This window comes from Dryocola clanedunensis, from assembly GCF_038405435.1.
Taxonomy (GTDB): Bacteria; Pseudomonadota; Gammaproteobacteria; order Enterobacterales; family Enterobacteriaceae; genus Dryocola; species Dryocola clanedunensis_A.
In genome coordinates, this window is sequence record NZ_JBBYHZ010000001.1 from 271,936 (window position 1) to 327,832 (window position 55,897).

General features: G+C 53.7%; 58 protein-coding genes (2 of these 58 running past the window's edge). 29 read left to right on the top strand and 29 right to left on the bottom strand.

Features of this window, described 5'->3' with window-relative positions:
* The 11 genes from argO to cmtB form a co-directional block, all read right to left on the bottom strand.
* Positions 1-77 carry the 5' portion of an arginine exporter ArgO gene (gene argO / locus AAE045_RS01265; RefSeq protein ID WP_455546136.1) on the bottom strand. The gene continues 559 nt to the left of window position 1, outside the view, so 77 of the gene's 636 nt are visible here — the first part of the coding sequence; its start codon is at positions 75-77; the stop codon falls past the left edge of the window.
* Positions 78-211: 134 nt separating this feature from the next.
* Positions 212-1,072 (bottom strand): small-conductance mechanosensitive channel MscS, encoded by an 861-nt coding sequence (mscS, locus tag AAE045_RS01270; protein ID WP_455546137.1) that lies wholly within the window; start codon positions 1,070-1,072, stop codon positions 212-214.
* Between the two features lie 176 nt (positions 1,073-1,248).
* Positions 1,249-2,328 (bottom strand): class II fructose-bisphosphate aldolase, encoded by a 1,080-nt coding sequence (gene fbaA, locus AAE045_RS01275; RefSeq protein ID WP_455546138.1) that lies wholly within the window; start codon positions 2,326-2,328, stop codon positions 1,249-1,251.
* Between the two features lie 95 nt (positions 2,329-2,423).
* Positions 2,424-3,587 carry a phosphoglycerate kinase gene (gene pgk / locus AAE045_RS01280; RefSeq protein ID WP_455425670.1) on the bottom strand — a complete coding sequence of 388 codons (1,164 nt, stop codon included), beginning with the start codon at positions 3,585-3,587 and terminating at the stop codon, positions 2,424-2,426.
* Between the two features lie 49 nt (positions 3,588-3,636).
* On the bottom strand, positions 3,637-4,656 hold the full coding sequence (gene epd / locus AAE045_RS01285; RefSeq protein WP_455546139.1) for an erythrose-4-phosphate dehydrogenase: 1,020 nt from the start codon (positions 4,654-4,656) through the stop codon (positions 3,637-3,639).
* A gap of 295 nt (positions 4,657-4,951) precedes the next feature.
* Positions 4,952-5,659 (bottom strand): nucleoside/nucleotide kinase family protein, encoded by a 708-nt coding sequence (locus AAE045_RS01290; RefSeq protein WP_455546140.1) that lies wholly within the window; start codon positions 5,657-5,659, stop codon positions 4,952-4,954.
* Positions 5,656-6,165, bottom strand: coding sequence for an MltR family transcriptional regulator (locus AAE045_RS01295; RefSeq protein WP_455546141.1), 510 nt, complete (start codon positions 6,163-6,165; stop codon positions 5,656-5,658). The genes AAE045_RS01290 and AAE045_RS01295 overlap by 4 nt, the downstream gene beginning before the upstream one ends.
* A gap of 15 nt (positions 6,166-6,180) precedes the next feature.
* Positions 6,181-7,152 (bottom strand): class II fructose-bisphosphatase, encoded by a 972-nt coding sequence (glpX, locus tag AAE045_RS01300; RefSeq protein WP_455546142.1) that lies wholly within the window; start codon positions 7,150-7,152, stop codon positions 6,181-6,183.
* Positions 7,153-7,154: 2 nt separating this feature from the next.
* The gene (locus tag AAE045_RS01305; RefSeq protein WP_455546143.1) at positions 7,155-8,429 is read right to left on the bottom strand and encodes a zinc-binding dehydrogenase; all 1,275 of its coding nucleotides are present in this window, start codon (positions 8,427-8,429) and stop codon (positions 7,155-7,157) included.
* A gap of 11 nt (positions 8,430-8,440) precedes the next feature.
* Positions 8,441-9,826: a PTS mannitol transporter subunit IICB gene (locus tag AAE045_RS01310; RefSeq protein WP_455546144.1), complete on the bottom strand. Its 1,386-nt coding sequence runs from the start codon at positions 9,824-9,826 to the stop codon at positions 8,441-8,443.
* A 20-nt stretch (positions 9,827-9,846) separates the two neighbouring features.
* The gene (cmtB, locus tag AAE045_RS01315; RefSeq protein ID WP_455546145.1) at positions 9,847-10,290 is read right to left on the bottom strand and encodes a PTS mannitol transporter subunit IIA; all 444 of its coding nucleotides are present in this window, start codon (positions 10,288-10,290) and stop codon (positions 9,847-9,849) included.
* A 475-nt stretch (positions 10,291-10,765) separates the two neighbouring features.
* Between cmtB and AAE045_RS01320 the strand changes: the two genes are divergently transcribed.
* From AAE045_RS01320 to AAE045_RS01330, 3 genes are read left to right on the top strand one after another with little or no spacing between them, the layout of a single operon-like run.
* Complete coding sequence (locus tag AAE045_RS01320) at positions 10,766-11,203, top strand: MarR family winged helix-turn-helix transcriptional regulator (protein ID WP_455546146.1); 438 nt, start codon at positions 10,766-10,768, stop codon at positions 11,201-11,203.
* Between the two features lie 47 nt (positions 11,204-11,250).
* Positions 11,251-12,267: an HlyD family secretion protein gene (locus AAE045_RS01325; RefSeq protein WP_455546147.1), complete on the top strand. Its 1,017-nt coding sequence runs from the start codon at positions 11,251-11,253 to the stop codon at positions 12,265-12,267.
* Between the two features lie 12 nt (positions 12,268-12,279).
* Positions 12,280-13,806: a DHA2 family efflux MFS transporter permease subunit gene (locus tag AAE045_RS01330; protein WP_455546148.1), complete on the top strand. Its 1,527-nt coding sequence runs from the start codon at positions 12,280-12,282 to the stop codon at positions 13,804-13,806.
* Between the two features lie 46 nt (positions 13,807-13,852).
* Here AAE045_RS01330 and tkt read toward each other — a convergent pair whose 3' ends face one another.
* Entirely contained in the window at positions 13,853-15,844 is a 1,992-nt protein-coding gene (gene tkt / locus AAE045_RS01335; RefSeq protein ID WP_455546149.1) for a transketolase, read from the bottom strand.
* 279 nt (positions 15,845-16,123) lie between these two features.
* Here tkt and loiP point away from each other — a divergent pair, with 279 nt between their 5' ends.
* The 8 genes from loiP to AAE045_RS01375 all read left to right on the top strand — a co-directional run bounded on the left by loiP (position 16,124) and on the right by AAE045_RS01375 (position 25,463).
* A complete protein-coding gene (gene loiP, locus AAE045_RS01340) occupies positions 16,124-16,882 on the top strand; it encodes a metalloprotease LoiP (protein ID WP_455546150.1) in 759 nt (252 codons plus the stop codon).
* Between the two features lie 263 nt (positions 16,883-17,145).
* Complete coding sequence (locus tag AAE045_RS01345) at positions 17,146-17,601, top strand: toxin-activating lysine-acyltransferase (protein ID WP_455546151.1); 456 nt, start codon at positions 17,146-17,148, stop codon at positions 17,599-17,601.
* Between the two features lie 17 nt (positions 17,602-17,618).
* A complete protein-coding gene (locus AAE045_RS01350) occupies positions 17,619-18,959 on the top strand; it encodes a protein adenylyltransferase SelO family protein (protein WP_455546152.1) in 1,341 nt (446 codons plus the stop codon).
* Entirely contained in the window at positions 18,952-20,127 is a 1,176-nt protein-coding gene (locus tag AAE045_RS01355; RefSeq protein ID WP_455546153.1) for a glycosyltransferase family 2 protein, read from the top strand. The genes AAE045_RS01350 and AAE045_RS01355 overlap by 8 nt, the downstream gene beginning before the upstream one ends.
* Positions 20,128-20,653: 526 nt before the next feature.
* Positions 20,654-21,094: a hypothetical protein gene (locus AAE045_RS01360; RefSeq protein ID WP_455546154.1), complete on the top strand. Its 441-nt coding sequence runs from the start codon at positions 20,654-20,656 to the stop codon at positions 21,092-21,094.
* On the top strand, positions 21,087-22,067 hold the full coding sequence (locus AAE045_RS01365; protein ID WP_455546155.1) for a hypothetical protein: 981 nt from the start codon (positions 21,087-21,089) through the stop codon (positions 22,065-22,067). Before AAE045_RS01360 ends, AAE045_RS01365 begins: the two co-directional genes overlap by 8 nt.
* On the top strand, positions 22,060-23,325 hold the full coding sequence (locus tag AAE045_RS01370) for an HlyD family secretion protein (protein ID WP_455546156.1): 1,266 nt from the start codon (positions 22,060-22,062) through the stop codon (positions 23,323-23,325). The genes AAE045_RS01365 and AAE045_RS01370 overlap by 8 nt, the downstream gene beginning before the upstream one ends.
* A gap of 2 nt (positions 23,326-23,327) precedes the next feature.
* Positions 23,328-25,463, top strand: coding sequence for a peptidase domain-containing ABC transporter (locus tag AAE045_RS01375; protein ID WP_455546157.1), 2,136 nt, complete (start codon positions 23,328-23,330; stop codon positions 25,461-25,463).
* Between the two features lie 31 nt (positions 25,464-25,494).
* On the opposite strand, the gene speB is transcribed toward AAE045_RS01375, so the two are convergent.
* The 4 genes from speB to AAE045_RS01395 form a co-directional block, all read right to left on the bottom strand.
* A complete protein-coding gene (speB, locus tag AAE045_RS01380) occupies positions 25,495-26,415 on the bottom strand; it encodes an agmatinase (protein WP_455546158.1) in 921 nt (306 codons plus the stop codon).
* Positions 26,416-26,669: 254 nt separating this feature from the next.
* On the bottom strand, positions 26,670-28,646 hold the full coding sequence (gene speA, locus AAE045_RS01385; RefSeq protein ID WP_455546159.1) for a biosynthetic arginine decarboxylase: 1,977 nt from the start codon (positions 28,644-28,646) through the stop codon (positions 26,670-26,672).
* Complete coding sequence (gene yqgB, locus AAE045_RS01390) at positions 28,639-28,785, bottom strand: acid stress response protein YqgB (protein WP_455546570.1); 147 nt, start codon at positions 28,783-28,785, stop codon at positions 28,639-28,641. The genes speA and yqgB overlap by 8 nt, the downstream gene beginning before the upstream one ends.
* Before the next feature lie 105 nt (positions 28,786-28,890).
* The gene (locus AAE045_RS01395; RefSeq protein WP_455546160.1) at positions 28,891-29,043 is read right to left on the bottom strand and encodes a hypothetical protein; all 153 of its coding nucleotides are present in this window, start codon (positions 29,041-29,043) and stop codon (positions 28,891-28,893) included.
* A gap of 404 nt (positions 29,044-29,447) precedes the next feature.
* Between AAE045_RS01395 and metK the strand changes: the two genes are divergently transcribed.
* The 8 genes from metK (at position 29,448) to ruvX (ending at position 36,725) form a co-directional block, all read left to right on the top strand.
* A complete protein-coding gene (gene metK, locus AAE045_RS01400; RefSeq protein ID WP_455546161.1) occupies positions 29,448-30,602 on the top strand; it encodes a methionine adenosyltransferase in 1,155 nt (384 codons plus the stop codon).
* A gap of 404 nt (positions 30,603-31,006) precedes the next feature.
* Entirely contained in the window at positions 31,007-32,404 is a 1,398-nt protein-coding gene (locus AAE045_RS01405; RefSeq protein WP_455546162.1) for a sugar porter family MFS transporter, read from the top strand.
* A 71-nt stretch (positions 32,405-32,475) separates the two neighbouring features.
* Positions 32,476-32,991, top strand: coding sequence for a SprT family zinc-dependent metalloprotease (locus AAE045_RS01410; RefSeq protein WP_455546163.1), 516 nt, complete (start codon positions 32,476-32,478; stop codon positions 32,989-32,991).
* 92 nt (positions 32,992-33,083) lie between these two features.
* Positions 33,084-33,791: a deoxyribonuclease I gene (gene endA, locus AAE045_RS01415; protein ID WP_455546164.1), complete on the top strand. Its 708-nt coding sequence runs from the start codon at positions 33,084-33,086 to the stop codon at positions 33,789-33,791.
* Between the two features lie 165 nt (positions 33,792-33,956).
* Complete coding sequence (gene rsmE / locus AAE045_RS01420; RefSeq protein WP_455546165.1) at positions 33,957-34,688, top strand: 16S rRNA (uracil(1498)-N(3))-methyltransferase; 732 nt, start codon at positions 33,957-33,959, stop codon at positions 34,686-34,688.
* Positions 34,689-34,700: 12 nt separating this feature from the next.
* Complete coding sequence (gshB, locus tag AAE045_RS01425; RefSeq protein WP_271131991.1) at positions 34,701-35,648, top strand: glutathione synthase; 948 nt, start codon at positions 34,701-34,703, stop codon at positions 35,646-35,648.
* A 94-nt stretch (positions 35,649-35,742) separates the two neighbouring features.
* On the top strand, positions 35,743-36,306 hold the full coding sequence (locus tag AAE045_RS01430) for a YqgE/AlgH family protein (RefSeq protein WP_202303270.1): 564 nt from the start codon (positions 35,743-35,745) through the stop codon (positions 36,304-36,306).
* Positions 36,306-36,725 carry a Holliday junction resolvase RuvX gene (gene ruvX, locus AAE045_RS01435; protein ID WP_455546166.1) on the top strand — a complete coding sequence of 140 codons (420 nt, stop codon included), beginning with the start codon at positions 36,306-36,308 and terminating at the stop codon, positions 36,723-36,725. Before AAE045_RS01430 ends, ruvX begins: the two co-directional genes overlap by 1 nt.
* 24 nt (positions 36,726-36,749) lie before the next feature.
* Here ruvX and AAE045_RS01440 read toward each other — a convergent pair whose 3' ends face one another.
* The 3 genes from AAE045_RS01440 to AAE045_RS01450 are packed head-to-tail and all read right to left on the bottom strand — an operon-like array spanning position 36,750 to position 38,439.
* Entirely contained in the window at positions 36,750-37,187 is a 438-nt protein-coding gene (locus AAE045_RS01440) for a type II toxin-antitoxin system HicB family antitoxin (protein ID WP_455546167.1), read from the bottom strand.
* Between the two features lie 23 nt (positions 37,188-37,210).
* Positions 37,211-37,393 carry a type II toxin-antitoxin system HicA family toxin gene (locus AAE045_RS01445; RefSeq protein WP_455546168.1) on the bottom strand — a complete coding sequence of 61 codons (183 nt, stop codon included), beginning with the start codon at positions 37,391-37,393 and terminating at the stop codon, positions 37,211-37,213.
* A 56-nt stretch (positions 37,394-37,449) separates the two neighbouring features.
* Positions 37,450-38,439, bottom strand: coding sequence for a type IV pilus twitching motility protein PilT (locus AAE045_RS01450; protein ID WP_455546169.1), 990 nt, complete (start codon positions 38,437-38,439; stop codon positions 37,450-37,452).
* 14 nt (positions 38,440-38,453) lie between these two features.
* Here AAE045_RS01450 and AAE045_RS01455 point away from each other — a divergent pair, with 14 nt between their 5' ends.
* From AAE045_RS01455 to hemW, 5 genes are read left to right on the top strand one after another with little or no spacing between them, the layout of a single operon-like run.
* A complete protein-coding gene (locus AAE045_RS01455; RefSeq protein ID WP_455546170.1) occupies positions 38,454-39,158 on the top strand; it encodes a YggS family pyridoxal phosphate-dependent enzyme in 705 nt (234 codons plus the stop codon).
* Positions 39,159-39,182: 24 nt separating this feature from the next.
* On the top strand, positions 39,183-39,737 hold the full coding sequence (locus tag AAE045_RS01460; protein ID WP_202303264.1) for a YggT family protein: 555 nt from the start codon (positions 39,183-39,185) through the stop codon (positions 39,735-39,737).
* On the top strand, positions 39,734-40,024 hold the full coding sequence (gene yggU, locus AAE045_RS01465; RefSeq protein WP_202303263.1) for a DUF167 family protein YggU: 291 nt from the start codon (positions 39,734-39,736) through the stop codon (positions 40,022-40,024). Before AAE045_RS01460 ends, yggU begins: the two co-directional genes overlap by 4 nt.
* A gap of 12 nt (positions 40,025-40,036) precedes the next feature.
* Positions 40,037-40,630 (top strand): XTP/dITP diphosphatase, encoded by a 594-nt coding sequence (locus AAE045_RS01470; protein WP_455546171.1) that lies wholly within the window; start codon positions 40,037-40,039, stop codon positions 40,628-40,630.
* Positions 40,623-41,759, top strand: coding sequence for a radical SAM family heme chaperone HemW (gene hemW / locus AAE045_RS01475; RefSeq protein ID WP_455546172.1), 1,137 nt, complete (start codon positions 40,623-40,625; stop codon positions 41,757-41,759). The genes AAE045_RS01470 and hemW overlap by 8 nt, the downstream gene beginning before the upstream one ends.
* Before the next feature lie 80 nt (positions 41,760-41,839).
* On the opposite strand, the gene AAE045_RS01480 is transcribed toward hemW, so the two are convergent.
* The 6 genes from AAE045_RS01480 to AAE045_RS01505 form a co-directional block, all read right to left on the bottom strand.
* Entirely contained in the window at positions 41,840-43,210 is a 1,371-nt protein-coding gene (locus AAE045_RS01480) for a sugar porter family MFS transporter (RefSeq protein ID WP_455546173.1), read from the bottom strand.
* Positions 43,211-43,277: 67 nt separating this feature from the next.
* Positions 43,278-43,772 (bottom strand): RbsD/FucU domain-containing protein, encoded by a 495-nt coding sequence (locus AAE045_RS01485; protein ID WP_455546174.1) that lies wholly within the window; start codon positions 43,770-43,772, stop codon positions 43,278-43,280.
* Between the two features lie 28 nt (positions 43,773-43,800).
* Positions 43,801-45,180, bottom strand: coding sequence for a sugar porter family MFS transporter (locus AAE045_RS01490; protein WP_455546175.1), 1,380 nt, complete (start codon positions 45,178-45,180; stop codon positions 43,801-43,803).
* A gap of 20 nt (positions 45,181-45,200) precedes the next feature.
* Positions 45,201-46,160, bottom strand: coding sequence for a 1-phosphofructokinase family hexose kinase (locus AAE045_RS01495; RefSeq protein ID WP_455546176.1), 960 nt, complete (start codon positions 46,158-46,160; stop codon positions 45,201-45,203).
* Positions 46,157-47,494 carry an FGGY-family carbohydrate kinase gene (locus AAE045_RS01500; protein WP_455546177.1) on the bottom strand — a complete coding sequence of 446 codons (1,338 nt, stop codon included), beginning with the start codon at positions 47,492-47,494 and terminating at the stop codon, positions 46,157-46,159. Before AAE045_RS01500 ends, AAE045_RS01495 begins: the two co-directional genes overlap by 4 nt.
* A 35-nt stretch (positions 47,495-47,529) precedes the next feature.
* The gene (locus AAE045_RS01505; protein ID WP_455546178.1) at positions 47,530-48,927 is read right to left on the bottom strand and encodes an FAD-binding oxidoreductase; all 1,398 of its coding nucleotides are present in this window, start codon (positions 48,925-48,927) and stop codon (positions 47,530-47,532) included.
* A gap of 170 nt (positions 48,928-49,097) precedes the next feature.
* Here AAE045_RS01505 and AAE045_RS01510 point away from each other — a divergent pair, with 170 nt between their 5' ends.
* Together AAE045_RS01510 and AAE045_RS01515 are read left to right on the top strand one after the other, a co-directional pair.
* A complete protein-coding gene (locus AAE045_RS01510; protein WP_455546179.1) occupies positions 49,098-49,946 on the top strand; it encodes a class I fructose-bisphosphate aldolase in 849 nt (282 codons plus the stop codon).
* A 15-nt stretch (positions 49,947-49,961) separates the two neighbouring features.
* Positions 49,962-50,918, top strand: coding sequence for a YhfZ family protein (locus AAE045_RS01515; protein WP_455546180.1), 957 nt, complete (start codon positions 49,962-49,964; stop codon positions 50,916-50,918).
* 73 nt (positions 50,919-50,991) lie between these two features.
* Here the strand turns inward: AAE045_RS01515 and AAE045_RS01520 are convergent, their stop codons facing one another.
* The 3 genes from AAE045_RS01520 to trmB are packed head-to-tail and all read right to left on the bottom strand — an operon-like array spanning position 50,992 to position 52,804.
* Entirely contained in the window at positions 50,992-51,708 is a 717-nt protein-coding gene (locus AAE045_RS01520; protein ID WP_455546181.1) for a DUF2884 domain-containing protein, read from the bottom strand.
* A 50-nt stretch (positions 51,709-51,758) separates the two neighbouring features.
* Positions 51,759-52,085, bottom strand: coding sequence for a YggL family protein (locus tag AAE045_RS01525; protein ID WP_202303251.1), 327 nt, complete (start codon positions 52,083-52,085; stop codon positions 51,759-51,761).
* Complete coding sequence (gene trmB / locus AAE045_RS01530) at positions 52,085-52,804, bottom strand: tRNA (guanine(46)-N(7))-methyltransferase TrmB (protein WP_455425691.1); 720 nt, start codon at positions 52,802-52,804, stop codon at positions 52,085-52,087. Before trmB ends, AAE045_RS01525 begins: the two co-directional genes overlap by 1 nt.
* 160 nt (positions 52,805-52,964) lie before the next feature.
* Between trmB and mutY the strand changes: the two genes are divergently transcribed.
* The 3 genes from mutY (at position 52,965) to mltC (ending at position 55,461) form a co-directional block, all read left to right on the top strand.
* Positions 52,965-54,050, top strand: coding sequence for an A/G-specific adenine glycosylase (mutY, locus tag AAE045_RS01535; protein ID WP_455546571.1), 1,086 nt, complete (start codon positions 52,965-52,967; stop codon positions 54,048-54,050).
* Positions 54,050-54,322 (top strand): oxidative damage protection protein, encoded by a 273-nt coding sequence (locus tag AAE045_RS01540; protein ID WP_121263791.1) that lies wholly within the window; start codon positions 54,050-54,052, stop codon positions 54,320-54,322. Before mutY ends, AAE045_RS01540 begins: the two co-directional genes overlap by 1 nt.
* 62 nt (positions 54,323-54,384) lie before the next feature.
* Positions 54,385-55,461 (top strand): membrane-bound lytic murein transglycosylase MltC, encoded by a 1,077-nt coding sequence (gene mltC, locus AAE045_RS01545; RefSeq protein ID WP_455546182.1) that lies wholly within the window; start codon positions 54,385-54,387, stop codon positions 55,459-55,461.
* Positions 55,462-55,541: 80 nt separating this feature from the next.
* On the opposite strand, the gene AAE045_RS01550 is transcribed toward mltC, so the two are convergent.
* Positions 55,542-55,897: the final stretch of an ornithine decarboxylase gene (locus tag AAE045_RS01550; RefSeq protein ID WP_455546183.1), read on the bottom strand. 1,780 nt of this gene lie beyond the right edge of the window; the window shows 356 of its 2,136 coding nt (coding positions 1,781-2,136); its start codon lies beyond the right edge, outside the window — the gene reads right to left on this strand; the stop codon is at positions 55,542-55,544.

Sequence of the window (55,897 nt, forward strand, 5' to 3'; positions counted from 1 at the left end):
ACAAAGGCATTCTGGGGCCCAAGAGGGAGGATCATGGCCGCACCTAAGGCAAGCCCTTGAAAGTAGTAAGATATCACGAGGAGTTTCTCTTCAGTATTTGGCAATTGATGAAGAGTTTAAGGCGGAAGAATTATTAGAGGAAATGGATAATATTAATGGCTTATCAGAATTTCTAATGATAAACGGGCCAGCCGAAGCTGACCCGCCTGGCTTACTGCTGCGCGGGTTCTTTCACGCGTTTGAAGTTGACGTCCATCTGCGGATAAGGAATGCCGATACCGTTGGCATCCAGCGCTTTCTTAATGCGCTCCAGCACGTCCCAGTAGACGTTTTGCAGATCGCCACTGTTGCTCCAGCAGCGTACAACAAAGTTCACCGAGGATGGCCCCAGTTCGTTAAGGCGCACGGTCTGCTCGCGGTCCTTCAGGATGCGGTCATCGCTGCTGATGATATCGGTCAGGATCTGCTTCACCTGGTCGATGTCCGCGTCATAGGCCACGCCGATGATAAATTCATTGCGGCGCACCGGCTCACGGGAGAAGTTAATGATGTTGCCGGCGATGATTTTACCGTTTGGCACCACGACGATTTTGCCGTCTACGGTGCGCAGGGTAGTTGAGAAAATTTGCACATTAAGCACGGTACCCGCGATACCGCCAAGGTCAACGTACTCACCCGCCCGGAAAGGACGGAAGGTCACCAGCAGCACGCCCGCCGCGAGGTTTGAAAGCGACCCCTGGAGGGCTAAACCGATAGCCAGACCGGCAGCACCCAGTACGGCAATCACCGAGGCCGTCTGCACCCCCACTCGTCCAAGGGCGGCAATCAGCGTGAAGGCAATAATTCCGTAGCGGACCAGGGCGGAGAGAAAATCCGCTACCGTGGCATCGATGTGCCTTGCGCGCATCACCCGGTTAATCGCGCCTGATACCATGCGGGCGATAATCATCCCGACGATGATAATGGCAATGGCCGCCACGATGTTGACCGCATAGCTCAGCAGCAATGCCTGGTTGCGCACCAGCCAGCCTCCGGCATTATTGATACTGTTTACTACGTTAAGATCTTCCATTCCCGGTTCCTTGTTTTGTAGCGAAATGGTTACCTGAACCACAAGTTAGACTCTAAAGGGTAAACAAAAACAAGCGAATGTGCCAAGTCGCTCACAAATTAGGACTACCGATCGCGAATAAATGAACAAAAAAAAGCCCGCACGAGGCGGGCTTGTCGAACTAATTGCGCTTTAACTTACAGAACGTCTTTCGCGTTCAGTTCGTTGAAAGCCTGCTCCAGACGGGTGATCATAGAGGTCTGTGCAGCACGCAGCCATACGCGTGGATCGTAGTATTTCTTGTTCGGCTGGTCTTCGCCTTTCGGGTTGCCCAGCTGACCCTGCAGGTAAGCTTCGTTTTCTTTGTAGTAGTTCAGGATACCTTCCCATGTTGCCCACTGGGTGTCGGTATCGATGTTCATTTTGATTACGCCGTAGCTTACGGAGTCTTTGATTTCCTGTGCAGACGAACCGGAACCGCCGTGGAAGACGAAGTTCAGGGAGTTGTGCGGCAGGTTGTGTTTCTTAGAAACATAATCCTGGGAATCACGCAGGATAGTTGGGGTCAGAACCACGTTGCCTGGCTTGTACACACCGTGCACGTTACCGAAGGAAGCAGCGATGGTGAAACGTGGGCTGATCGCGTTCAGTTTGGTGTACGCGTAGTCAACGTCTTCTGGCTGAGTGTACAGTGCAGATGCGTCCATATGGCTGTTATCTACGCCATCTTCTTCACCGCCGGTGCAGCCCAGTTCGATTTCCAGAGTCATGTCCATTTTGGCCATACGGGCCAGGTATTTGGAGCAGATCTCGATGTTTTCTTCCAGAGACTCTTCGGACAGGTCAATCATGTGGGAAGAGAACAGTGGTTTACCGGTAGCAGCGAAGTGTTTCTCACCCGCGTCCAGCAGGCCGTCGATCCACGGCAGCAGTTTCTTAGCGCAGTGGTCGGTGTGCAGAATAACCGGCACGCCGTAATGTTCTGCCATCTGGTGAACGTGGTGTGCGCCAGAGATAGCACCCAGGATTGCAGCACCCTGAGGAACGTCGGTTTTCACGCCTTTACCGGCGATGAAAGCGGCACCGCCGTTAGAGAACTGAACGATAACTGGAGCTTTAACTTTTGCAGCAGTTTCCAGAACGGCGTTGATGGAGTCGGTGCCCACGCAGTTAACGGCTGGCAGAGCGAAGTTATTCTCTTTCGCTACCTGGAAAACTTTCTGTACGTCATCACCAGTGATTACGCCTGGTTTTACGAAATCAAAAATCTTAGACATGGTTGTTTGTCCTGTATCGTCGTATCGTTTGTGCCGCCTAAGGTCGTCTACGGGCGGCAAGAAATCAACGGGCAGGATAATCCTGCCCGTAATTATTACTTCTTAGCGCGCTCTTCGAGCATCGCTACTGCTGGCAGTACTTTGCCTTCCACGAACTCGAGGAATGCGCCGCCGCCGGTAGAGATGTAGGAGATCTTGTCGGAGATACCGAACAGGTCGATAGCCGCCAGGGTGTCACCGCCGCCTGCGATAGAGAACGCTTCGCTGTCTGCGATGGCGTTAGCAACGATTTCGGTCCCTTTACGGAAGTTAGGGAACTCGAATACGCCAACCGGGCCGTTCCACAGAATGGTTTTCGCGTTTTTCAGGATATCGGCCAGCTTCTGGGCAGAGACGTCGCCCAGGTCCAGAATCTGCTCTTCATCTTTGATGTCGTTTACAGATTTCAGGGTAGCGGTAGCGGTTTCAGAGAACTCGGTCGCAACGCGAACGTCAGTTGGTACCGGAATGTCGCAGGTAGTCAGCAGGCGCTTAGCTTCGTCAACCAGGTCTGCTTCATACAGGGATTTACCTACGTTGTGGCCCTGAGCGGCAACGAAGGTGTTCGCGATACCGCCACCAACAATCAGCTGGTCAGCGATTTTGGACAGGGAGTCCAGCACGGTCAGTTTGGTAGATACTTTAGAACCGCCAACGATAGCAACCATTGGACGAGCTGGTTCTTTCAGTGCTTTACCCAGCGCGCTCAGCTCTTCAGCCAGCAGCGGGCCTGCACAAGCGATATCAGCAAATTTGCCTACGCCGTGAGTAGAAGCCTGCGCGCGGTGCGCGGTGCCGAAAGCATCCATAACGAATACGTCACACAGGGCAGCGTATTTCTTAGACAGGGTTTCGTCGTCTTTCTTTTCGCCTTTGTTGAAGCGAACGTTTTCCAGAACGACCAGCTCACCGGCGGCAACTTCAACGCCGTCAAGGTAATCTTTCGCCAGGCGAACCGGGGAAGACAGTTTGTCTTTCAGGTAGTTAACAACCGGCAGCAGAGAGAATTCTTCGTTGTACTCGCCTTCGGTCGGACGACCCAGGTGAGAGGTAACCATCACTTTCGCGCCCTGCTTCAGAGCCAGTTCGATGGTTGGCAGAGATGCACGGATACGTGCGTCAGATGTCACTTTCCCTTCTTTAACTGGTACGTTCAAATCTGCACGGATCAGAACGCGCTTACCAGCCAGATCCAGATCGGTCATCTTAATTACAGACATGGTGAATCCTCTCGTTGATTCTTAAAGTTTTGCGGGCGCATTCCACGCCCTACCTGAAACCACTTGCAGCCATGACTAACGTCGTGTCGAGCATTCGGTTAGCAAAGCCCCATTCGTTATCGCACCAGACCAGAGTTTTAATCAGGTGCTGCCCACTGACCCGGGTTTGCGTGCCGTCAACAATGGCACTGTGCGGGTCATGGTTAAAATCAGTCGAGACCAACGGTAATTCCGTATAGTCAACTATACCATGAAATGAATCCTGTGCCGCTTTTTGCAGTAACTGGTTGATTTCATTTGCATTCACTGCATCCCTTACCGTCACGCTTAAATCGATGGCGGTGACGTTAATTGTCGGGACGCGAACCGCAATCGCCTCAAAACGATCGTTAAATTTCGGGAAGATACGGGCGATGCCGGCGGCAAGGCGTGTATCTACCGGAATGATCGATTGGCTGGCAGCGCGGGTACGCCGCAGATCCGGATGGTATGCATCTATTACCTGCTGATCGTGCATCGCGGAGTGGATGGTGGTGACCGTCCCCCACTCAATGCCAAAGGCATCATCAAGTAATTTGATAATCGGGATTATACAATTCGTGGTACAGGAGGCATTTGAGACGATTCGGTGGCTGCCCTGCACCTCGTGGTGGTTAACGCCGTACACCACGGTTGCATCGAGATCGTTGCCGCCTGGATGGGAGAAGAGAACTTTTTTGGCCCCGGCTTCAAGATGGGCTACGCCATCGGCGCGGGAACCAAAGACGCCGGTACAGTCCAGCACGACGTCAACGCCCAGTTCACGCCACGGCAGCGCCGCAATAGTCGGCTCATGCAGCAACCGGATGGCATCGTCGCCGACCCACAGCTGGTCACGCTCCTGGCGCACGTCCCAGGCAAAGCGCCCATGGCTGGTGTCATATTTCAACAGATGCGCCATACCCGCAGCGTCAGCCAGCTCATTGATTGCTACCACGGTGATTTCCGCACGGCGACCGGATTCGTACAAAGCACGTACCACGTTGCGCCCAATGCGACCGAAGCCATTAATTGCGATGCGTACGGTCATATCTCTCCTGCCAGAATCCCTGAATCGAAGTGGCTGACAGAGTAATCCAGCCGCCCTTCCAGGGGAATCCTCGCACTCACGAAACTGCAATTGACTGCTTATTTGTCGAACATTTATTCGACTGAAACGCTTCAGCTATGGTAAGCGAAACGTGGAATAAAAGGAACGTTGCCCCCCGGCATCCAACCAATCTTCTGACGCAGGTCACATTTTTGATGGAATAACTGCAATACCAGAGGGCTGCCGGGTGAATAACGACCGCATCATTCAGCTATTCCAGCGCGAAAATTGAGGGTCAGACGCGACTGTAGCGCCCTGCTTCATCCATGTGTAGCAGAAGGTCGGCTGGCTGGCTGTTATTCAGCACGTGCAGGACGTTCGGGCCATCCGTCGTGTCATAGAATTTATGCGCCTGTTCGGGGGTTAACCCGCCTCGTATTTTTCTGTCGATAAGCCTTGCGGAAAGCGAGTCTGGTGCGGCTGAGATAAAGATCGAGAAGTCGCACAGGTCCCGTAGCACCTGCCATTCAGGACGATCGAGCAGCAGCCAGTTGCCCTCAACGATAACAATCGGCGCCGTGACAGAAATGGCGTTTTCAACAGGATCGTGCAGGTTCCGATCGTACTGCGGCCAGCGGCACGCAGTCTGCTGCAGGTCATTCAGTGCCTGGCGCAGCTTAGGCACATTAAAGGTTTGCGGAGCACCTTTACATTGCCTGAGATTGTTCGCCAGCAGATAGCTGTTGTAATGATGAAAACCATCCATTGGTAAGGCCTGAAGCGCGGGTAATTCTTTGTTCTGCAAGGCCAGATATTCCCAGAATGCCACCAGGGTAGATTTCCCGGTGCCGGGAGGCGCCGCGAGGAAAACCACCATGCGGCGCTGGAGCAAACTTTGTTGTTTCGCCAGCTGCCTGAGCAAGGGTTTATGAAGCGCTTCGACTTCAGCCTCGTCAAAGCTGGCCTCGCTAATCAAACCATTAATATTGAGAGTGACATTCACGGTACGAGCTCCTTCAATAATGAAGTCACCGCCAGAGTCAGGGCTGTTTTCACCATGCTGCCATAACGCACTTCGGAATAGATGTTGAAGTCCGAAAACTTCATCTTTTTTATCGCATCAAAGAGCGTTGTGTTGCGGGTAATGGCATTGAGACTGGCGATAAAATCGTAGGTTATATCGTCATGAAAATGGACCGTCTCTTTGCTTGCAAAAACGAATTCGCGGAACTGGGAAAAACAGTCAAGATCGGCATAAACCCACTTGTCCATTTTCCCCAGCGCGTAAATCAAACGTAACGCGACGTCGATATCGTCCAGCGGCCCGCTTCTGGCCAGCAGAGGTTTAACAGCGTACTCGAGGATCTCTTCATCATTATTAACGAATAACGAAGGCAGAAACTGCCTGATGCCGGAGAGTAAAATATCGTGCGCAACCGTCATAAACGAGGCCAGGTCATTTTGCGCTTCCAGCTTTTCAAGCACATCATCTTCGTTCAAAGTGGTCATCAATAGCCCAGTACATTAATGGTGATGCAGAGAGTCTATAATATTACAGGTACGCTCAATACCATTTATCAGGAGCGTTTGCGTTCGCACAACCGTCCCTTCCTCGCGTACGCCTTGTAATATATCCCCTCCGGTTACGCCGGTCGCAGAGAATAAAACTGCATCACTTTTGACTACTTCGTCCAGGCTATATATCCGGTTGATCTCAACGCCCATCTCTTTACAGCGCCGCCGCTCGGAGTCTGCTATTTGCCGGTTCGCAGGCGTCTCACCCTTCGCCTGACAAAAGTCCATTAGCTCAACCTGCATTTCTCCACCAAGGGCTTTCACCGCGCAGGCAGAAATGACTCCTTCCGGCGCGCCGCCGATGCTGTACATCACGTCATACTGGTTTTCCAGCAGGCAGGTCATGACGCTCGCAGCGACATCGCCATCCGGCAGGGCGAAAACCTTCACGCCAAGACGGGTAGCCTGAGCAATCGCGTCCTGGTGACGCGGCTTGTCCAGCGTAACCATGCGAAGCCGATCCAGGGGCTTATCCAGCGCACCGGCGACGGCACGGAGGTTATCAGCAAGGGAAAGCGCAAGGTTAATCACCCCTTTGGCTTTTTTGCCAACCACGATCTTCTTCATATACATATCTGGCGCGTGCAGTAGCGTGCCGCCCGGCGCACACGCCATCACCGCCAGGGCATTGTTTTGCCCCATCGCCACCATGCGCGTCCCTTCGATAGGGTCAACGGCAATATCTATCTGCGGGCCGCTGCCTTTGCCAACAGGCTCACCGATATACAGCATGGGTGCACAATCGATTTCCCCCTCGCCTATCACAACCCGACCCCGCATCTCTATCTGATTGAGCGCATCACGCATCGCACGGACGGCAAGATCGTCGATATTATTTTTATCGCCGCACCCTATCTGCGGCCAGGCAGCAAGAGCAGCCATTTCCGTGGTGCGAAATAGTGGGTATGCCAGCGTGTTCATCTTTAAGCCTCTTCACCGGTATCAACGTTAAAATGGGCTAACAGATGCTTCTCCGCGGCCTCATTCCACACGCCGTGCGTTTCAGCAACCAGCTCTGCAAGACGGCGGAATAAAGGATCGGTTTCTCCCAGGCGGGCAAAGTCCGCGATTGCGGTAAGCGGCATGGTAACGCCGTTATAGATAAGCTTCTTGCCGCCCGGAATATCCGGCAGGTTCAGTACCGTGTCAGGGACGGCATCCAGGCCGCCAACGTGCGTGACCATAAAGGAGGGCTGTAATCTGCCGCTGGCCGCCAGTTCAATCGCCTCTTTCATATCGTCCGTTGATCCGCCCGACGTGCCGACGATATGCGTGCTGCCGTAATGCACGTTGTAAAAATTGAACGGCACTTTGAAGTTTTTATCCGTAGGCCCGGCGAAAAAGTTCAGACAGCCGTCATCTGCCAGAAGGTCGTCACCCAGCTCAATCACGGAAGGGACTGCGGCATAGACGAAAACATCATCAAACCCAGCTCCCCCGCTTAATTCCCGCAGAAATGCCGCCGGGTCGGCCAGCCCCTTGCTGTTCACATAGATAAGTTCGATGCCATTGCGGGCGGCGTGCTCTACCGGCAGCAGTTTTTGCGCCTGCGCCAGACGAGCATCGTCAATATCCACCACCACAACCTTAGCGGGTTTAATATTGCCGTTAATCGCATAATCAATTGCTCCGATCCCCATCGGCCCGGCACAGGCTAACAGCGCCAGGTTGCCGCCGGGTTTAATGCCCATACGGTGCTCGTAGACATATTGGGTCGTATGGTAATTGGCTTTATAAGCGCCAATAATGCAGCACATGGGTTCAGCAAGCGAAGCCGCCGCAAAATAAGAGCCGTGATAGGGTAAAACACAGCCCAGGTCGATGGCCTGGCGGGGGATAATCATATAGGTGGCATTACCACCGAAATATTCGTAGCTATAGCCGGCAGAGTAGCCACTGGGTAAACCCATCGCCGGTTGTAAAACAAAACGCTGGCCTTTTTTATATTGTCCGGCAAGGTTCTTCCCAACCTCAACAATAATTCCGGCACACTCATGACCGGTAATAACCGGATGGTTCTCGAGATCGTCAGGCACGCGTTTATGTTCACTCGCCAGCAGCGCGGCTTTCCAGGTGGATAAGCATACGCTATCTGAAATAACACTGACTAAAAGTTCATCATCGTTAATAGCAGGAAGTTCAAACTCACGGATACGGACATCCCGCTTGCCATAAATAGCAGCCACTTTGGTTTTCATATTCTTTCCTATTATTTAGCCTGCGCGATTAATTTATCAAATAAGACATCCAGCTGAGGATCGCCAATGTAGTTATTAATCAGCACCAAGGGTTTATTCGTTATAAGTTTCACGCGCCCTTCGAGACTGGCATGGGTAACTATAATTTCCGCCTGTTCAGGTACGTTTTCGATGGAGTAATGTTTTACTTCTGTCGCCATACCCTGTTTTTGCAGCCGCTTGCGGAACGTTGTCGCTCCCATTGCGCTTGACCCCATCCCCGCATCGCAGACAAATGCCACCAGCTTCACCGGGGAAGCGTTCCAGGCCCCTTGTTGTTTCATCTCTTTCATCGCGCTGGCCGATTCGCTGAAGGCGTCTTCTTTTTCGGCCTCCTTGCTGGATTCCATTTTGAGGATCAGCGAGGTGATCACAAACGACACCGCGGTTGCGACCACAACCCCTGCGATAGTGGCAAAAAACGATCCGCGTGGCGTCAAGGCGAGATAAGCGAAAATTGAGCCAGGGCTGGGCCCCGCAACCAGACCTCCTCCCAGAAGGTTAAAGGTATAAATCCCCGACATGCCGCCTGCAATCATGGCAATCAATGTCAGAGGCTTCATCAACACGTACGGGAAATAGAGCTCGTGAATGCCGCCAAGGAAATGGATAATCATCGCGCCAGGCGCCGATTTCTTACTCATCCCTTTGCCAAAAATCGCAAAGCCAAGCAGTAAGCCCAGCCCCGGTCCCGGATTGGAAGCCACCATAAAGAAAATGGACCTGCCCGTCTCCGAGGCCTGCTGCATCCCTAACGGATAGTAAACCCCCTGGTCGATGGCGTTGTTGAGGAAAAGAATTTTGGCCGGCTCGTTAATCACCGACAGCAGCGGCAGGTAGCCGGTGCTGACCAGCGCTTCGATGCACTCCTTCACAAAGTTATTCGCCACCAGAACCGCAGGCCCAATCACTTCGAACGCCAGCAGGCAGAGCAGCATGCCGGCAATGCCCAACGAGAAGTTATTGATAACCATCTCGAAACCGGCAGGGATATGCTTTTCAAGCGTCCGGTCGATGACTTTAATGACCCAGCCACCCAGCGGACCCATAATCATCGCGCCAATAAACATCGGTATATCTGCGCCAATGATGACGCCAATGGTCCCAATTCCCCCCATGACCGCGCCGCGCTTACCGCCAATAAGGTGCCCGCCGGTTGAACCGATCATTAGCGGCAGCAGGTAGGTAATCATTGGCCCCACAATTTTGGCGAAATGTTCATTGGGCAGCCAGCCGGTAGGAATAAATAACGCGGTTATAAATCCCCAGGCAATAAAAGCGCCAATATTTGGGATAACCATGGCCGTAAGAAATCCACCAAATGCCTGGACTTTGGCACGAGCTGATTTATTTTTCATATATATCCTGACGAAGTAAGTTAGGCCTGGGCGAGAATATCCCGTAACTGTCGCTCATCATTTGCATTGAGCAAAGCTTCTATCTGCGACTCTTCACAAAACATCTCGCTTAATGCCTGGATAGCGCCAATATGATCGTCTGAATCTGCGGCGGACAAACCAATTAATAATTTAACGGGCTCGTTATTTTCTCCAAATGCGACAGGTGTTTTCAGTAACGTCAGTGACAGACCCGTTTTTATTGCGCCACATTCTGGTCTGGCGTGAGGCATGGCAATAAACGGCGCCAGGATATAGTACGGGCCAGTTTCCAGAGTAGTGTTTTTTATCGCCTGAATATAAGCCGCATTAACATAGCCAGCCTGCAATAATTCTTCCATTGAAAAGTCTATTGCCTGCTGCCAATTTCTGGCGCTGGATTTTATTTTTATGGCAGCGTCGGGAAAACAATCAATTAACCGCATACTTACCTCTTTCTTTTATTGTGTAGGGTAGATAATTTTTGATGGCTAAACTTTAGATAAAGTATGCCCTGAGAAAAAATAAATCAAATTACCCCGACCAAAGGCGAGATTAATGCGAGGGATTTTATAAGATATTTAATTCAATGAGTTATAAACGCAACCAATTCAATTAACGATTTGTCAATAGCATTTATTTTAATTGCGTCACAATTCAAATAAAAAAGTGAATGCCAATATTGTGATGGGCATCTAATTTATTGCATTGCCATTATCATGAAAAGCGATCTCGACATGCTTCCGAACGGGCGATTTTAACAAAGAGAGCGCCAGCATACAGCCGTAAGCCGTTTAGCCCAACGTTTAAATCGGGTGAACGACATCCCGGCAAATTTAATTATAAACAACATAATAACCACGATAATAGTATTCATAGGTTACTATAACCCCATCAACAATAACGCATACAGGTGATGTTATGACCTTTCTTCCTGCGGGTTATCTGATAACCGACGTTTCGCGGCTGGCCCGCCAAATCTTCTTCCAGCGCCGCACCGACAACCAGCTCACCCAGTCCCAGGGCCGGGCCATTGGGCTGCTCTCCCTGAACGAAGGCATTCGCCAGGTTGAGCTGGCCGAGCTGATGGACCTGACGCCAATGAGCGTAATGCGGGTTGTCGATCAGCTGGTCGAGCGCGACCTGATTGAGCGCCGTCAGGACTGCAAAGACCGCCGGGCATTTTTACTTTATCTGCGCCCCGAAGCCCACAAGCAGCTGGCGCAGATCAAAAAAGAAAGTGAAGCGCTGTGGCGGGAAGTGCTCAACACCCTTGAGCCGGAGAAAGTCGAAGTCTTTGTGCAGGCCCTTGAAGAGGTGCGTGAAAACCTGTCCGCCATCAAGCATCGCCAGAACTAACACTGTCGCGCCCGACCAGAGGGCGCGCGCAACCGTGAGTATCCCCCATGAACAGAAAAAAACTTCGTTTGATTCTACTGCTGGCTATTCCTGCCGTTTTCGCCGTCGCCGGTAGCGCCGTCTATTTGCACGGTGGCCGCTACATCGAAACGGATAATGCCTACGTGAAGGCGGATAAAACCAGCATCAGCGCAGAAGTGGACGGCCGCGTGGTTAGCGTGCCGGTCGTAGAAAACCAGCACGTGAACAAAGGCGATCTGCTTTTCAGCATCGATCCTAAGCCTTACCAGCTGGCCGTTGAACAGGCGCAGTCTGACCTGAAAAATACCGTTATCGATCTGAAAACGATCAAGTCGCAGTACCAGAGCAAGCTTGCCAACATCCAGGTTTCGCAAAGTCAGTACGCTTTTGCAGCCCGCCAGGAAGGACGCGAGCGTCGCCTGGGCGGCAAAGGATATGTATCAGCCACCGATCTTGATAGCGCGCACCAGAAAACGCTGTTTATGGCGCTGGAAGTGAACATGCTGAAAAAGCAGCTCAATGAGGTGGTCGACAGTTTTGGCGGCGATATTTCGGCGCCCGTTGAGCAGCACCCGCGCTACAAGAAGGCGCTGGCTACGTTAAAAACCGCGCAGAACAATCTCGCCCATGTGAAGGAGTACGCGCCGACGTCGGGGACGATAACCAAAGTCATTCACCGCGGCGAATACGTTCAGGACGGCACCACGGCGATGCTGCTGGTCTCCGACCATAACCTGTATGTCGAAGCGAATTTTACCGAAAAAGATCTGACCAATATTCGCGTGAACCAGACCGCTGACATTGAGGTGGATTACGCCCCCGGCGTGACCTGGCACGGCAAAGTGATGAGCATCAGCCCGGCAACGGGCGCGGAGTACTCGGTCATTCCGGCTGAAAATGCTACCGGCAACTGGGTGAAGGTGACCCAGCGCGTACCGGTCCGCATTAGCGTAGAAACCGCAGGCAATATGCCGCAGCTGCGCGCCGGGCTTAGCGCCGATATCAGTATTGATACGCATCACACACGCCATCTCGCCCTTTAAAGGAGGCCGATTATGTCAGATGTCATGACACTGCCTGCCGACAGCAATACCAGCAATCGCCGGATCCTGATCACCCTGTCGGTGATGCTGGCGACCATCATGCAGGCGCTGGACACCACAATAGCCAACGTCGCCCTGCCCCATATGCAGGGGGCGATGGGCGCGACGCAGGACCAGACCTCCTGGGTGCTGACCTCCTATATCGTCGCGGCGGCGATTGCCATGCCGCTTACCGGCTTCGTCGCGGCAAAAATTGGCCGTAAACGCCTGTTCAGCTATTCGGTGGTGGGCTTTACCGTCGCGTCGATGCTGTGCGGCGCCGCGCAGTCGCTCGATCAAATTGTCGCTTTTCGTTTGTTGCAGGGTATTTTTGGCGCAAGCCTGGTGCCGCTCTCCCAGTCCGTTCTTCTGGATACCTGGCCGCCAGCCAAACATGGTTCGGCAATGGCAATGTGGGGGCTGGGCGTCATGGTCGGGCCGATTCTGGGACCGTCTCTCGGCGGCTGGCTGACCGAATACTACAGCTGGCGCTGGGTGTTCTATATCAACATCCCCTTCGGCCTGCTGGCGTGGCTGGGTATCGTTACCTTCGTCGCTGAAACAAAGTTAGACGCAAAGCGAAAATTTGATCTGGCGGGCTTCTTCCTGCTGAGCATTGCCATCGGCAGTCTGCAACTGTTCCTCGACCGTGGGCAGTCAAAAGAGTGGTTTGCCAGCGGCGAAATCATCATTGAAGCAATACTTGCCGGGGCCGCGTTTTATCTGTTTATCGCCCATATCATGACCGGTAAACGCCCCTTCATCGACCCGCAGATCTTTAAAGATAAGAACTTTATCGTCGGCCTGCTGTTCAGCTTTATGATGGGGACGATCCTGATGGCAACGATGGCGCTGCTGCCGCCGCTGCTTCAGGGGCTCATGAACTATCCGGTCATTGACGTCGGGCTGCTGATGACGCCGCGCGGTTTCGGCACCATGTTCAGCATGATGCTGGTCGGGCGCGTTGCCGGCAAGGTGGATATGCGCTACCTGATTGCGGTGGGCGTGCTCATCATGGCGCTGTCACTGTGGCAGATGACCCACTTCGATATGTCGATAAGCAAATGGGATATCATCAGCACCGGCATCGTACAGGGTGTCGGCATGGGCTTAACTTTTGTGCCGCTCTCGACGCTGACGTTCTCGACTCTGGCACCGGCTTATCGGACGGAAGGCACTTCGCTGTACAGCCTCATTCGTAATATTGGCAGCAGCATCGGTATTTCGGTAATGACGACCTACCTTGCCCAGCAGAGCCAGCGCAACCACGCGGTGTTCTCGTCCTTTATCAATCCGTTTAATAAGGCGCTTCAGAACGCTATGCAGCACGGCATCTGGAACATTCACAGCCTCGGCGGACTGCTGGCGATCGATGGCGAAGTCACCCGTCAGGCGACAACCATGGCCTACTACCAGGACTTCCGCCTGATGATGTTTTTATGCTTTATTTTGCTGCCGCTGATCCTGCTCTTTTCTAAGCCGCAGCCGAAAACGGCGTAAAAAAAAACGGGCCGCTATTGCGGCCCGCTTCAGTTCAGCTCAGAAATTACAGAACTGCTTTAGCCTGCTTCACCACGTTCTCAACGGTGAAACCAAACTCTTCAAACAGCTGCTCGGCCGGAGCGGACTCACCGAAGGTGGTCATGCCCACTACCGCGCCGTTCAGGCCAACGTATTTGTACCAGTAGTCAGCGATGCTGGCTTCGATAGCAACACGTGCCGCAACGGCTTTCGGCAGAACGGCTTCACGGTAGGCCGCATCCTGCTTGTCGAACGCATCGGTAGACGGCATGGAAACCACGCGCGCTTTGATGCCTTCCGCAGACAGCCGATCCCACGCTGCAACCGCCAGTTCAACTTCAGAACCGGTCGCGATCAGAATCAGTTCTGGCTGGCCTGCACAATCTTTCAATACGTACGCGCCGCGAGCGATATCCGCCAGCTGCTGCTCGGTACGATCCTGCTGCGCCAGGTTCTGACGGGAGAAGATCAGGGCGGTCGGGCCGTCGTGACGTTCAACGGCGTATTTCCACGCCACCGCAGATTCAACCTGGTCACACGGACGCCATGTGCTCATGTTTGGCGTCACGCGCAGGGCAGCAAGCTGCTCAACCGGCTGGTGAGTCGGGCCGTCTTCGCCCAGACCAATGGAGTCGTGGGTGTAAACCATCACCTGGCGCTGTTTCATCAGGGCCGCCATACGCACCGCGTTACGGGCATATTCCACGAACATCAGGAAGGTAGAGGTGTACGGCAGGAAACCACCGTGCAGCGCGATACCGTTGGCAATCGCCGTCATACCGAATTCACGTACACCGTAATGGATGTAGTTACCGGCCTGGTCTTCGTTGATTGCTTTAGAGCCGGACCAGATGGTCAGGTTGGACGGTGCCAGGTCAGCAGAGCCGCCGAGGAATTCTGGCAGCAGGTGACCGAACGCTTCGATGGTGTTCTGGGACGCTTTACGGCTGGCGATTTTAGCCGGGTTAGCCTGCAGGTTCTTGATGAACTCCTGCGCTTTCGCAGCGAACTCAGCTGGCATATCGCCTTTCATACGACGCGTGAATTCAGCGGCTTCCTGCGGGAAGGCCTTCGCGTAAGCGGCAAACTTCTCGTTCCACGCGGCTTCTTTCGCCTGGCCTGCTTCTTTTGCATCCCACTGAGCGTAAATCTCAGACGGGATTTCAAACGGAGCGTGTTTCCAGCCAAGCTGTTCACGGGTCAGCGCAATTTCTGCGTCACCCAGAGGTGCGCCGTGGGAGTCATGCGTGCCCGCTTTGTTTGGTGAACCGAAGCCGATGATGGTTTTGCACATCAGCAGGGAAGGTTTGTCGGTAACCGCTTTCGCCTCTTCAACAGCGCGCTTAATGGCGTCTGCGTCGTGACCGTCTACGCCGCGCACTACGTGCCAGCCATAGGCTTCAAAGCGTTTAGCGGTATCGTCGGTGAACCAGCCTTCAACGTGGCCGTCGATGGAGATGCCGTTGTCATCGTAGAACGCAACCAGTTTACCCAGACCCAGGGTGCCCGCCAGCGAGCAGACTTCGTGGGAGATGCCTTCCATCATGCAGCCGTCACCCATAAAGGTGTAGGTGAAGTGGTCCACAATGTCGTGCCCTGGACGGTTGAACTGCGCCGCCATGGTACGTTCAGCAATCGCCATACCTACCGCGTTCGCCACACCCTGACCCAGCGGGCCAGTCGTGGTTTCAACACCGGCGGTGTAGCCTACTTCCGGGTGACCTGGAGTTTTGGAATGCAGCTGACGGAAGTTTTTCAGTTCTTCAATCGGCAGGTCATAACCGGTGAGGTGCAGCAGGCTGTAAATCAGCATAGAGCCGTGGCCGTTGGACAGCACGAAGCGGTCGCGGTCGGCCCAGGCCGGGTTCTGCGGGTTATGGTTCAGGAAATCACGCCACAGGACTTCGGCAATGTCAGCCATGCCCATAGGGGCACCCGGGTGACCGGATTTGGCTTTCTGTACTGCGTCCATGCTGAGCGCACGAATAGCATTGGCAAGCTCTTTACGAGAGGACATTTTCACTCCAGATCGGATGGTTGAAGGTCACGCCTTGTTTTACGACTTGACTACTAAGCGTTATGGGCTACGCCCGAAAAGTGCCAACAATGTACCGTAAGCCGAAGGTCATGTACATGGAGCATCCTTTTGTCCAGGTAAGAAATCTCTGGATCCTGCTCGCATGTTGCGCAAGTCGCTGCGCGTGTCCGGTTATCTTCTTTATACTGTGTTTTATCCGTCGCCAATTCCGGCGCGTTTTGCCCCTGGGCTGTTGAAATGAATAAAGGAAGACTGGCCATGAAGATGCGCCCTGTTATGTTAAGCCTGACGCTCGCCACGCTGCTGAGCGGCTGTCAGGGTATGGACTCCAACGGTCTGCTGAGCTCCGGCGCGGAAGCCTTCCAGGCCTACACGCTGAGCGATGCGCAAGTAAAAGAACTGAGCGATAAATCCTGTGCCGAGCTGGACAGCAAAGCCACCATCGCTCCGGCGGGCAGCGACTACGCCAAACGCCTGACCAAAATCTCCAGCGCGCTGGGGGACAACATCAACGGCATGCCGGTGAACTACAAGGTGTACGTCACCAAAGACGTCAACGCCTTCGCTATGGCAAACGGCTGTATCCGCGTTTACAGCGGCCTGATGGACATGATGGACGATAACGAAGTGGAAGCGGTGATCGGCCACGAAATGGGGCACGTTGCGCTGGGCCACGTGAAGAAAGGGATGCAGGTTGCGTTGGGCACCAACGCCGCGCGCGTGGCAGCAGCTTCCGCTGGCGGGATGATCGGCAGCCTGTCGCAATCGCAGCTTGGCGAGCTTGGCGAAAAACTGGTGAACGCGCAGTTCTCCCAGCGTCAGGAATCCGAAGCGGATGACTACTCTTACGATCTGCTGAGAAAGCGCGGCATCAATCCGATTGGCCTGGCAACCAGCTTCGAGAAGCTGGCAAAACAGGAGGAAGGCCGTCAAAGCTCAATGCTTGATGACCACCCTGCTTCCGCCGAGCGCGCCCAGCATATTCGCGATCGCATGACTGCGGATGGTTTGAAGTAATAATAAAAACCCGGTTGCGTATATTTCATTATGCAACCGGGTTATCATTTGAAATAATCAATTGCCCTCTATTCATTCTCACCACCAATACAAATAATATTAAGTTCAAATCCCCTCAAAAATTACTTCGCCATGTGAAGTTGATCAATAAACTCGTCTGATAACTACTGTACGCTCAAAAAAAACACAAAACACACCTTGAAAACATATGATGCAGATTTTGCTATTTACATAGTTGCAATTACATCCAGGACATTAAGCTAATGAAGGAATCACTAGTAAGTAGTGTTAGGACGATACTTAATCCATGTACTCATTATGATCGTGAATTCGTTCAGCAAAAAATGGCTGAATTGCTTGAATTATGTATCAAAAGCGAAATTTGCCAGGGTATTGATATTCACTCTTTCGTACATTGGGCTAAGCCCGCAATTCTTCATCAGCAGTATAGTTTCCTTTTCACAGAAGGAGATATAGAGCCTACGGGTTATATATGTTGGGCATGGGTAGATAATTCTACGTTAATGCGCTACTTAACATCACAGCGATTCATACTTCACCCATCGGAATGGAATGAAGGAGATAATTTCATTGTTGTGGATTTTATTTACTCACACAGCAAAAATTTACTTCGACGTGATTTATTGGAAAAATATAGAAAACTAAAAAATGAGAAATCATTTATCGTACATTATCGTATTTATCAGGAAGATAGTTAAACAAGTGGGATTATGTTATGGAAAACATATCACAGCAAAAGACTAAACTACCTCAAAGTAGCTACGTTGAGTTTGAAGCAAAAAAATTAACCTCGGCACAATTACTTTGGGTTAACCCCGAGCTAGTTTCTTCTGCCAGAATGACTGAAGAAGACCTGCTGAACTCCTTTGCCTACTCCGCTTCTGATAATAAATCAGCAAAAAAAGGTGATACCAGCAAGCCAAGTCAAATTTTTCTGGCAGACCGGTACGGATCGCGACATGAAGCCTGTAATGGAGGAAGCGCACGTTGCGGTATTTATAAAGGTTGGCAGGTAAAGGGGATTGGACGAAATCCCTTGGTTGCAATCAATATCGATCATGATCATTCACATGGAAAACTGTGCCTTACGAAAGCGATATCCGAGGCAGTATGGGGTGAAATTTGCCATCGCGAGTTACCTTATGGAGCCATACGAACCCTGGCGATCATCGCAACCGGGGAGTGGATGGACGTAGACTACGGCTTAAACAATAAATTACAGCCCTGCGCTTTGATCGTACGTGAAAATGCAATACGACCCGCGCATTTTGAAAGAGCCACATTTTTTTGGCCATATCCAGATCATATAAATTTACGAGAAAATGATGCTCAACGAGTACAGAATGCTGTGACATGCATTACTCGTTATCTTCCTGGGGAGAAAAATGATCTTTTGAACGGGCTGAAATGCTTTGTACAGCGTATGGCGGCGCAGATTGCAACGTCTCGCATCAAAGGCATTCCTCACGGCTCTCTTACAAGTTCAAATATATCAATTGATGGTCGATTCCTTGATTTTGGGACGATGTCATCAGTACCAGATTTTGCTAATTATATACTTGCCGCAGGACAGGGTGGTATCTGGGATGACCACTTGCAAATCGGAAAGTGGTTTCGTCACATGTTATTTTTCCTGAAAAAATATCATCAAGAGAAAATTTCACAGAAGCAAGAAGAGGAGCTCGTTACAATTTTCTTCGAGGAGCTCGAACAACAAGAAAATACTGTATTGGCTGCTGAAATAAATAGCATTGTAAAAGCAATCAATAACAATATTGAAGCAAAAGAATTAAAGCAGCGTTTACAACAAGGGCTTATGCAGCCCAGACCACTTTCTGAATATGATATCAGTAATTTCAACTTACGGCTGACACAAGAATTATCAGCGAGTGGAGTCTCTAACTCTTCCCAACTTTTTCCCTTAAGGAACCAATGCTATTCATTTTATACATTAGCTTGTTCTGTAGCCGGATTGATCGAAGATAAAAAAATCACAAAATCTGCAGTAACCTATCTTATTGAGTGTTTTATTGCGGGAGAATTGCATCATGTATGAAGTGATTACAGTAATTCTGATCATTCCGCCTGCAATTACACTAGTTTTGACACTTAGTTTGCTAGGGCTGCATTGTTTTAACCGTAGTGCACCAAAAATGGTAAAAGAATTACCAACAACATCTATTTTACTGCCTTTCTATAACGAAGAGATGGATGTTCTTGAACAAGTTCTGGCAAAGCTGGAGTTGCAGCGATATTCTCATCCTTTGCAAATTGTACTGATCGATGATGGCTCAACAAACCAAACACCAGAACTTCTGAAAAAGTGGCTAACAGAACCGAGAAAACAAAATTACCAATTATTAACGAGAAAAAAGAATGGAGGATGCAAGGGCCAGGCACTGGATTATGCTCTGAATTCAAATCTGGACCTTGGGCAGGTTTATGTAGTAGTTGATAGTGACACTTTTGTTGCGCCAAATGGAATTGCGCAATTAGTCAGCAAGCTATGGGAAAATCCACAATGCGCAGCAGTATGCGGTTCACTTGCCCCGCAGAATGTACAGCGTACTCTTCTAGATAAAATACAATTTTATGAGCTTATCGGTTTTCATACGGCTATTCGCAGTGCGCAAGATTCTCTTGGCTATGTACCAATACTTTCAGGTGCATTTGTCGCGCACCGTGCCAGCGCAGTTATGGTCGTCGGGGGGTGGAGTTCATGGTTGGTAGAAGATATATCCTGGTGCTGGAAAGCGTTAGCCATGGGGTATCAGACTGGTTATGCGGTAAATGCATTAGCTACGACTAACTGCCCCCAGACAATGGCTGCCTTTTTTCGCCAACGACGCCGCTGGGCCAGGGGACGCATCGAAGCATACATGACAACCTGGCGCATTTCTGTCTGTCGAGGTATTTGTTTTACACCGTGGTTTTTAATTACCAGTGTGCAACTGTTATTTCCACCCGGAATAATTATGATTCCTTTATTGCTTTACTTCCAATTTTGGATTCCTGTTATCTTAAGTGCATTTACTATTATATTATATTTGGCGATAACATGGATATTTGTAACCTTCCACCAAAACAGACAAAACATCTCGCTCAAAAATATATTACTGGCTCCGTTTTATATAATGTCACTTGAGATTTTAGTCTGGATACCAAACGTACTAGGTTATATCGATGAATTAACCAGAAAGAAGAAAAACTGGCTAACACGTTAACAGAATTTACCCACGAGGTAAATGTGGTGCAGCGCACTGATGCTGTAAAACAAAGGAGAAGAATATGTATTGTTTAACAACTGAAGAAATCATGATGGTTGAAGGTGGTGGTGATGGCGCCGGAACAATGTCACGCAAGGCATCCTCCAAACCCAGTGGTTACCCTGCGAGTGGTGGGTATGGGTATTCAGGGCCAGGTAAAACATCCCCACTCAGTTCTTGTGTTGGAAGTATTGTTAGCAACGGCGCTTATGGGGCCTTGGGTGGTGCAGCAGGTGGAGGCATAAAAGGCGCTGTAGCGGTAGGTCTTGCAGGTGCCGCATACGGTGCTTATTCAGGATGCGGTGGAGGTGCGAGTAGCAGCGGTGGGAATGGTGGGAAATCCGGAGCCAGTTCTTCAAATTGTGGAACAGGTGGCGGTGGATTTGGTGGAACTTGCAGATAGATATTAAGTAACCACGGCTATATTTTATATAGCCGTTTCAAATAAGCCATGGCATTACTTATGAACAGGGAGTGGTTAACCATGAAAATACGCACAAAAAAATGGTGTGTTTTTTTTCTAATATCAATTTCATTCACAACTCTTTATTTGCATGACTCGCTCTTTACCTATAGCTCTATTGATTTTGAAAAATATAAACCCTTTGTTGTTTTATTAATGATTATTGGTGGAACTGGAACCATTGATAGAGCATATATTTTGTTTACTAAGAAAGAACACAATTCATTCTTCAAAACCAAAACTTCACTCTTCATCATTGCTGCTTTATTAATTTCTAGCCTGATGATCGCTAAATATATCTACAATAACATAAACCTAACTCACGCCAATATAATTTTGTGGCCGGACAATTTTATATATATCTTTCTGGTTAGCATGGGTATCATTTATATAACAACTTCCATTTATGAGTTTATCGTTTCATTTCTAGCCCGACCATCAAAACAAAAAACAAATGATTAAGATAGAGTATAATATGAAATATGATTTTATTAAACAACCCGAAGAATCAATGAGTTATTTTGGAATAAACTGGGCATTAACAACTGCATGTAACTATCGCTGTAGCTACTGTCATCCGGATCTTCATAATGGGAAAATCAAACCTCCTCCGATAGAGAAAATAATGCGATTTATTGACTCCATTTCTGTCACTTGCCACAATAATAACATAAATCCTTACTTTGAGTTTGGCGGTGGCGAAGTCACCTATTTACCATGGTTCAGCCAGTTGCTCACACTTATACATAAACATAAGGGATTAGCCTCAATTATTTCAAATGGGTCATCCCCATTGAAATGGTGGAAAAAGCACATACATATGCTCCATAGCGTGAGTCTTAGCTACCATATTGATGAAGTTAAACACGATGAACGTTTTTTTGACGTTGCAGAATTTGTAGCTAACTCACCGTTTACTCATTTGCAAATCAATATTATGATGGTTCCGCAGCGTTTCGATGAATGTCTGAAATTTGCTAAGAAATTAAAAGAGGCAATAAATTGTGGCATCTCTTTGCAGCCCCTTTATCATGGTTTTGGGGGAGGAGGAATTACTGGCCGCTATAGTTATTCGGCACAACAAGAACTTATAATGGAAACTTTCCGGGGGAACTCGATAACAAAAAACATACCTACACCACGAGGAATGATGAAAGTTGGTTCAAAAGATGGAAGTATTTCTTTAAAAAGCAGTTTCGAGCTTTTAGTACATCAAGAAACTAATTTTTCAGGGTGGCAGTGTTATGCAGGAATAGACAACATCATTATAACTTTTGAGGGTGATATATACAGAGCTTGGTGTATGCAGGATAAACCCATCGGAAATATTTTTCATGAAGAACTGACATTACCGACAGCACCGACATTGTGTCGTACGTCTATCTGTCAATGTGGTCCTGACATATGTTCTACAAAATTAAAAATGCATGAATAGTAATAATAAAGTTTATCGCAAAGGGTACTTCTCAGCACAGAGATCGCGTAGCGAGGGAGATATTGTTATATCCCCCAGCCTGAGTATGGCCGTTTATGCCTGGACAAGCATATTGCTGGTTATTGCGTTGATTGCTTTTCTCATTTTTGGGCAGTATAGCCGTAAAGCGCGTCTTGAGGGCGTCGTCATGCCCTCAACCGGGTTAGTAAAAGTCGTTGCTCGCAACGAAGGGTATATTGAAGCCTTACTTGTTAAAGAAAGTGATGACGTTACGGCAGGTCAAATTCTTTACCAGCTAAATAGCGAACGCTATAGCCGTGATGGGGAAGGAACACGTGCAGCGCTTAAAAGTTCATTGGATCAACAGCTATTGGTCCTTACGCAACAATGTGAGTATGAAATCGCCACCAATATAGCCCAGCAGCGTGGGTTGCATCGCCGAATGGAAAAAATAAAAAATGAACTTCATAGCGCAAAAGAAGCATTACATTTATCTCAGAAACAGGCAGAGTTAACCCGTTCTGTTGCGAATAAATACCAAGCTCTTATTGGGAGGAAATATATTTCTGAGGTCGAATTAAAACAAAAACAAATAGATTTAGCAGTCTCTGAGGGGCGAGTGCAAGAACAGCGGCGGACCTACCAATACCTACAACGAGAACTGGCAGCAGCAGAGAGTGAAGTAGAAAGCCTGCTTCAACAAGGGCAAAGCCGTCAGGCGGAACTTAACCGACAGGTACAAAGTATCCATCAGCAACAAATTGAGATACAGGCTCAACAAGAAATGTCATTAACGGCACCAGTATCCGGTCAGGTAGCAGCAGTATTGGTTCGAGCCGGGCAAACGGTATCACAGAACGAGACATTATTAACGCTGGTACCAAAGGATGCAGATTTACAGGTTGAGCTTTATTCACCCAGCAAATCTGTAGGATTTATCAAACCAAAACAGCGAGTAGGATTACGCTTTGCGGCATACCCCTACGAAAAATTTGGCGTGCAGTATGGAACCACTCGCATGGTAACCCACACGAGCCTCACGGCCAGGGATGTGGCAATGCAAAATCCAATGGACTGGAAAAATAACGAAGGGCATTACCGCATAATTATTGATTTAGATAAGACCTCGATTACGGCGTATGGCAAACAAGAACCGTTGCGTGTTGGTATGGCCGTTTCAGCTGATGTCGAACTCGAAAGCCGATATCTCTATGAATGGTTAATGGAACCTCTTTGGAGTTTAAAAGGTAAGATTTAACTATGGAATGGACAGAAAGTTTACATTGGGGATGGCGTCGTCGATTACCTGTAATACGGCAGACAGAGGCAGCAGAATGTGGCCTTGCATGCCTGGCGATGGTTGCCGACTGGCATGGCTATCGCATAGATCTTTCCAGATTACGCAATCAGTTTAGCGTTACGCTTCACGGTATGGCATTTGTACGTTTGATGGAATGTGCAGAAACATTACATCTTTCCCCGCGCGCGGTACGCCTGGAACTGGAGGAGCTGTCACAATTACCTACACCTTGTATATTGCACTGGGATCGAAATCATTTTGTTGTGCTTAAAAGAGTACGCGGGCAGAAAGTTGAACTACACGATCCGGCTCGTGGTGAAGTATGTATGACATTGGCACAAATAGACCGCCATTTCAACGGGATAGCACTAGAGTTAACACCTGATCATGCATTTAAAAAGCTCGATCTACGTAAAAAAGTAAAGCTCACAGCGCTTATTGGTCACACTGTTGGACTAAAAACGGCACTGATAAAGATTTTTTGCTTTTCATTGTCACTTGAATTATTAGCTCTACTCAGCCCATTAATCAACCAGGTCGTTATAGACGAAGTATTGGTAGCGTTAGATGATAGCCTTCTCGTTCTTATCATTATCGCTATGCTACTAATGACCGCGACCCAAACATTGATCGGTTTAGCTCGTCAATGGGCTACCATTACTATGTCCGTCAACTTTAATATGCAGTGGACTGCAAACGTCTTTCATCATTTATTACGTCTACCTATAGATTGGTTCGAAAAACGTGATATTGGTAATATCAGTGCTAAGTTTGATGCTGTTGATTCTATTCAAAGTACATTAACGACAACAATACTGGAAGCTATGCTGGATGTGCTACTGGTTGTCGGTACATTAAGCATGATGTTGTTATATAACGTACCTTTATCACTGATGGCTATCGCAGCTGCGCTTCTCTATTGCCTGATGCGTATATTGTGGTTTAGTGCTATGCGCCAGGCTGCAGAAGATAGTTGGTTAGCGGGTACCCTGGAGTCCAGCCATTTTCTGGAAACATTACATGGCATGCTTAGCCTACGGGTTAATGGGGCTTTAATACATCGAGAATCTTCATGGCGGAATCTAAACGTAGCCAGGCGTAACACTCAACTCAAAGAAGATAAGCTGGCGATGGTGTATGACATAATCAATACGGTAATTGGCAGCCTTCTGGGTGCGGGCGTACTGTGGTATGGTGCACAGGCTGTATTATCAGGCCAATTCTCAGTTGGTATGCTGGTTGCTTTTATGTCATTTCAAGGCCGTTTTTCCGGCAGCATAAATAACATCATTGATACCGTTTTTGCCTGGCGGATGCTGGACGTTTATAACGAACGTCTGGCAGATATAGTTTTGACTCCACGTGAAGATACAACGGGTATTATGAATACTGCAATAGTTCCGGCTTTACGAGAGGGTGAGCCAGCGTTGATACTACAAGATGTCAGCTTTCGCTATGCACCAGATGAACGTGAAATACTCAGTAATGTATCTTTGCTTGTTATGCCCGGAGAAGTTGTAGCCCTGACAGGCCGCTCTGGATGTGGAAAAACAACCTTAGCCAAGTTGGTTCTGGGACTTTATACACCGACCAGCGGCGAGATACGCACACTGGGGCTAATCCATCACCAACCCGGTTATAGTTCAGTTCGTAAAATGATTGGAGCAGTGTTACAAGAAGATCAATTATTTCGCGGATCTATTCTCGATAATATCTGTTTTTTTTCACCACATGCTGACCAGGAATCGGCGCAACAGTGCGCAGAATTAGCCCAATTGCATGATGATATTATCGCATTACCCATGGGCTATTTTACGCAAATTGGAGAAATGGGTTGCTCATTATCAGGGGGACAAAAACAACGTTTATTACTGGCTCGAGCGTTGTATAAAAAACCACAGATGCTCATTATGGACGAAGCAACCAGTCAGTTGGATGTAGGCAATGAAATAATTATCAGCCAGGCGCTCAGAGAATTAGGGGTATCAATATTATTAATTGCTCATCGACCAGAAACTATTGCCTCTGCAGATAGAGTCATTGAATTAAATAGTGGAAAACTGTTAGCGAAAATTAATATTACCCCTGGCATTTAAGGTGGATGACCAAAGCCATCCACCTGTCTAATTACTCGCCTTTCTTAGCGGCCTGGATGTAAAGCATTTCCAGCGCCAGCGTCGCGCCTGCCAGAGCGGTGATTTCGGACTGGTCGTAGGCCGGAGCCACTTCCACAACGTCCATGCCAACAATGTTCAGGTCTTTCAGGCCGCGAACCAGCTTCAGCGCACGGTCAGACGTCAGGCCACCGATAACCGGCGTGCCGGTGCCCGGTGCAAACGCCGGATCCAGGCAGTCGATATCAAAGGTCAGATAGACCGGCATGTCGCCTACGATCTGCTTAACCTGCGCCAGAATGTCGTCCACGCTGCGGTCGTTTACCTGACCCGCGTCCAGCACGGTGAAACCGTTGTCTTTGTCGAACTCGGTGCGGATACCGATCTGCACGGAGTGGTTCGGGTCGATCAAACCTTCGTTTGGCGCGGTGAAGAACATAGTGCCGTGATCGAACTCGCAGCCGTTCGCGTAGGTGTCGGTATGGGCATCGAAATGCACCAGCGCCATTTTACCGAAGTGCTTAGCGTGCGCGCGCAGCAGCGGCAGTGTCACGAAGTGGTCGCCACCGAAGGAGAGCATACGCTTACCGGCTGCCAGCAGCTTTTCAGCGTGGGCCTGCAGACGTTCGCTCATGTCCCGCGCGTCGCCGAAAGCGTAAACCAGATCGCCGCAGTCCACGACGTTCAGACGTTCGCGCATATCGAAGTTCCACGGGAAGCGGTTGCCTTCCCAGGCCAGGTTAGTCGAAACCTGACGAATAGCCGCCGGGCCGTGGCGCCCGCCCGCACGGCCGGAGGTGGCCGCGTCAAAAGGAACGCCGGTGATAACCCAGTCTGCATCGCTGTCGTACGGCTGGAAGTTCAGCGGAAAACGTAAAAAACCAAAGGCGTTGGAGACCAGGGAGTTATCGTACTGATGGCCTAAGGTGCTCATTGTCTGTCCTCGCGGTGATGGTGTAATTTGCAAAAAAAAATCCCTTTCGCGTCGTTAAACCCGACGAGAAAGGGACTGGATTAGTACCGGGACTGCTTATTGGTGCGGATTATCGCCGCAATTTCATTCTGATTCAATAGTGCGCAATTTATACATTGTCGAGCGGATAAGCCTGTGCCCTCCGCCGCTAAGACTAAAAGACGCGGTGGATAACGCTTCGCTTATCCACCCTATAAAACAGAACCTGTTAATCCCTACTCATCTTCCAGATAAGTATAGCCATACAGGCCAGCCTCGAACTCTTCGAGGAACTGCTGCTGGAGCGCGGCATCCAGATCGGTGTGCTTCACCTGATCGCGGAAGTGCGTCAGCAGCGTGTCCGGGTCTAGCTGCACGTAGCGCAGCATATCCGCCACGGTATCGCCTTCATCGGACAGTTCCACCTCAACGCTGCCGTCAGGGAAGACGAACACGTCTACCGCTTCGGTATCGCCGAACAGGTTGTGCATATTGCCGAGGATTTCCTGGTACGCCCCAACCATGAAGAAGCCCAGCAGCGGCGGGTTATCCGCATCGTATTCCGGCATAGGCATGGTGGTCGCGATGCCGTCGCCGTCGATGTAGTGATCGATAGCGCCATCGGAGTCGCAGGTGATATCCAGCAGTACGGCGCGGCGCTCAGGAACCTGGTCCAGACCTTCCAGCGGCAGCACAGGGAACAGCTGGTCGATACCCCAGGCATCCGGCATGGACTGGAACAGCGAGAAGTTGACGTAAATCTTATCCGCCATACGTTCCTGCAGCTCGTCGATAATCGGACGGTGCGCGCGGTTGCTTGGGTCAAGCAGACGCTGAATTTCGTTGCACATGCTCAGGTAAAGCTGCTCCGCCCAGGCACGCTCCTGCAGAGAATAGCCGCCTGATGCGTAGCCGGTGTGGATATCGTGCAGGTCGATCTGGCTGTCGTGCAGCCATTCACGCAGCGAGCGACGGTTGTTCGGCTCGTGCATTTCACCCCAGGTTTCCCACATGCTCTGTAGCGCACGCGGAGCATCTTCAGCAGGTGCTTCTGGAACCGTGTATTCGTTGCGCTCAACGCCGATGATGTTGGATACCAGCACGGTGTGGTGAGCGGTAACCGCACGGCCGGACTCGGTGATAACCGTAGGGTGCGGCAAACCATGTTCTTCACACGCGTCGCCAATCGCCCAGATGATGTTGTTCGCATATTCGTTCAGGCCGTAGTTGACCGAACAATCGGACTGGGAACGGGTCCCTTCGTAGTCCACGCCCAGACCGCCGCCCACGTCGAAGCATTCGATGTTGACGCCCATCTTGTGCAGCTCAACGTAGAATCGAGCGGATTCACGCACGCCGGTGGCGATGTCGCGAATGTTCGCCATCTGCGAACCAAGGTGGAAGTGCAGCAGCTGCAGGCTGTCGATACGCCCCGCTTCGCGCAGCATGTCTACCAGCTGCAGAACCTGCGTCGCCGCCAGGCCAAACTTAGATTTTTCGCCGCCGGAGGACTGCCACTTGCCGGAGCCCTGCGAGGCCAGACGCGCACGCACGCCCAGACGAGGCACCACGTTCAGACGCTCGGCTTCTTCCAGCACGATGCGGATTTCGGACATCTTTTCGATGACCAGATAAACCTTGTGGCCCATCTTCTCGCCGATCAGCGCCAGGCGGATGTACTCGCGGTCTTTATAACCGTTACAGACAATCACCGAACGGGTCATGCCCGCATGGGCCAGAACGGCCATCAGCTCTGCTTTAGAGCCAGCTTCCAGGCCCAACGGCTCGCCGGAATGGATCAGGGATTCAATCACGCGGCGGTGCTGGTTCACCTTAATCGGGTAGACAAGGAAGTAGTCGCCTTTGTAACCGTAAGATTCACGAGCACGTTTGAACGCGGCGTTAATAGAACGCAGGCGGTGCTGGAGGATCTGCGGGAAGCAGAAGAGCGCAGGCAGACGTTGCCCCTGGGCTTCGCGGGCTTTCACCAGCTCGGCAAGGTCAACGCGCGCGTCGGGAACATCAGGATCCGGGCAGACGGTAATATGGCCCAGCTCGTTGACGTCGTAGTAGTTATTACCCCACCAGGCAATATTGTATGTGCGCAGCATTTTGCTGGCTTCCTGGGAGCTCATAGCAACCTCCTGCATGGAGCGGTGTCCATCCTGCTCGCCCACTGACGAACCCGAAACAGAAGAGATTTTGTCAGACATGGCGAACCTCAAATTTAAACGAATGTGCAATATAGTTGACTACTATCGCAGGGGTATCCCGCAATAACAACCCATTAACAGCGCGTAGCGGCAGCATAAGACGCTGACAGACTGGCTGTGCGACCGGTTTCATTTTCATATCATTGTAAAACACGTTACCGAGCTCCGCAGGGCGGGTCGGCGAAACCACGAGAAAACTCTCATCTACGACAAGAGCGCCCTTGTTCAGGAATAACAGGCGTGACTAACCGGCCCGAGAATCCGTCGATGCGCCGAGACGGGTATAACTTCGGCTGAAATAGAGCAAAGAGATGCAAGCTGCGAGGGGCATGGCCACACCAGACAGGCGCGCCAGAGTTTGGGAATTACAGCGGTTTTTCAATCGTATCACCTCCACGCATCCCGTTTGGGTATGCGACAAGCCAAAGCTAAAAAGTAGTGCTCAACCCGGCTGGAAGTGGGCAACACAAAATGTGTGCTTAGTGAATGAGCCGCGCGCGCCGCTTTATACCCACAATGGGGCGAAAAAGCAAAAGATAATTGTGCGTTATGCGGACCGTCATGAAAAATTGCCAGTTCGCTTTCACCATTAGTGTGATCAATTCGAAAAATCACTGGCAATCTGTTTAAGGGTTAACCTAAAATAGACGTCCAGATGTTAATCCATCTATACTGATTAACTGTTAGACTGCCTGTCATTCAATCTACGGCGAAACCCCACACTATCAGCACAACGTTCTGATGCGGGAGCCATTCGGCAGCGGTCTGTACTAACCGAATTCTCTTTAGGGTGAAGAAAACATGGCTAAACACCTCTTTACGTCCGAGTCCGTCTCAGAAGGGCATCCCGATAAAATCGCTGACCAAATCTCCGATGCGGTGCTTGACGCAATCCTCGAGCAGGATCCAAAAGCTCGCGTAGCCTGTGAAACCTACGTGAAAACCGGCATGGTGCTGGTTGGCGGCGAAATCACCACCAGCGCCTGGGTTGATATCGAAGAGATCACCCGTAACACGGTGCGTGAAATCGGCTACGTGCATTCTGATATGGGCTTTGACGCCAACTCCTGCGCCGTACTGAGCGCGATTGGCAAGCAGTCTCCGGACATCAACCAGGGCGTTGACCGTACCGATCCGCTGGAGCAGGGCGCGGGCGACCAGGGCCTGATGTTTGGCTATGCCACCAACGAAACCGACGTGCTGATGCCTGCGCCAATCACTTACGCCCACCGTCTGGTTCAGCGCCAGGCAGAAGTGCGTAAAAACGGCTCGCTGCCGTGGCTGCGCCCGGACGCAAAAAGCCAGATCACCTTCCAGTATGACGACGGCAAAATCGTGGGTATCGATGCGGTTGTGCTTTCCACCCAGCATTCTGAAGACGTTGAGCTGAAAACCCTGCAGGAAGCGGTGATGGAAGAGATCATCAAGCCGGTTCTGCCAGCGGAGTGGCTGAATGCCTCTACCAAATACCACATCAACCCGACCGGCCGTTTTGTTATCGGTGGCCCAATGGGCGACTGCGGTCTGACCGGACGTAAAATCATCGTTGATACCTACGGCGGCATGGCTCGTCACGGCGGCGGCGCGTTCTCCGGTAAAGATCCATCAAAAGTGGACCGTTCTGCGGCGTACGCGGCGCGTTATGTTGCGAAAAACATCGTTGCCGCAGGCCTGGCCGACCGCTGCGAAATCCAGGTTTCTTACGCCATCGGCGTGGCTGAACCAACTTCCATCATGGTTGAAACCTTCGGCACCGAGAAAATCTCTACCGAACAGCTGACCCTGCTGGTGCGCGAGTTCTTCGACCTGCGTCCGTACGGTCTGATCCAGATGCTGGATCTGCTGCACCCAATCTACAAAGAAACCGCAGCATATGGCCACTTTGGTCGCGAGCATTTCCCATGGGAAAAAACCGACAAGGCCGCCCTGCTGCGTGAAGCCGCTGGCCTGAAATAATCCGCTACGGTTTACTCCCCTGAAGGCCAGCTAAGCTGGCCTTTTGTCTTTCTGCCTGTTCAAACCACCTCATTCCTGCCGCTGGGCTATACTTTGTGTTAAACGCTTAAAAAACAGACTATGAAAGCGATTACATGACATATTCGTCGCCTTGTCATTCAGAGCTTTCTGCCTTTTTGCGCCTTTTGCTTCGTTTGTTACAGCCCATTTCAGATTCGACTGAAAAAGCGGCAATTAGCTTGCCGTCTTTCCTCTTAATGCTATGTTTTACCTAAATTTGTACTTCTGACAGATCTTGACATTAGTGTAACCGATTACACTAATGTGATTACTATCACACAAATTTACGTAACGCTAACCTACCCTTAACAGCGATAAATCTGATAACCCAACCGGAGGGCGTTATGCCTGACACTAATAAGAAACACCGGACATCGAACAAAAGTATGACCTTTTTTGTTTGCTTCCTCGCAGCGCTGGCAGGCTTACTGTTTGGCCTGGACATTGGCGTCATCGCCGGTGCCCTGCCGTTCATTGCTAAAGATTTTCAGATTACCGCACACCAGCAGGAGTGGGTGGTCAGCTCGATGATGTTCGGTGCCGCCGTCGGCGCCGTCGGCAGCGGCTGGCTCTCTTTCCGCCTCGGGCGCAAATACAGCCTGATGATTGGCGCCGTGCTGTTTGTCGCAGGCTCCCTGTGCTCCGCCTTCTCGCCTAACCCGGAAGTGCTGATTATCTCCCGCGTGCTGCTGGGCCTGGCCGTGGGCGTCGCCTCCTACACCGCTCCGCTTTATCTTTCTGAGATTGCCCCGGAGAAAATTCGTGGCAGCATGATCTCCATGTACCAGCTGATGATCACCATCGGTATTCTCGGTGCCTATCTTTCGGATACCGCCTTCAGCTACAGCGGCTCGTGGCGCTGGATGCTGGGCGTGATCACTATTCCAGCCCTGATTTTGCTGGTTGGCGTCTTCTTCCTGCCGGACAGCCCGCGCTGGTTCGCCGCCAAACGCCGCTTCCACGACGCCGAGCGCGTGCTGCTGCGCCTGCGTGACAGCAGCGCCGAAGCGAAGCGTGAGCTGGAAGAGATCCGCGAAAGCCTGCAGATTAAGCAGAGCGGCTGGTCGCTGTTCCGCAGCAACAGCAACTTCCGCCGTGCCGTTTTCCTGGGCGTGCTTTTGCAGGTGATGCAGCAGTTCACCGGCATGAACGTCATCATGTATTACGCACCAAAAATCTTTGAGATCGCAGGCTTCACCAACACCACGCAGCAGATGTGGGGGACGGTTATCGTCGGTCTGATCAACGTGCTGGCAACCTTTATTGCCATTGGTCTGGTTGACCGCTGGGGCCGCAAGCCAACGCTGGTGCTGGGCTTCCTGGTGATGGCCGCCGGTATGGGTATCCTCGGCACAATGCTGCACGTCGGCATTCACTCCCAGGGCGCGCAGTACTTCGCCGTGGCAATGCTGCTGATGTTTATCGTTGGTTTTGCGATGAGCGCCGGTCCGCTGATTTGGGTGCTGTGCTCTGAAATCCAGCCGCTTAAAGGCCGTGATTTTGGTATCACCTGCTCTACCACCACCAACTGGATCGCCAACATGATCGTCGGCGCAACGTTCCTGACCATGCTCAACACGCTGGGCAACGCTAATACCTTCTGGGTTTACGCGGGTCTGAACGTCTTCTTCATCCTGCTGACCATCTGGCTGGTTCCGGAAACCAAACACGTTTCCCTGGAGCACATCGAACGTAACCTGATGAAAGGTCGTCCGTTACGTCAGATTGGCTCCCACGACTAAACCGCAAACGGCCTCTCTCCGCCTGGAGAGGGGCTTGCACCCAGCCCTGTCACATTCTATTCTCTGCCGTTATGAAATCCCCTCGACTCCCCATTGCCATTCAGCAGGCCGTTATGCGCAGCCTGCGCGACAAGCTACAGCAGGCCAATCTGCACCTGGGCCGCAGCTACCCTGAACCAAAGCTCGTCTACCAGCAGCGCGGCACCGCCGCCGGAACAGCGTGGATGGAAAGCTACGAAATCCGTCTTAATCCCGTGCTGCTGATGGAAAACCAGCAGGCTTTTATTGAAGAGGTTGTGCCGCATGAGCTGGCGCACCTGCTGGTCTGGAAGCATTTCGGCCGCGTCGCTCCCCACGGCAAAGAGTGGAAATGGATGATGGAAAGCGTGATGGGCGTTCCCGCTCGCCGCACGCACCAGTTTGAGGTGCAGTCCGTGCGCCACAACACCTTCCCCTACCGCTGCCGCTGCCAGCTGCATCAGCTGACCGTCCGCCGCCATAACAGGGTGCAGCGCGGCGAGTCCGAATACCGCTGCGTACGCTGCGGCGATCTGCTCAAACCAGACGCTACAACTCCCTGTATTTAAAAACTATCATCTGAAAACTTCCTAATAGTTCTGATTGAAACTGGATAATTCCTCAGGTAGTGTGCGGACTTGTTTTAGTCAGGATCCTGAACATGTCCCGCAAATATCTTCTGGCTGTTGCAGCTGTTGCAGCCCTCTCCCCTTATCCGGCGCTGAGTTCCGGTATCAACAGCTTCTCGCAGGCCAAAGCCGCCGGAGCAAAACTCAACGCTGACGCGCCGGGTTCGTTCTACTGCGGCTGCAAAATTACCTGGCAGGGTAAAAAAGGCGTGCCGGACCTCGATTCGTGCGGCTATAAAGTGCGTAAAAATGAAAACCGCGCCTCGCGTATCGAATGGGAACACGTTGTCCCGGCATGGCAGTTTGGCCATCAGCGCCAGTGCTGGCAGGATGGCGGCAGAAAGAACTGCACCAAAGACCCGGTCTACCGCAGGATGGAAAGCGATATGCACAACCTGCAGCCCGCGATCGGTGAAGTGAACGGTGACCGCAATAACTTTATGTACAGCCAGTGGAACGGTGGTGAAGGCCAGTATGGTCAGTGCGCAATGAAAGTCGACTTTAAGGGAAAAGCCGCCGAGCCGCCCGCCCGCGCCAGGGGTGCTATCGCCCGCACTTATTTCTATATGCGTGACCAGTATCAGCTGAAACTTTCCCGCCAGCAGACCCAGCTTTTTGAAGCATGGAATAAAACTTACCCCGTCAGCGCGTGGGAGTGCCGACGCGACGAGCGCATTGCGAAAATCCAGGGGAATCATAACCCTTATGTGCTGCGGGCTTGCCAGGCACAAAACAGCTAACCTACACTAGCGGCAATTGTTTATTGCGCTGTCATGACCAAATCGGATCCGTAGGGCGGATAAGCCTGCGTCATCCGCCGAAAATGAATGCTGCTTTCGGCGGGCGACGCTTTGTTTATCTATCCTGCGTTCAGGCATACAGCATAACCATCGGATAATTTACGCATGCGTATCCCCCGCATTCACCACCCGGAATTACTCACCGCAGGCCACGAAGTGGCGCTCAGCGAAGATGCAGCCAACCATGTGGGCCGCGTGCTGCGCATGGGTGCAGGCCAGGCCATTCAACTATTTGACGGCAGCAACCAGGTCTTTGACGCCGAAATCGTACAGGCCGATAAGAAAAGCGTGCGCGTGAAGGTGCTGGCAGCAAACGCCGACGACCGGGAATCTCCGTTGCATCTGCATCTGGGCCAGGTCATGTCCCGTGGCGAAAAGATGGAGTTCACCATTCAGAAGGCCGTTGAGCTGGGTGTGAACGTGATTACCCCTTTGTTTTCCGAGCGCTGCGGCGTAAAACTGGATGCCGAACGCCTGAACAAGAAGCTCCAGCAATGGCGCAAAATTGCCGTAGCAGCCTGCGAACAGTGTGGGCGCAACGTGGTGCCGGAAATCCGCCCGGCGATGGACCTTGAAGCCTGGTGCGCCGAAGAAGACAACAGCCTGAAGCTCAATCTTCATCCTCGCGCCAGCGCCAGCATCAACACCCTGCCCCAACCGGTGGAGCGGGTGCGCCTGCTGATTGGTCCGGAAGGCGGTTTAACGGCAGAAGAAATTGCCATGACCGCAGAACATCAATTTACTGATATTCTGTTGGGACCTCGCGTTCTGCGTACTGAGACTACCGCGCTCACCGCCATTACCGCACTGCAGGTGCGCTTTGGCGATCTGGGCTAAAGGAGAAGAAGAATGATCAAGCTCGGCATCGTGATGGACCCCATCGCAAACATCAACATCAAAAAAGACTCAAGCTTCGCCATGCTGCTGGAAGCGCAGCGTCGCGGCTATGAGCTGCACTACATGGAAATGGCCGATCTGTATCTGATCAACGGCGAAGCGCGCGCGCGGACCCGTCTGGTCTCCGTCGAGCAGAACTATGACAAATGGTATGACTTTGGCAGCGAGCAGGATATTGCCCTGGCCGACCTGAACGTCGTGCTGATGCGTAAAGACCCGCCGTTCGACACCGAGTTTATCTACGCCACCTACATTCTTGAGCGCGCCGAAGAACAGGGCACGCTGATCGTCAACAAACCGCAGAGCCTGCGCGACTGTAACGAAAAGCTCTTCACCGCCTGGTTTGCGGACCTGACCCCGGAAACGCTGGTCACCCGCAATAAGGCGCAGCTGAAGGCCTTCTGGCAGAAGCACGGCGATATCATTATGAAGCCGCTGGACGGCATGGGCGGCACGTCCATCTTCCGCGTGAAGGAAGGCGACCCGAACCTGGGCGTGATTGCCGAAACGCTCACCGAGCTGGGCAACCGCTACTGCATGGCGCAGAACTACCTGCCGGCCATTGTTGACGGCGACAAGCGCGTGCTGGTTGTTGACGGCGAACCCGTGCCGTACTGCCTGGCCCGTATCCCGCAGGGCGGCGAAACGCGCGGCAACCTGGCCGCCGGTGGCCGGGGTGAACCTCGTCCGTTAACCGACAGCGACTGGGAAATTGCCCGCCGCGTTGGGCCGACGCTGAAGGCTAAAGGGCTGATTTTTGTTGGCCTCGACATCATCGGTGACCGCCTGACCGAGATTAACGTCACCAGCCCAACCTGCATTCGTGAAATCGAAGCGGCGTTCCCGGTATCCATCACCGGTATGCTGTTCGACGCAATTGAAGCGCGCCTCGCAAAATAATCCTCCGGGCGGGCCTGGCCCGCTCAATAATGGTAAACTGTCCATTCTTTGCGCGCCCCTTGCCGCTTTTCAACCGGGAACAGACTCTCTGATAATGAATTTACAGCATCACTTTCTCATTGCCATGCCGGCTCTCCAGGACCCGCTTTTTAAGCGTGCCGTCGTCTATATCTGTGAATACAACGAAGATGGTGCGATGGGGATCATTATCAATAAGCCCCTTGAGAACCTTCAGGTCGAAGGCGTGCTGCAGAAACTAAAGATCGAACCCGATCCGCGTGACCCGGCCATTCGTCTGGATAAGCCCGTGTTTGTCGGCGGCCCGCTGGCGGAAGACCGTGGATTTATTCTGCACTCCCCGCCGGATGCGTTCGCTTCCAGCATTCGTATCTCCGACGATACGGTGATCACCACCTCCCGCGACGTGCTGGAAACCATCGGTACGCCGAATCAGCCTCAGGACGTCATCGTGGCGCTGGGCTACTCCTCCTGGGAGAAAGGTCAGCTCGAGCAGGAAATCCTGGATAACGCCTGGCTCACGGCACCAGCAGATGCCGCAATCTTATTCCATACCCCCATTGCTGAACGCTGGCGCGAAGCCGCGAAGCTTATCGGCGTGGATATTCTGACAATGCCAGGCGATGCGGGGCACGCGTAATGAGCAGTGGAACACTGTTAGGTTTTGACTTCGGCACCAAAAGTATCGGCGTTGCCATTGGCCAGCGCATTACGGGCACCGCCCGTCCGCTTACCGCGCTGAAGGCGCAGGACGGCACGCCGGACTGGAGCTCGATAGAAAAAATCCTGAAAGAGTGGCAGCCGGACGAAGTAATAGTCGGCCTGCCCCTGAACATGGACGGCACCGAGCAGCCGCTTACCGCCCGCGCCCGGAAGTTCGCCAACCGCCTGCATGGCCGTTTCGGCGTGAAGGTGTCGCTACAGGACGAACGCCTGAGCACGGTGGAAGCCCGCGCGGGCCTGTTTGAACAGGGCGGCTTCCGCGCGCTGAACAAAGGCAGCATCGACTCCGCTTCCGCGGTCATCATTCTTGAAAGCTGGTTCGACTATCATCCCTGATTTGTCGCGCTGCCGGACGTGCCGTTAATCTTTACTGGTTAGCTCATGCCTGGCGGCAACGGCCAGAAAATGGCTGCGATCGCGGCAGCCTGAGGCAGGCTGTTTCACGTGGTTATCAATGCGCTCAATGAGGACATCCGGCAGAGAGATGTTAATGCGCTGTGGTTTACCCTCAAGCGATGACAAATCCACATCGACCATTACCCACTGCTCGCAGTATGCGTATTCCGGATTGGCGGCGTAAACAAATGGCCCGGCATCTTTGAGTCGGGTGATATCGACACCGCGCTTCACCATTTCATCTGTAATTAACAAGATCGCTTCACGCACCATTTCCGCAATCTCTTCCTGCGAATCCGCCGCTGAGACGCAGCCGAAATCGTCGTTGCATAACGCGGGTACAATCATACCGTACGCTTCGTTCTCGTTTGCAGGCATTTCGACGCCAACTGAGAAAAACATGGGTCACCTCCGTGAGCAGGGATTCATATCCCGGCCTGTTTGCGAATGGATCTGACAGTGCCGATGGAGAGATTTTTCTTCGGATGCGGAACGGGAAAGTTTCTTCCCGTATTAGGTGACCACCATATAAAGTGGCTCCCTTTGCCCTGTCTGGCGGGTTCGCATCCTGCGGCCTTCAGCTCCTTAATCAAGTCAGAAGATTTCATCGCAACCTCCTGACCAGAACAAATCATACACACGCAAACACACCAATGCAATATTTTTACTCATCCTGAATTCTCCCTTCCACCCGCAGCACCGCTTCATGCTGCGCAAAGCTCTGCATTCCATGCTGTTGCCCGGTCTGAAGCAGGCCCGGCAACTGATGGGTCTTACCTTCACGGATAAGGTTCGCCACCGCCGGAGTGTTCACCATTCGCTCAAACAGCGCCACGCGCCCCCCATCGGAAGAAGATACAAGCTTCTGGGCGAGTACGGCTTTGAGGCTGCCCGCCAGCTGGCTGCGGATATAATTTTTCTCTTCTGCCGGGAAGACATCTACCAGCCTTTCGACGGCCTGCGCCGCCCCCCGCGTGTGCAGCGTCGCCAGTACCAGATGGCCCGTTTCGGCCGCCGTTAAGGCAAGGCGGATGGTTTCGCTGTCCCTCAGTTCACCAAGCAGAATTACATCAGGATCTTCGCGCAGCGCACCCCGCAAACCTGCGGCAAACGAGCAGCAATGTTCGCCCACCTCCCGCTGCTGAATCAGGCATTTTGCCGGGCGGTGGATAAACTCGATGGGGTCTTCCAGGGTCAGGATATGCCCGTCAAGATGCTGGTTGAGATACCCCACCATAGCGGCAAGCGTAGTGGACTTGCCGCTGCCGGTCGCGCCGGTGACCAGGATAAGGCCGTCCGGCGTCTGTAGCAGTGAAGGGACGAGCGGCGGAACGCCTGAAGCAGCCAGTTCAGGACATTGCGTAGCGAGCAGACGCAAGGCGAGTGAACAGCCGTGAAGCTGGCGAAAAGCGTTCGCGCGCAGGCGGAGGCCACTGGCAGACGTGACGGCGAAATCAAGCTGCCCACACTCTTCCAGCTCCTTTTGCTGCGGCGGCGACAGCCACTGTGCCAGCAGCGCTTCTGGCTGCGGGGCGGTTTCGGGACAGGGTTCAAGCCGCCCCTGCCTTCGCCAGCGTGCAGATTGCCCCGTACACAGGTGTAGATCGGAGACGTTATGCTTTACACTAAGGGCCAAAATTTCTTCGATATCCATATCATTCCCAGCCTATGAACGAGATAGCGAACAACCTGGCACAGGTTAAAGACAAAATCTCGGCGGCAGCCGCGCGCTGCGGCCGTTCTCCAGAAGAAGTTACTTTGCTTGCAGTGAGCAAAACAAAACCTGCGGGCGCCCTCGCAGAAGCGATGGAAGCCGGGCAGCGTGCTTTTGGCGAAAACTACGTGCAGGAAGGCGTGGATAAAATCCGTCACTTTGCAGAACAGGGCAAAGAACCGCTGACGTGGCACTTTATCGGCCCGCTGCAGTCGAACAAAAGCCGTCTGGTGGCAGAGCATTTTGACTGGTGCCACACGGTGGACAGGCTGAAAATCGCCGTGCGCCTGAACGAACAGCGCCCGGCGGGAATGCCGCCGCTTAACGTCCTGATTCAGATTAATATCAGCGACGAGAACAGCAAATCCGGCATCGCCCTGAGCGAGCTTGATGCGCTGGCGGAAGCGATAGCCGAGCTGCCGAATCTGACATTACGCGGTTTAATGGCGATCCCGGCCCCTGAACCTGATTACGATCGTCAGTTCGCCGTCTGTAAGCAGATGGCGGCGGCGTTCGAATCGTTAAAAAGCCGTTTCCCAACGGTGGACACTTTATCTCTTGGCATGACCGATGACATGGACGCCGCGATCGCTGCTGGTAGCACCATGGTGCGCATTGGAACCGCTATTTTCGGCGCGCGGGATTACCCTGCTCGTTAATCATTATAATTATTGAGGAACGCCATGCTGACGTTGACTTTCCTGGTCAAAACGCTGATTGAACTGTACGTGATGGTGCTGCTGATCCGCATCTGGATGCAGTGGTCGCGCTGTGACTTTTACAACCCGTTCGCCCAGTTTATCGTTAAAATTACCCAGCCGATTGTCGGCCCGCTGCGCCGTGTCATTCCGTCCATCGGGCCGATAGATACCTCTTCGCTGCTGGTCGCGTTTATTCTCACCACGCTGAAATACCCGATTCTGCTGCTGATTCAGGTTGGCGCGCTGTCTCTTGACCCGATGAACCTGCTGGTCGGCCTGCTGTCGCTGCTGAAATCCGCCGGTACGCTGGTATTCTGGGTGATCATCATCCGCTCGCTGATGAGCTGGATAAGCCAGGGCCGCAGCCCGATTGAATACGTGCTGATGCAGCTGACCGAGCCGATGATGGCGCCGATCCGCCGCGTGCTTCCCGCGATGGGCGGCATTGATTTCTCCGCGATGGTGGTCATTCTGATCCTTTATGCCCTGAACTATCTCGGCATGGATCTGTTCCCGGGGCTCTGGTTCCTGCTGTGAGTGCAGTAAGCCAGACCGCCGACGGGCTGGTTTTGCGGCTGTATATTCAGCCCAAGGCCAGCCGGGACAGCATTGTCGGGCTGCATGGCGACGAGCTAAAAGTCGCCATCACCGCCCCGCCGGTAGACGGCAAGGCCAACGCCCACCTGGTGAAGTATCTGGCGAAGCTGTTTCGCGTTGCCAAAGGCCAGGTGCTGGTTGAAAAAGGCGAGCTTGGCCGCCATAAGCAAATCAAGATTATCGACCCGCAACAAATCCCGACGGAAGTCGCGGCATTGCTCGAATAACAGGATCCCACTATGCAAAAAGTTGTCCTCGCTACCGGTAACGCCGGTAAAGTGCGTGAACTCGCCGATCTGCTTCAGGATTTCGGTCTGGACGTCGTCGCACAAACTGAACTGGGCGTAGAATCCGCCGAAGAGACGGGCCTGACGTTCATCGAGAACGCCATTCTGAAAGCACGTCATGCCGCGCAGATTACCGGTCTGCCGGCCCTTGCCGATGACTCAGGTCTGGCCGTGGACGTGCTGGGCGGCGCGCCGGGCATCTATTCCGCTCGCTATGCGGGTGAGGATGCCAGCGACCAGCAGAACCTTGAGAAGCTGCTTGCTACACTAAAAGATGTCCCGGAAGAGCAGCGTAAGGCGCAGTTCCACTGCGTGCTGGTCTATATGCGCCATGCTGAAGACCCAACGCCGCTGGTGTTCCACGGCAGCTGGGTGGGCGTCATCACCCGCGAGGCCGCAGGCGCAGGCGGCTTTGGTTACGATCCGATCTTCTTTGTCCCGAGCGAGGGCAAAACCGCCGCGGAGCTAACCCGCGACGAGAAACGCGCAATATCCCACCGTGGGCAGGCGCTGAAACTGTTACTGGAAGCAATGAAAAATGGCTAATTTGCCGCCGCTGAGCCTCTATATTCACATCCCGTGGTGCGTGCAGAAGTGCCCCTACTGTGACTTCAACTCCCACGCGCTGAAGGGCGACGTGCCGCACGATGAGTACGTCAGCCACCTGCTGCGCGACCTTGCAGTCGACGCGCCTATGGCACAGGGTCGTGAAATAAAGACCATTTTTATCGGCGGCGGTACGCCGAGCCTGCTCTCCAGCGAAGCGATGCAAAACCTGCTCGACGGCGTTCGTGCCTGCCTGCCGCTGGCGGCGGACGCGGAAATCACCATGGAAGCGAACCCCGGCACCGTCGAAGCGGACCGCTTCGTGGGCTACCAGCGCGCGGGCGTGAACCGTATTTCAATTGGCGTGCAGAGCTTTAGCGAGCAGAAGCTCAAGCGTCTGGGCCGCATCCATGACTCAGGCGAGGCGAAGCGCGCGGCGAATCTGGCGAGCGGCCTTGGCCTGCGCAGTTTTAACCTGGATCTGATGCACGGCCTGCCGGACCAGACGCTGGAAGAGGCGCTGGACGATCTTCGCCAGGCCATTGAGCTGAATCCCCCGCATCTTTCCTGGTATCAGTTGACCATTGAGCCAAACACGCTCTTCAGCTCGCGTCCGCCAAAGCTGCCGGACGACGACGCTCTGTGGGATATCTTCGAGCAGGGCGACAGGCTGCTGACCGCTGCGGGCTATCAGCAGTACGAAACCTCTGCCTATGCGAAGCCGGGCTACCAGTGCCAGCACAACCTGAACTACTGGCGCTTTGGGGATTACCTGGGCATCGGCTGCGGCGCGCACGGTAAAGTGACTTTCCCGGACGGACGCATTCTGCGGACCGCAAAAACGCGGCATCCGCGTGGCTACATGGAAGGGAAGTACATGGACCGCCAGCACGACGTGGAACAGGCCGACAAGCCGTTCGAGTTCTTTATGAACCGCTTCCGCCTGCTGGAAGCCGCGCCGCGCCAAGAGTTCACGCTTTATACAGGTCTGGATGAGTCAGTGATCCGCCCGCAGCTCGACGAGGCGATTGCGAAGGATTATCTGGTGGAGACGGCGGAAACCTGGCAGATAACCGAGCATGGGAAGCTGTTTCTCAATTCCCTGCTGGAGATCTTCCTGGCGGAGTAAAAACCAGCGGCGGATGACGCTGCGCTACGAATTCTCATCCTTCCGTAGGTCGGATAAGCGCAGCGTCATCCGACATATCTTTAGCTTCGCTGCATCTCGCGCCCAATCTGCTCCAGAGATTTGCTCTTCGTTTCGGGAATAAAGAACAGCGTCAGTAAAAACCACAGCAGGCAGAAGAAGCCGTAGATCAGGAACGGGAAGCCGCCGTTAAAAACCTCCCGCAGCCACGGGCTGTCGTTCATCATCGGGAAGGTCTGCGCCACGACGAAGTTTGACGCCCAGATGAGAAACACCGACAGCGCCATCAGCTTATCGCGTATGGCGTTCGGCGAAAGCTCCGGCAGAATTATCCACAGCACCGGGCCCACCGTCCCGCCGAACAGCAGAATGTAGACGATAATCAGCGCCAGCATCCACAGGCTGGTGATTTGCATCCACACCAGAATCCCCAGCAGCACGATGCTGATTAAACATCCCAGATTGCCCACCAGCAGCAGTTTGCGGCGGCCTATTTTTTCCACCACTTTTACCGCCCACGCCGCCGCCAGGAAGAAGGCGACGCCGATAATAATCTGCTGCCAGAAGGCCGCTTTCGCACTGGCAATGCCGATGCTCTCAACCAGCACGTTGCCGTAGTAAAGCACCGCGTTAATACCGCACAGATTAGCGAGCGTCGCCATACTCAGCACAGCAAACACAACCCTGCGGTTATGCGGCGCGAGCAGAGATTCGCGGAGCGCCTCACCCGCTGAGTTCTGGAACGTCGCTTTGATCTCCTCAATCATGCTGCCCGTCGGGCAATCCGCGCCGTTGATGCTCATCAGCACCTTCGCCGCCCTCGCCTCCTGCTGCTTCTTCACCAGCCAGCGTGGGGATTCGGGCACAAAACTCAGCAGCACCACAAACAGGATGGCGGGGATTGCCTCGGAGGCAAACATCCAGCGCCAGGACTGATTCACCGACCAGACAACGTCCGGGCTAAGCTCGGAGATCAGCGTATTGACGATATAGACCAGCAGCATGCCGCCTGCGATCATCAGCTGATACAGGCCGGACATCTTCCCACGGATCTCCTTAGCGGAAATTTCGCTGATATAGACCGGCGCCGCAAGGGAGGCCAGGCCGACGCCCAGTCCGCCAACGATCCTGAAGAAAACAAAAGTCGCGAAGTCCTGCGGCAGCGCCGTCCCTACGGCGGAAATTAAGATCAGCCAGGCGGTAACCAGCAGCGTTTTTTTACGCCCGAGGTAGTCCGTTAAATATTGACCGCCCAGCCCGCCGACCATGCAGCCAATTAAGGCGGAGGCAACGGCCCAGCCCGTCTCCATGCTGTTAAGCGCAAAATAGGCGCTTAGATTCTGGATCGCACCGGCAATCACTGCCGTATCGTAGCCAAATAATAAGCCACCCAGCGACACAATTGTCGCCAGCTTCAGGTTAACCTTATTCATAATATGATCTCTTTAGCCGAAGTGAATATTTATAGTTATGGCGATAAAAGAGTGGCAGCCGGACATATCATCCTAACTGCGGAATAACATTTTCTTTTATTCTCCGGCTGCGCTCCTGATATTCAGGCAGCGGCGTCATACCCTCTTTAAACCAGGCGGCGGGATCGGTGCTGGCTACCATGGCAAAATTAGCCCACGGATTTAGCGACCCCGAGCGGATCACAACTTTGGCTCGCGGCGCAACTGAAGCGATAAGCTCCTGGTGGGCGATGGCCTCAAAGTCCGCCCCGGATCCGGTAAATATCCCCTGCACATCGCGATAAAGCTGCGGATTAAATGCCGGAACGTCGCTGGCCATGGTGATTTTGTCGAAGAACAGCTCCTGGCGCAGCACGCGTAATATTTCCAGCACGTCTACGCTGCCGGGATAAAAACCAAGGTCGATTCGGTTAGCGTCGGCAGGAATGGGAAAACCGGCGTCCGTCACCAGTAAAATATCTGAATGACCTAAGGTGGCTAAGGCGTGCGCTAACTGCGGATGTAATATCCTTCCAAGTCTCATAATATTATCCTCTGGTTGGCATTTATTATTATGGAGCCTGCAGCTCGTTTAATTTATGGATTTCTCTTTCTATTTCCTCAAGGGTTTTGCCTTTGGTTTCTGGCACCAGCGTTAAAACAAATATCAGCGCCAGCACGGATATCCCGGCAAAAATAAAGAATGTTTTCGAGGCGCTGATATTTTCGACCAGCACCGGAAAATATCGCGAGACGAAGAAGTTGCCGCCCCACAGGGCAAAGGTGGCGATAGAAGCCGCCACGCCGCGAACGTGCGTCGGGAAAATTTCAGAGATCAGTACGTAGGTGACCGTGCCAAAAGAGACGGCAAAAATGGCGACATAGGCCAGGATAAGCATCAGCAGCAGGCTGGTGTTCGAGGCGTCAACGCGGAACAGCTCGCCAATCCCCGCCAGCATCAACGCCATGCCGGTGGCCCCAAAAATCAGCAGCGAACGCCGCCCGACCCTATCGATAATCCACAGGGAAACGAGCGTCGAGAGCACCAGCGTGATACCAATCAGCACCGTAAAGGACATCGCCCCGTTGATATCCTCCCCGGCGGTTTTGAAGATCTCCGGCGCATAATAGAAGATGGCATTGATACCGGTAATCTGCTGGAACAGCGCCACCCCAAAGCCGATGACCAGCACCTTGCGCAGGCCGGGCGTTAACAGGTCACGAAGCCCTGCCTTACTCTCTTCCCGTAACGATTGTTTGATGGCGGCCAGCTCCCTGCGGCTGGTTTCTTCATCCGGGTTTATGCGGCGCAGTACCGCAAGCCCCTGCTCGTCGCGATTTTTACGAATCAGCCAGCGCGGGCTTTCCGGCACCACAACCAGCAGCAGCAGGAACAGCAGCGCGGGCGGGATGCCGGTGGCTAAAATGACCCGCCAGCCGTTTTCAACGTTCCAGGTCTCCGAGCCGTAGCGGGCGATCGTCGCCGCCACGCTGAAAACCACCAGGTTGCCGATGGTGTTAAAGAGCTGATTAAAAGAGACCAGCCGCCCGCGAATGCGCGCAGGCGACACCTCGGCGATATAGAGCGGCGCGATGGTGGTTTCAATGCCGATGCCCACGCCGACAAGAATGCGGAACGCCACCAGCAGATCCGCAGAGTGGGCCAGCGCCTCGCCCATCACGCCAAACACAAAAATCAGCGCCGTCAGCAGCAGGACTTTTTTACGGCCAATGGCGTCCGACAGCGGCCCGGCGACGGCGACGCCGACGATACAGCCCACGATAATAGACGACGTGACCCAGCAGATACCGTTGGCGTCCAGGCTGAATTTTTCCTGCAAAAAGCCCACCGAGCCGGAAATGCTGCCGTTATCAAAGCCAAACAGAAAGCCCCCTACCGCCGTCACGAAGGCAATCAGCAGCACGCTGCGCATATAGGAATGATTTTTCATTGCACTCTCTCCTGATGGGGTCATAGCCGCTCTCCGAACTGCATCCGGGATAACGGACGAACGGTGGATTGCTGCGCTAAAGCGTGCAGGGAAAGATGCGGCGCAAGGCCCGCCGTAATGCTTGCGGCATTGGCGGCACCGCAGGCGGCGGCAAAGGCCAGATGCCTTGCCCAGCCAGCCTGCGGCACCGTTAACAGGCTGGCAATCAGCCCCGCGCAATGCGCATCGCCGGAGCCGACGCTGCTTAAGGTTTTCACATCGGGCGACAGCACCTCAAAGCAGCCATCCGGCGTTTGTGCCAGAGTCGGGCGCACGCCGTCGGTGATAATAACCGCGCTAACGCCCCTCTCCTGCCACTCGCTAATCAGCTCAGCTGAGCGCCCCTCGCTCACCTGATGCAGCTCATCCTTATTGATTTTGATGATGTCCGGCGTGGCCTGCGCGGCCGCAAGCAAGGCGGCTCCGTGGCTATCAAGCAGCGAGAGGACGTGGTGCTGACGGGCAAGCGCTATCCACTCGGCGTACTCACTCTCGCTGACCCCGTCGGGAAGCGAACCCGTGCAGATCAGCGCGGCGGCGGTCGGAAGCCGGGCGATAAGCCTGGCGTGCAGGTCGTGCAGCTCAGCGGAAGAAATTTCCGGCCCGCGGGCGTTATAGACGCTGGCTTTCAGGGGATCGTTTTGTTCAACGATCACCTCGCAGATACGCGTTTCACCGCTGATGCTGACCCAGCTTCCGGCCAGCCCCTCTTGTTCCAGTAAGGCTTCACACAGCCGCCCCGTCGCTCCGCCTAAAAATCCTACGAGCAGAGGAGAGGGCCACTCCGCATTGAGCTTTCGCAGTACGCGAGCGACGTTCACTCCTTTGCCGCCCGCCAGGGTTTTATCGTCCAGCAGGCGATGCACCGTGCCCGGCCGCTGCTTTTCGACGATTAGCAGCCGCTCAACGGCGGTGTTCAACGACGCAATCAGAACGTTCATGCTGATACCCCGCGATCCAGCCAGGCTTCTCTTGCGATCGTTGCCGCACCGGTGGCGACCGGCTCAGCCAGCTCGCTGACAAACAGCGGCATGCCCCAGCAGCTGCTGCGGTGGGCCAGCATCTCCTCGCGCTGGAACAGCGAGCCCATCAGCACCGCGTCCTGAACGTTTATCGCCCCCAGCTCGCACATATGCGCCAGCACGTGCCGCATATGGAAGGCGATGTGGTCCAGCACGCTGCAAACCATGCTTCCCGGCGTCGCTCCGGCCTCCACATCGTGCAGCGTGAACAGCCCCTGCCCGCCGCTCTCCTGCGCCAGCGAAACGCGCACCTCCTCCCCGCCCTTCTGCCCGGCAAGAGCCTGAAACAGGCGATCGAAGTCACCGGCAAAAAACAGCTCGCTGAGCGTCTGGATGATTTTCCCGGAAGGGTTGGCGTAGCCCATCATGAACTCACCGGCCCGCCAGCTCCGCTCGTAGTCGATGCCCAGCTGCCAGGCGATGGCTTCGGGCTGGTATAAGCGGGAAATGGTCATCAGGTATTCAGAGGTGCCGATAGAATCAAACACGTCCGTCGGCCGCGTGCTCTGGACTGCATACGCGCCCATGATTTGATCGTGGCCTCCCACATAAACCGCCGCTCCCGGTGCCAGGGCCACGCCCGGCAAAGCGGAATTGCTGATTTCACCGCAAAGCTCGCCGGTTTCGGCAATCCGGGGGAAAAGAGATGGCTCGAGCGCAAGCCGTTCGAGCGTTGCGCCGTGGGGCTTCAGGCTGCGCACGTCAAAGCACTGGGAATGATTAATCTGCGAGGCGCTGACGCACCAGTTTCCGGTGAGTCGCCACATTACATAGCTGCCGAAATCCACCCATTTATCCGTTTTGCGCCAGCGATCGGGATGGTGCTGGCGCAGATGGCTAAGCCGCTCCGGCGTCTGATTAGATCGCAGGCGCAGCCCGGAAATGGCGTAATGCTCCGGCGTGTCCAGCCAGGCGCTGTCGTCCGCGCTCAGGGAGGGCGCGGCGTAATTCTGCCACCAGGCAAGCGAAGGCCAGGTCTGGTTGCCCTGCGCGTCTACCGCCAGCGACTCTTCCTGTCCAAAGGTGCCGACGGAGATCCCCGCCAGCAGCCCGCCCGCAGCGCTGGCATGGCGGGCATAGTCGCCGATAAGGCCCACCAGCGCCTGCCAGATAGCCTCTCCCTCATGGAAGGTCAGGCCGTCCCGCTCGCTGAACGGCGTGCGGCAGCGCTGCGCCGCCAGCACTTCACCATTTTCCAGTACGCCCACCACTTTCAGATGGGTCGTACCAATATCTATTCCGAGAAACCACATCGCATATTCCTTTTTCTCGCCGGCCGTGCGGGAGATTAAAGACCCAGCTTGCCGGGGTTGAGGATGCCGTTGGGATCGAGAGCGGCCTTTACCCTGCGCAGCAGCAGATGGGCCGAACCAAGCGAAACGCGCGCATAGGGCGAACGCACCAGGCCGCCGCCGTGGTGGTGGGAAAGCTCCGCGCCGTGCTCAAGGCAGACCCGCATAGTTTCACGCCAAATCGTGCGCAGCCGCTCCACCGCCAGCTCGTCCGTCTCCTCTTTGCCGAGCAGGATCATGTACATCGATGTTCCCTGGGTATAGACGTGGGAGAAGTGCGACAGTACTTCGGCGGCATGGGGCTGGAGCATCTGATTCAGCGCATGGTAAAGCTTGCCGATGCCGTCCCACGTATGGGCAACCTCAATGGTTTCCGCAAAGCCGCCGGTGGTAGCGAGCAGGTTTTCCACGGTGGAAAAGTCAAAGCGCCGCTCCATCCAGGCCAGCGCCGCCTGCGGCCCTTTACGGGTAGCGCCGTGCTTCGCCGCAATGTCGAGCAGCGTCTGCATTTCAGCCTTCGCTATGGCGTGTACGCCCTGGCAGCCGATAAACATGACAGGCTTGTTTTGCTGCGGGTCCTGCATGGCGTGACGCGCTTCCGCCGTGTCGTAGAGGCGTAGCAGGAATGGACGTAACCCGGCCATGCCCTGTTCGCGCATGATGCTAAGCCCGGCCTCCACGTCCGGCAGCTCCAGCGTGTCATATAAACGCGCCTCAGGTAGCGGGAAAATCTTCAGCTGTACCGAAGTGACGATGCCGAGCGTGCCTTCCGCGCCGATAAACAGCTGGCGTAAATCTGGCCCCATCGCCGCGCGTGGTGAGGCTTTAAGGCGGATTTTCTCGCCGGTTGCCAGAATCACGGTGTAGGCCGTAATCAGATCTTCAATCCCGCCGTAGTAAGAGGAGAACTGCCCGGTAGCGAGCGTGGAGAGCCAGCCGCCAACGGTGGACTGATAAAGCGACTGCGGCGAGTGGCCGAGCGTCCAGCCCTGCGCGTGCAGCTCGTCCTCGAGTTTGCCGCCGTTATAGCCGGTCGAAACTTCCACCGTCAGGTTAGTAAAGTTGATTTCGCAGCCGTGCGTCATCTTGCTCAAATCAAGCACGATGCCGCCCCGCGTAGGCAGCGGCTGGCCGGTAACGGAAGAAGCTAACGCCCTCGGCGTCACCGGCGTATCCGTTGCCGTGGCGATGGCCAGCACCCGCTGGATTTGCTGCTCGTCAGCGACTTCGACCACAACATCAGCCTGATAATCGTGGCACCCTAAACGCTTAAGCTTGGTGGAAAGCGGCCAGGTATCGTGGCTGGACGCCTGCAAACTTTCGGCGTCGCTGCGAACCTGCGATGCGGGTAGCGCCTGCGCTAACGCTGCAATCAAAAGACCCTTATCGGACATGCGGACTCCTTAACATCATAATTAATTCAAAAGGATAACGAATATTCCGGTTCTCCATCAGCGCGATTATTAATCACATTGACAGCCCTTGATGATGAATATACGATCAATATTCAAAAAGCTGCAAATTGATTTTTGCGTAAATTGTGAACTTTGTGAAGGAGAGCACCATGGATCCACGTACGGGTAAGGCAATTCGACTGGGGCGTTTACTGCGCCCGGAAACGGGCAGCGCGGTAGTGGTCGCGGCTTCGCACGGCGTCATGGCCGGGCCGCCTGCCGGGCTAAAAACAAGGCAGGAAATTGAGGACGTTTTCTCCCACCTGCGTCAGGCGGACGGCGTGATGGTTTCACCCGGCATGATCCCGCTGATTGAAAAAACATGGATTGGCCGCGACCGCCCGGCTTCCGTGCTGCATCTTGACTGGAAAAACCATGCCCGCTCGGTCTACACGCCGGGCAAAGACGGGCGCGGGGAAGGCGTGCTGGCGCAGCTGGCGGAAATCAGCGACGTTGCGGCCTGCGGGATTGATGCGGTGATGACCTACATGTACCTGGGCCAGAAAGACACGGCGCTGGAGCAGGAAGAAATTGTCAGGAACGCAAAAATTGCCCGTGACTGCGAGCGCTACGGCATCGCCTTAATCATCGAGCCGCGCTCGGCGCTGGAGGGGATCGACCCGGACGCGCTGAGCGCAAAAGTGATGAGCATGTACTGCCGCATCGCCGCCGATATTGGCGCGGACCTGGTTAAGGCCCTGTGGCCCGGCTCCGTCGAGGCTTTCGCCGAGGTTACGCGCACATGTTATACTCCGGTGCTTCTGGCGGGCGGCGCGGGCGGCGAAGATCCTCGCTCCACGCTACAGCTTGCGGATGACGCCATGCACGCAGGTGCCCGCGGCGTCATGTTCGGCCGCCGTATTTTCCGCGCCGATAAACCGGCAAATATGCTCAGCGCGCTCTCTGCTATCGTTCATGAAAAGCAGAGCGTTGAGCAGGCGATGCGCTTAGTGGATTAATTAAGGAAAGATTTCATGTCGGCAAAGGGCGAAAAGTCAGAGAACATTTCCCCCGAGGCGTTTATTGCCCGGGATATCCTCAGTCCTGGATTTTCCGGGCGGCTCGCGACCACCTCGCAGTACCAGGAGCGCCTGGGCATCGGCTCCGGCACGGTGCAAAAAGCCCTGCATGAGCTGCGGCAAAACGGCGCGGTAGAGCTGGTTTCACGCGGTCATCAGGGCACCTGGATCACCCGTCGGGATTTTGACCGGCTATGGGATATGGCCCGTCTGCCTCCCGTCCATATTCTGCTCCCCTCGCGCGGCTCTCAGGAAGCGACCGTCGTTGCCGGCGGGTTGTCTTTGCAGTTTCAGGAATGGGGCGTTGGCACCACCATTGGCTATATGCGCGGCGCACGCTCTCGTCTTGAAGCGCTTGACCAGGGCCAGACGGATGTCGTGCTGCTCTCTTCCGGCTCGGCCAGTTTATTGCTCCCCGACGATCCTGACCGCTACGTAAAAATTAGCCTGGGCGTGGGCAGCTATTATTGTCCCGGCAGCCTTGTCGTCGTTGAAAAGATCGCGCCAGCCACCGGCCGACGCAGGAAGATCGGCATCGATTTCCACTCGAACGACCACCAGCGATTAACCCGCGCGCAGTTTCCCGCCGAGCTTCACGACTATGTGGAGACAGACTTCACGCTGCTGCCGCGAGCGGTGTTCCTCAACGAAATAGATTCCGGCGTCTGGCATCAGGAAGAGTCGCTCATTCCGCTGGATAAAGTGGGGCTAAGCCTGCGCCCGCTGGATGAACCAGAGGCGGTAGAAATGGCCGAACAGATCTCAGCCGCCGTGCTGGTCGCCGCCCAGGACTCCCCGGTCGTCACCCTGCTGCGCGAGCTCGATCGTCAGCATCTGCAAAAATTGTGCGCTACGGTGGACGAGAAAACGGGCGGCAAGCTCAGCGGCAATCTGGCGATTAGATTTGATTAATGAAAAGGAGAGGGAGAAAGAGCTCGATCCAGTCCCCTCGCCCCTTAGGGGAGAGGGTTAGGGTGAGGGGAAATTACTTCAGCGTCTCAACCAGCCCTTTGCGCTGGCCTTCGAGCGTTACCACTCTGCTGCACACGTCGCGACCAAACTGTTCGAAATCTTTCTGCTGATTGTTCCACTCGTTCTGGATTGCGGTTTGCAGGCCGCCCAGGCTACCCAGCACGCCCTGTAGCGGGTTGCCGCCGCCTTTGAGAACGGCTTTCGCGCCCATCTCGTTGATGCTGTCCTGCAGGATGCCGCCCATCGCCTGATTCACCAGCTGCTGGCCATCGGCACGCACCTGATCAATCGCTTTATAGTGGAAGGTCAATCCGTCCTGACGCTGCTCGATAATGCGGTTCATCTGCTCTTTGAGCTGGGCATCCAGCTTGGTCAGACGGCCGCGCATGTTGCTGCTCTCGCCCATTTCTTTAGTGATGATTTTATCCAGTGCCACGCGCCCTTTTTCTACGCGGGTCAGCGCGCCGTTGTTGATCCACGGCAGATCGGTACGCAGCGCCTGCTGATACTTAACGGCCAGCTGGCGCTGGGTCGCATTCAGGGTTTGTAGCTTACCGTTAAACTGCAGGCTGCCGTCCGGCGCAATCACCATGTTGCCGTTCTCGCCCACGACCTGCACGGTCTGCGGATTAATCACCACATCGTCCTTCGGCGTGACGCTGCATTTATAGTCGGCCTGCGCCTGCATCGCGGTCAGCAGCAGCACGCCCATCAGAGTCTTACGAATCATAATTACTCCTGAAAAAAAGGGCCGGTTTGCACCAGCCCCTGTACTCTGAATCAATCCCACCAGACGTCGAACAGGTCGCTGGTGCGAACATCTTCCAGCTTCTGCTCTTCAAGCCACTTGCGCACCAGCGCCTGGTGCTCTTCGGTGCATTTACCGATTTCCTGCATGCAGATGAGGCCATCCCACGCCAGGTGACCGCCGCCGTCAAAGGCCAGGCCATTTTTATCGATCACATCATTAATAAACGCATCGACGGTTTTATCGATTTGTTCTTCTGAGGTCCCTTCCGGGAAGCGCCATGCAACGGAGAACCCCAGCTCCTGGAATTCGTCGATGTGCATTTTCTTACGCAGACGACGGCTACGATTTTTTGCCATTATTTTACCCTCTCGAACATTAAGTCCCATACGCCGTGGCCAAGACGATGGCCACGCTGTTCAAATTTGGTCACCGGCCGTGAATCCGGGCGCGGTACGTAGTCGTTACTCTCCGACTGGTTCTTGTACCCGTCGAGGGAGGACATCACTTCGAGCATATGTTCAGCATAAGGTTCCCAGTCGGTCGCCATATGGAACACGCCGCCCAGCTTCAGCTTACGTTTCACCAGCTCGGCAAAAGGCACCTGAACGATACGGCGTTTATTATGACGTGCTTTGTGCCACGGATCCGGGAAAAAGAGCTGAACCATGGTTAAAGAATTGTCAGGAATCATGTTTTCCAGCACTTCTACCGCATCGTGGCACATAACGCGCAGGTTCTCGACACCTTCTTCATGCGCCGTGCTCAGGCAGGCACCCACGCCCGGCGAGTGAACCTCAATGCCTAAAAAATTCTGTTCCGGCTTCGCCTGGGCCATTGCCACAAGCGAGGTGCCCATCCCGAAGCCAATCTCCAGCGTGACCGGCGCTTCGCGGCCAAACAGCGCGGCAAAGTCGGCTGGTGCAGATTCATATTCAACGCCCATCACCGGCCAGTAATTCTCCAACGCGTACTCCTGGCCTTTAGTCAGACGGCCCTGGCGGCGTACAAAGCTGCGGATCCGGCGCAGCGCGCGGCCTTCTTCATTAAATTCCGGTGAGATGACGTCGTTTTTCATGATGCTCTGACTTTAGTTAGTGTTCGGGAAACGGGCATTATCCAAAGTTAATGCCCAGAAGCAAGCAGATGTACGGGAAAGTTCCGGTTTACAGCCCTCCGCTCTCTGTGCTGGAATCGGCACCCTGATTTCATCCATTGTCGGAAGATCCGCGTTGACGATACAAGCGCCGCAGTTTGCCCACCAGGTTCTGGACTGGTATCACCAGTTCGGGCGCAAGACCCTGCCGTGGCAGCAGGAGAAAACGCCTTATAAAGTATGGCTCTCAGAGGTGATGTTGCAACAAACTCAGGTTGCCACCGTCATTCCTTACTTTGAGCGTTTTATGGCGAAGTTTCCGACCGTGACCGATCTGGCTAACGCCCCGCTGGATGAAGTTCTGCATCTGTGGACTGGCCTGGGCTACTACGCCCGCGCCCGCAACCTGCATAAGGCAGCGCAAAGAGTGGCAAACGAGCACGGCGGCGTTTTCCCGGAAACCTTTGAAGAGGTTGCCGATTTACCTGGCGTCGGCCGTTCAACTGCGGGAGCGATCCTCTCCCTTTCCCTTGGCAAGCACTTCCCGATTCTTGACGGCAACGTTAAGCGCGTGCTGGCCCGCTGCTATGCGGTAGCTGGCTGGCCGGGTAAGAAGGACGTCGAGAAACGGCTGTGGGAAATAAGCGAAAACGTCACCCCGGCGGAAGGCGTGAGCCAGTTTAACCAGGCGATGATGGACCTGGGCGCCATGGTCTGCACCCGTTCAAAACCAAAATGCGAACTTTGCCCGCTCAGCAACGGCTGCGTGGCCTATGCCAACAGCAGCTGGGCAAGCTATCCCGGTAAAAAACCTAAGGTGACCCTGCCCGAGCGCACCGGCTATATGCTGATGATGCAGCACGAGCAGAGCGTCCTGCTGGCCCAGCGCCCGGCCGTTGGTTTATGGGGCGGACTGTACTGCTTCCCACAGTTCGCCACCGAACAAGAGCTCCGCGACTGGCTGGCGCAAAAAGGGATGGCCGCAGATAATCTCACGCAGTTAACCTCTTTCCGCCATACTTTCAGCCATTTCCACCTGGATATTGTGCCAATGTGGCTGCCCGTGTCCTCATTCACCGGGTGCATGGATGAAGGCACCGCTCTCTGGTATAACTTAGCGCAGCCACCCTCCGTGGGCCTTGCCGCCCCCGTGGAAAGACTGTTACAGCAATTACACGCCGAGCCGGTGGTATTAAAAACCGCCCGCGCGTTTGAAGAGGAAGAATAATGAGCCGCACAATTTTTTGTACCTACCTGCAACGCGAGGCCGAAGGCCAGGATTTCCAGCTTTATCCGGGCGAGCTGGGCAAGCGCATCTATAACGAAATCTCCAAAGAAGCCTGGGCGCTGTGGCAGGCCAAGCAAACCATGCTTATCAACGAGCGCAAGATGAGCATGATGAACCCGGAGCACCGCAAAGAGCTGGAAGCCGAAATGGTCAACTTCCTGTTCGAGGGCAAAGAAGTCCATATTGAAGGCTTCACGCCGCCGGAAAAATAATATCAAAGGGCCGAATGCGGCCCTTTTGCAATCCACGACACGCAAAACGCATACACGGAACGATGAAAAAAATTCTAGCGCTAGCCCTTATTGCCCCACTGCTCGTCTCGTGTTCGAGCAAAAAAGAAGATACCTACAACGAAGCCTTTGTGAAGGACACGAACGGCTTTGATATTTTGATGGGCCAGTTTGCCAACAACATCGAAAACATCTGGGGGATAAAAGAGGTTCTGATTGCCGGTCCGAAGGATTACGTCAAATATACCGACCAGTATCTGACACGAAGCCACATCAACTTCGATGATGGTACGATCACCATCGAGACCATCGCCGGTACCGACCCTGCGGGCCACCTGCGTCAGGCAATCATCAACACCCTGCTGATGGGCGACGATCCGGCCTCGGTCGACCTCTATTCCGACGCCAACGACGTGCAGATTTCGAAAATGCCGTTCCTGTATGGCCAGGTTGTTGACCAGACCGGCCAGGCGATTCGCTGGCAGGGCCGCGCGTCAAAATTTGCCGATTACCTGCTGCAAAACCGCCTGAAGAGCCGCAGCACCGGGCTGAAAATCGTTTATAGCGTTACGATCAACCTCGTGCCGAACCACCTTGATAAGCGTGCCCATAAATACATCGGCATGGTGCGAAAAGCCTCGAAGAAATATGGCGTGGACGAGTCGCTGATCCTGGCGATTATGCAAACCGAATCGAGCTTTAACCCGTATGCGGTAAGCCACGCGGATGCGCTGGGCCTGATGCAGGTTGTGCAGCACAGCGCGGGCGTGGACGTGTTTAAGTCGCAGGGGAAATGGGGCAAACCAAGCCGCAGCTTCCTGTTCGATCCGGAAAGCAACATCGATACCGGTACGGCCTACCTGGCCATATTGCAGGATACCTACCTGGGCGGCATTGATAACCCGACATCACGTCGCTATGCGGTCATTACCGCGTACAACGGCGGTGCGGGCAGCGTGCTGCGCGTGTTTAACAGCGATAAGCAGCGGGCGTTCAGCATCATCAACAGCATGGCCGCGGACGATGTCTACCAGACGCTGACCACCCGCCACCCTTCCGCAGAGTCCCGCCGTTATCTTTATAAGGTGAATACCGCCCAGAAGAGTTACCGCAGGCGGTAATTATATTGCCGGATGACGCTGCGCTTACCCGACCTACAAAATCTGTAGGGCGGATAAGCGCAGCGTCATCCGCCTAAAGTTTACTTCACCATATATCCGTAAAGCCGCTTAATTCCGTCGGCATCCGTTTCGCTGTACACGCCCTGTAGCTCCGGCGAGAAGCCCGGCAGCATGTTCACGCCCTCTTCCAGCGCCAGGAAGTAACGCAGCGCAGCGCTTCCCCACGCTTCGCCCGGCACCACGCAGAGCACGCCTGGAGGATACGGCAGCGCGCCTTCCGCAGCAGTGCGCCCTTCCGCCTGGCTCAGACGCACCAGCTCGACGTTGCCGCGAATAAACTCGCTGTTGGCATCCTGCGGGTTCATCGCCACCGCGGGCAGGCTCGCCCTGCGGAACATCGATTTTTGCAGCGCCTTCACGTCAAAGCTGACGTAGA

What these genes read in the sequence shown, in the direction of transcription:
- mscS (WP_455546137.1), bottom strand. Translation starts at nt 1,072, where the DNA reads ATGGAAGATCTTAACGTAGTAAACAGTATCAATAATGCCGGAGGCTGG.
- fbaA (WP_455546138.1), bottom strand. Translation starts at nt 2,328, where the DNA reads ATGTCTAAGATTTTTGATTTCGTAAAACCAGGCGTAATCACTGGTGAT.
- pgk (WP_455425670.1), bottom strand. Translation starts at nt 3,587, where the DNA reads ATGTCTGTAATTAAGATGACCGATCTGGATCTGGCTGGTAAGCGCGTT.
- epd (WP_455546139.1), bottom strand. Translation starts at nt 4,656, where the DNA reads ATGACCGTACGCATCGCAATTAATGGCTTCGGTCGCATTGGGCGCAAC.
- AAE045_RS01295 (WP_455546141.1), bottom strand. Translation starts at nt 6,165, where the DNA reads ATGACCACTTTGAACGAAGATGATGTGCTTGAAAAGCTGGAAGCGCAA.
- glpX (WP_455546142.1), bottom strand. Translation starts at nt 7,152, where the DNA reads ATGAACACGCTGGCATACCCACTATTTCGCACCACGGAAATGGCTGCT.
- AAE045_RS01305 (WP_455546143.1), bottom strand. Translation starts at nt 8,429, where the DNA reads ATGAAAACCAAAGTGGCTGCTATTTATGGCAAGCGGGATGTCCGTATC.
- AAE045_RS01310 (WP_455546144.1), bottom strand. Translation starts at nt 9,826, where the DNA reads ATGAAAAATAAATCAGCTCGTGCCAAAGTCCAGGCATTTGGTGGATTT.
- cmtB (WP_455546145.1), bottom strand. Translation starts at nt 10,290, where the DNA reads ATGCGGTTAATTGATTGTTTTCCCGACGCTGCCATAAAAATAAAATCC.
- AAE045_RS01320 (WP_455546146.1), top strand. Translation starts at nt 10,766, where the DNA reads ATGACCTTTCTTCCTGCGGGTTATCTGATAACCGACGTTTCGCGGCTG.
- AAE045_RS01325 (WP_455546147.1), top strand. Translation starts at nt 11,251, where the DNA reads ATGAACAGAAAAAAACTTCGTTTGATTCTACTGCTGGCTATTCCTGCC.
- AAE045_RS01330 (WP_455546148.1), top strand. Translation starts at nt 12,280, where the DNA reads ATGTCAGATGTCATGACACTGCCTGCCGACAGCAATACCAGCAATCGC.
- tkt (WP_455546149.1), bottom strand. Translation starts at nt 15,844, where the DNA reads ATGTCCTCTCGTAAAGAGCTTGCCAATGCTATTCGTGCGCTCAGCATG.
- loiP (WP_455546150.1), top strand. Translation starts at nt 16,124, where the DNA reads ATGAAGATGCGCCCTGTTATGTTAAGCCTGACGCTCGCCACGCTGCTG.
- AAE045_RS01345 (WP_455546151.1), top strand. Translation starts at nt 17,146, where the DNA reads ATGAAGGAATCACTAGTAAGTAGTGTTAGGACGATACTTAATCCATGT.
- AAE045_RS01350 (WP_455546152.1), top strand. Translation starts at nt 17,619, where the DNA reads ATGGAAAACATATCACAGCAAAAGACTAAACTACCTCAAAGTAGCTAC.
- AAE045_RS01355 (WP_455546153.1), top strand. Translation starts at nt 18,952, where the DNA reads ATGTATGAAGTGATTACAGTAATTCTGATCATTCCGCCTGCAATTACA.
- AAE045_RS01360 (WP_455546154.1), top strand. Translation starts at nt 20,654, where the DNA reads ATGAAAATACGCACAAAAAAATGGTGTGTTTTTTTTCTAATATCAATT.
- AAE045_RS01365 (WP_455546155.1), top strand. Translation starts at nt 21,087, where the DNA reads ATGATTAAGATAGAGTATAATATGAAATATGATTTTATTAAACAACCC.
- AAE045_RS01370 (WP_455546156.1), top strand. Translation starts at nt 22,060, where the DNA reads ATGAATAGTAATAATAAAGTTTATCGCAAAGGGTACTTCTCAGCACAG.
- AAE045_RS01375 (WP_455546157.1), top strand. Translation starts at nt 23,328, where the DNA reads ATGGAATGGACAGAAAGTTTACATTGGGGATGGCGTCGTCGATTACCT.
- speB (WP_455546158.1), bottom strand. Translation starts at nt 26,415, where the DNA reads ATGAGCACCTTAGGCCATCAGTACGATAACTCCCTGGTCTCCAACGCC.
- speA (WP_455546159.1), bottom strand. Translation starts at nt 28,646, where the DNA reads ATGTCTGACAAAATCTCTTCTGTTTCGGGTTCGTCAGTGGGCGAGCAG.
- yqgB (WP_455546570.1), bottom strand. Translation starts at nt 28,785, where the DNA reads ATGAAAATGAAACCGGTCGCACAGCCAGTCTGTCAGCGTCTTATGCTG.
- metK (WP_455546161.1), top strand. Translation starts at nt 29,448, where the DNA reads ATGGCTAAACACCTCTTTACGTCCGAGTCCGTCTCAGAAGGGCATCCC.
- AAE045_RS01405 (WP_455546162.1), top strand. Translation starts at nt 31,007, where the DNA reads ATGCCTGACACTAATAAGAAACACCGGACATCGAACAAAAGTATGACC.
- AAE045_RS01410 (WP_455546163.1), top strand. Translation starts at nt 32,476, where the DNA reads ATGAAATCCCCTCGACTCCCCATTGCCATTCAGCAGGCCGTTATGCGC.
- endA (WP_455546164.1), top strand. Translation starts at nt 33,084, where the DNA reads ATGTCCCGCAAATATCTTCTGGCTGTTGCAGCTGTTGCAGCCCTCTCC.
- rsmE (WP_455546165.1), top strand. Translation starts at nt 33,957, where the DNA reads ATGCGTATCCCCCGCATTCACCACCCGGAATTACTCACCGCAGGCCAC.
- gshB (WP_271131991.1), top strand. Translation starts at nt 34,701, where the DNA reads ATGATCAAGCTCGGCATCGTGATGGACCCCATCGCAAACATCAACATC.
- AAE045_RS01430 (WP_202303270.1), top strand. Translation starts at nt 35,743, where the DNA reads ATGAATTTACAGCATCACTTTCTCATTGCCATGCCGGCTCTCCAGGAC.
- ruvX (WP_455546166.1), top strand. Translation starts at nt 36,306, where the DNA reads ATGAGCAGTGGAACACTGTTAGGTTTTGACTTCGGCACCAAAAGTATC.
- AAE045_RS01440 (WP_455546167.1), bottom strand. Translation starts at nt 37,187, where the DNA reads ATGTTTTTCTCAGTTGGCGTCGAAATGCCTGCAAACGAGAACGAAGCG.
- AAE045_RS01445 (WP_455546168.1), bottom strand. Translation starts at nt 37,393, where the DNA reads ATGAAATCTTCTGACTTGATTAAGGAGCTGAAGGCCGCAGGATGCGAA.
- AAE045_RS01450 (WP_455546169.1), bottom strand. Translation starts at nt 38,439, where the DNA reads ATGGATATCGAAGAAATTTTGGCCCTTAGTGTAAAGCATAACGTCTCC.
- AAE045_RS01455 (WP_455546170.1), top strand. Translation starts at nt 38,454, where the DNA reads ATGAACGAGATAGCGAACAACCTGGCACAGGTTAAAGACAAAATCTCG.
- AAE045_RS01460 (WP_202303264.1), top strand. Translation starts at nt 39,183, where the DNA reads ATGCTGACGTTGACTTTCCTGGTCAAAACGCTGATTGAACTGTACGTG.
- AAE045_RS01470 (WP_455546171.1), top strand. Translation starts at nt 40,037, where the DNA reads ATGCAAAAAGTTGTCCTCGCTACCGGTAACGCCGGTAAAGTGCGTGAA.
- hemW (WP_455546172.1), top strand. Translation starts at nt 40,623, where the DNA reads ATGGCTAATTTGCCGCCGCTGAGCCTCTATATTCACATCCCGTGGTGC.
- AAE045_RS01480 (WP_455546173.1), bottom strand. Translation starts at nt 43,210, where the DNA reads ATGAATAAGGTTAACCTGAAGCTGGCGACAATTGTGTCGCTGGGTGGC.
- AAE045_RS01485 (WP_455546174.1), bottom strand. Translation starts at nt 43,772, where the DNA reads ATGAGACTTGGAAGGATATTACATCCGCAGTTAGCGCACGCCTTAGCC.
- AAE045_RS01490 (WP_455546175.1), bottom strand. Translation starts at nt 45,180, where the DNA reads ATGAAAAATCATTCCTATATGCGCAGCGTGCTGCTGATTGCCTTCGTG.
- AAE045_RS01495 (WP_455546176.1), bottom strand. Translation starts at nt 46,160, where the DNA reads ATGAACGTTCTGATTGCGTCGTTGAACACCGCCGTTGAGCGGCTGCTA.
- AAE045_RS01500 (WP_455546177.1), bottom strand. Translation starts at nt 47,494, where the DNA reads ATGTGGTTTCTCGGAATAGATATTGGTACGACCCATCTGAAAGTGGTG.
- AAE045_RS01505 (WP_455546178.1), bottom strand. Translation starts at nt 48,927, where the DNA reads ATGTCCGATAAGGGTCTTTTGATTGCAGCGTTAGCGCAGGCGCTACCC.
- AAE045_RS01510 (WP_455546179.1), top strand. Translation starts at nt 49,098, where the DNA reads ATGGATCCACGTACGGGTAAGGCAATTCGACTGGGGCGTTTACTGCGC.
- AAE045_RS01515 (WP_455546180.1), top strand. Translation starts at nt 49,962, where the DNA reads ATGTCGGCAAAGGGCGAAAAGTCAGAGAACATTTCCCCCGAGGCGTTT.
- AAE045_RS01520 (WP_455546181.1), bottom strand. Translation starts at nt 51,708, where the DNA reads ATGATTCGTAAGACTCTGATGGGCGTGCTGCTGCTGACCGCGATGCAG.
- AAE045_RS01525 (WP_202303251.1), bottom strand. Translation starts at nt 52,085, where the DNA reads ATGGCAAAAAATCGTAGCCGTCGTCTGCGTAAGAAAATGCACATCGAC.
- trmB (WP_455425691.1), bottom strand. Translation starts at nt 52,804, where the DNA reads ATGAAAAACGACGTCATCTCACCGGAATTTAATGAAGAAGGCCGCGCG.
- AAE045_RS01540 (WP_121263791.1), top strand. Translation starts at nt 54,050, where the DNA reads ATGAGCCGCACAATTTTTTGTACCTACCTGCAACGCGAGGCCGAAGGC.
- mltC (WP_455546182.1), top strand. Translation starts at nt 54,385, where the DNA reads ATGAAAAAAATTCTAGCGCTAGCCCTTATTGCCCCACTGCTCGTCTCG.